59 protein-coding genes and 2 pseudogenes (1 of these 61 only partly in view) are annotated in these 57671 nt (G+C 37.9%); 26 read left to right on the top strand and 35 right to left on the bottom strand.

The genetic code is table 11. The annotated features are described in order from the left end of the window. Positions 1-165 precede the first annotated feature (165 nt). The gene (locus tag F985_RS21985) at positions 166-453 is read right to left on the bottom strand and encodes a YciI family protein (RefSeq protein WP_004705310.1); all 288 of its coding nucleotides are present in this window, start codon (positions 451-453) and stop codon (positions 166-168) included. 36 nt (positions 454-489) lie between these two features. Then, a complete protein-coding gene (locus F985_RS21980) occupies positions 490-1392 on the bottom strand; it encodes a DMT family transporter (protein WP_004705309.1) in 903 nt (300 codons plus the stop codon). Positions 1393-1500: 108 nt separating this feature from the next. Between F985_RS21980 and F985_RS21975 the strand changes: the two genes are divergently transcribed. Continuing rightward, the gene (locus F985_RS21975) at positions 1501-2367 is read left to right on the top strand and encodes a LysR family transcriptional regulator (RefSeq protein WP_004705307.1); all 867 of its coding nucleotides are present in this window, start codon (positions 1501-1503) and stop codon (positions 2365-2367) included. A gap of 233 nt (positions 2368-2600) precedes the next feature. Continuing rightward, positions 2601-3311, top strand: coding sequence for a cysteate racemase (gene cuyB / locus F985_RS21970; RefSeq protein ID WP_004705305.1), 711 nt, complete (start codon positions 2601-2603; stop codon positions 3309-3311). A gap of 37 nt (positions 3312-3348) precedes the next feature. Here the strand turns inward: cuyB and F985_RS21965 are convergent, their stop codons facing one another. After that, positions 3349-4245, bottom strand: a complete 897-nt coding sequence (locus F985_RS21965; protein WP_004705303.1) for a LysR substrate-binding domain-containing protein — start codon at positions 4243-4245, stop codon at positions 3349-3351. Positions 4246-4415: 170 nt separating this feature from the next. Between F985_RS21965 and F985_RS21960 the strand changes: the two genes are divergently transcribed. Together F985_RS21960 and F985_RS21955 are read left to right on the top strand one after the other, a co-directional pair. Further along, positions 4416-4835 carry a hypothetical protein gene (locus F985_RS21960; protein WP_004705301.1) on the top strand — a complete coding sequence of 140 codons (420 nt, stop codon included), beginning with the start codon at positions 4416-4418 and terminating at the stop codon, positions 4833-4835. A 95-nt stretch (positions 4836-4930) separates the two neighbouring features. Next, complete coding sequence (locus F985_RS21955) at positions 4931-5362, top strand: hypothetical protein (protein WP_004705299.1); 432 nt, start codon at positions 4931-4933, stop codon at positions 5360-5362. A gap of 98 nt (positions 5363-5460) precedes the next feature. Here the strand turns inward: F985_RS21955 and F985_RS21950 are convergent, their stop codons facing one another. Both F985_RS21950 and F985_RS21945 read right to left on the bottom strand, forming a co-directional pair. Then, on the bottom strand, positions 5461-6792 hold the full coding sequence (locus tag F985_RS21950; protein WP_004705298.1) for a S8 family peptidase: 1332 nt from the start codon (positions 6790-6792) through the stop codon (positions 5461-5463). Positions 6793-6866: 74 nt separating this feature from the next. Then, positions 6867-7175, bottom strand: a complete 309-nt coding sequence (locus F985_RS21945) for a hypothetical protein (protein ID WP_077169003.1) — start codon at positions 7173-7175, stop codon at positions 6867-6869. A gap of 580 nt (positions 7176-7755) precedes the next feature. Here F985_RS21945 and F985_RS21940 point away from each other — a divergent pair. Then, positions 7756-8490 (top strand): hypothetical protein, encoded by a 735-nt coding sequence (locus tag F985_RS21940; RefSeq protein WP_004705294.1) that lies wholly within the window; start codon positions 7756-7758, stop codon positions 8488-8490. A 62-nt stretch (positions 8491-8552) separates the two neighbouring features. Here F985_RS21940 and astE read toward each other — a convergent pair whose 3' ends face one another. From astE to F985_RS21900, 8 genes are all read right to left on the bottom strand, one after another. After that, entirely contained in the window at positions 8553-9527 is a 975-nt protein-coding gene (astE, locus tag F985_RS21935) for a succinylglutamate desuccinylase (RefSeq protein WP_004705291.1), read from the bottom strand. 12 nt (positions 9528-9539) lie between these two features. Further along, positions 9540-10883, bottom strand: a complete 1344-nt coding sequence (gene astB, locus F985_RS21930; RefSeq protein WP_004705290.1) for an N-succinylarginine dihydrolase — start codon at positions 10881-10883, stop codon at positions 9540-9542. Positions 10884-10901: 18 nt separating this feature from the next. Continuing rightward, a complete protein-coding gene (astD, locus tag F985_RS21925) occupies positions 10902-12371 on the bottom strand; it encodes a succinylglutamate-semialdehyde dehydrogenase (protein WP_004705288.1) in 1470 nt (489 codons plus the stop codon). Further along, complete coding sequence (gene astA / locus F985_RS21920) at positions 12371-13402, bottom strand: arginine N-succinyltransferase (RefSeq protein WP_004705286.1); 1032 nt, start codon at positions 13400-13402, stop codon at positions 12371-12373. Before astA ends, astD begins: the two co-directional genes overlap by 1 nt. Before the next feature lie 18 nt (positions 13403-13420). Further along, the gene (locus F985_RS21915) at positions 13421-14635 is read right to left on the bottom strand and encodes an aspartate aminotransferase family protein (protein ID WP_004705284.1); all 1215 of its coding nucleotides are present in this window, start codon (positions 14633-14635) and stop codon (positions 13421-13423) included. A gap of 144 nt (positions 14636-14779) precedes the next feature. Continuing rightward, complete coding sequence (locus tag F985_RS21910; protein WP_004705282.1) at positions 14780-16054, bottom strand: Glu/Leu/Phe/Val family dehydrogenase; 1275 nt, start codon at positions 16052-16054, stop codon at positions 14780-14782. A 1022-nt stretch (positions 16055-17076) separates the two neighbouring features. Then, positions 17077-18510: an amino acid permease gene (locus F985_RS21905; protein ID WP_004705280.1), complete on the bottom strand. Its 1434-nt coding sequence runs from the start codon at positions 18508-18510 to the stop codon at positions 17077-17079. 413 nt (positions 18511-18923) lie between these two features. Next, complete coding sequence (locus F985_RS21900; RefSeq protein WP_004705278.1) at positions 18924-20201, bottom strand: hypothetical protein; 1278 nt, start codon at positions 20199-20201, stop codon at positions 18924-18926. 127 nt (positions 20202-20328) lie between these two features. On the opposite strand from F985_RS21900, the gene F985_RS21895 reads away from it, so the two are divergent. Then, the gene (locus F985_RS21895) at positions 20329-21123 is read left to right on the top strand and encodes a class I SAM-dependent methyltransferase (RefSeq protein WP_004705276.1); all 795 of its coding nucleotides are present in this window, start codon (positions 20329-20331) and stop codon (positions 21121-21123) included. Positions 21124-21138: 15 nt separating this feature from the next. Then, positions 21139-21672 carry a hypothetical protein gene (locus tag F985_RS21890; RefSeq protein ID WP_004705274.1) on the top strand — a complete coding sequence of 178 codons (534 nt, stop codon included), beginning with the start codon at positions 21139-21141 and terminating at the stop codon, positions 21670-21672. A 48-nt stretch (positions 21673-21720) separates the two neighbouring features. Here F985_RS21890 and F985_RS21885 read toward each other — a convergent pair whose 3' ends face one another. Together F985_RS21885 and F985_RS21880 are read right to left on the bottom strand one after the other, a co-directional pair. Continuing rightward, positions 21721-22293, bottom strand: coding sequence for a hypothetical protein (locus F985_RS21885; protein WP_004705272.1), 573 nt, complete (start codon positions 22291-22293; stop codon positions 21721-21723). A 139-nt stretch (positions 22294-22432) separates the two neighbouring features. Then, positions 22433-22900 carry a Holliday junction resolvase-like protein gene (locus F985_RS21880; protein ID WP_002048811.1) on the bottom strand — a complete coding sequence of 156 codons (468 nt, stop codon included), beginning with the start codon at positions 22898-22900 and terminating at the stop codon, positions 22433-22435. 160 nt (positions 22901-23060) lie between these two features. On the opposite strand from F985_RS21880, the gene F985_RS21875 reads away from it, so the two are divergent. The 4 genes from F985_RS21875 (at position 23061) to yccS (ending at position 27985) form a co-directional block, all read left to right on the top strand. Next, a complete protein-coding gene (locus F985_RS21875) occupies positions 23061-23705 on the top strand; it encodes a ParA family protein (protein WP_025469241.1) in 645 nt (214 codons plus the stop codon). Positions 23706-23829: 124 nt separating this feature from the next. Next, on the top strand, positions 23830-24948 hold the full coding sequence (locus F985_RS21870) for an AI-2E family transporter (protein WP_004705269.1): 1119 nt from the start codon (positions 23830-23832) through the stop codon (positions 24946-24948). A 116-nt stretch (positions 24949-25064) separates the two neighbouring features. Continuing rightward, positions 25065-25640, top strand: a complete 576-nt coding sequence (gene sodC / locus F985_RS21865; protein ID WP_004705268.1) for a superoxide dismutase family protein — start codon at positions 25065-25067, stop codon at positions 25638-25640. Between the two features lie 194 nt (positions 25641-25834). Beyond that, the gene (gene yccS / locus F985_RS21860; RefSeq protein ID WP_004705267.1) at positions 25835-27985 is read left to right on the top strand and encodes a YccS family putative transporter; all 2151 of its coding nucleotides are present in this window, start codon (positions 25835-25837) and stop codon (positions 27983-27985) included. A 36-nt stretch (positions 27986-28021) separates the two neighbouring features. Here the strand turns inward: yccS and craA are convergent, their stop codons facing one another. Together craA and F985_RS21850 are read right to left on the bottom strand one after the other, a co-directional pair. Beyond that, a complete protein-coding gene (gene craA, locus F985_RS21855; protein WP_004705266.1) occupies positions 28022-29251 on the bottom strand; it encodes a chloramphenicol efflux MFS transporter CraA in 1230 nt (409 codons plus the stop codon). Between the two features lie 368 nt (positions 29252-29619). After that, entirely contained in the window at positions 29620-29985 is a 366-nt protein-coding gene (locus F985_RS21850; RefSeq protein WP_004705265.1) for a hypothetical protein, read from the bottom strand. 221 nt (positions 29986-30206) lie between these two features. On the opposite strand from F985_RS21850, the gene F985_RS21845 reads away from it, so the two are divergent. Next, positions 30207-30794: an NAD(P)H-dependent oxidoreductase gene (locus F985_RS21845; protein WP_004705264.1), complete on the top strand. Its 588-nt coding sequence runs from the start codon at positions 30207-30209 to the stop codon at positions 30792-30794. Between the two features lie 13 nt (positions 30795-30807). Then, complete coding sequence (locus F985_RS21840; protein ID WP_004705262.1) at positions 30808-31122, top strand: putative quinol monooxygenase; 315 nt, start codon at positions 30808-30810, stop codon at positions 31120-31122. Positions 31123-31167: 45 nt separating this feature from the next. On the opposite strand, the gene F985_RS21835 is transcribed toward F985_RS21840, so the two are convergent. After that, complete coding sequence (locus F985_RS21835; RefSeq protein ID WP_004705260.1) at positions 31168-31536, bottom strand: hypothetical protein; 369 nt, start codon at positions 31534-31536, stop codon at positions 31168-31170. Between the two features lie 94 nt (positions 31537-31630). Then, positions 31631-33040, bottom strand: a complete 1410-nt coding sequence (locus F985_RS21830; protein WP_002116692.1) for an FAD-binding oxidoreductase — start codon at positions 33038-33040, stop codon at positions 31631-31633. Between the two features lie 378 nt (positions 33041-33418). On the opposite strand from F985_RS21830, the gene serA reads away from it, so the two are divergent. The 3 genes from serA to F985_RS21815 all read left to right on the top strand — a co-directional run bounded on the left by serA (position 33419) and on the right by F985_RS21815 (position 36588). Then, the gene (gene serA, locus F985_RS21825; protein ID WP_004705258.1) at positions 33419-34651 is read left to right on the top strand and encodes a phosphoglycerate dehydrogenase; all 1233 of its coding nucleotides are present in this window, start codon (positions 33419-33421) and stop codon (positions 34649-34651) included. 98 nt (positions 34652-34749) lie between these two features. Then, positions 34750-35634, top strand: a complete 885-nt coding sequence (locus F985_RS21820) for an EamA family transporter (RefSeq protein WP_025469240.1) — start codon at positions 34750-34752, stop codon at positions 35632-35634. A 90-nt stretch (positions 35635-35724) separates the two neighbouring features. After that, complete coding sequence (locus F985_RS21815; protein WP_004705254.1) at positions 35725-36588, top strand: EamA family transporter; 864 nt, start codon at positions 35725-35727, stop codon at positions 36586-36588. A gap of 11 nt (positions 36589-36599) precedes the next feature. On the opposite strand, the gene F985_RS21810 is transcribed toward F985_RS21815, so the two are convergent. The 3 genes from F985_RS21810 to truB all read right to left on the bottom strand — a co-directional run bounded on the left by F985_RS21810 (position 36600) and on the right by truB (position 38954). Further along, positions 36600-37040: a hemerythrin domain-containing protein gene (locus F985_RS21810; RefSeq protein ID WP_004705252.1), complete on the bottom strand. Its 441-nt coding sequence runs from the start codon at positions 37038-37040 to the stop codon at positions 36600-36602. Positions 37041-37252: 212 nt separating this feature from the next. Next, positions 37253-38029, bottom strand: a complete 777-nt coding sequence (locus tag F985_RS21805) for a sulfite exporter TauE/SafE family protein (RefSeq protein WP_004705250.1) — start codon at positions 38027-38029, stop codon at positions 37253-37255. Between the two features lie 19 nt (positions 38030-38048). Beyond that, positions 38049-38954, bottom strand: a complete 906-nt coding sequence (gene truB, locus F985_RS21800; protein ID WP_004705248.1) for a tRNA pseudouridine(55) synthase TruB — start codon at positions 38952-38954, stop codon at positions 38049-38051. A 153-nt stretch (positions 38955-39107) separates the two neighbouring features. Here truB and F985_RS21795 point away from each other — a divergent pair, with 153 nt between their 5' ends. Both F985_RS21795 and F985_RS21790 read left to right on the top strand, forming a co-directional pair. After that, a complete protein-coding gene (locus tag F985_RS21795; RefSeq protein ID WP_004705246.1) occupies positions 39108-40142 on the top strand; it encodes a lipase secretion chaperone in 1035 nt (344 codons plus the stop codon). Between the two features lie 120 nt (positions 40143-40262). Then, positions 40263-41204 carry a lipase family alpha/beta hydrolase gene (locus F985_RS21790; RefSeq protein WP_081401410.1) on the top strand — a complete coding sequence of 314 codons (942 nt, stop codon included), beginning with the start codon at positions 40263-40265 and terminating at the stop codon, positions 41202-41204. A 53-nt stretch (positions 41205-41257) separates the two neighbouring features. On the opposite strand, the gene rplS is transcribed toward F985_RS21790, so the two are convergent. From rplS to F985_RS21735, 11 genes are all read right to left on the bottom strand, one after another. Further along, positions 41258-41626, bottom strand: coding sequence for a 50S ribosomal protein L19 (rplS, locus tag F985_RS21785; RefSeq protein ID WP_002116654.1), 369 nt, complete (start codon positions 41624-41626; stop codon positions 41258-41260). Between the two features lie 219 nt (positions 41627-41845). Beyond that, the gene (trmD, locus tag F985_RS21780; protein ID WP_004705241.1) at positions 41846-42601 is read right to left on the bottom strand and encodes a tRNA (guanosine(37)-N1)-methyltransferase TrmD; all 756 of its coding nucleotides are present in this window, start codon (positions 42599-42601) and stop codon (positions 41846-41848) included. A 45-nt stretch (positions 42602-42646) separates the two neighbouring features. Next, on the bottom strand, positions 42647-43195 hold the full coding sequence (rimM, locus tag F985_RS21775; RefSeq protein ID WP_004705239.1) for a ribosome maturation factor RimM: 549 nt from the start codon (positions 43193-43195) through the stop codon (positions 42647-42649). Positions 43196-43214: 19 nt separating this feature from the next. Further along, entirely contained in the window at positions 43215-43466 is a 252-nt protein-coding gene (gene rpsP / locus F985_RS21770; RefSeq protein ID WP_000260334.1) for a 30S ribosomal protein S16, read from the bottom strand. A gap of 141 nt (positions 43467-43607) precedes the next feature. Next, the gene (locus tag F985_RS21765; protein ID WP_004705238.1) at positions 43608-44072 is read right to left on the bottom strand and encodes a type IV pilin protein; all 465 of its coding nucleotides are present in this window, start codon (positions 44070-44072) and stop codon (positions 43608-43610) included. Next, entirely contained in the window at positions 44066-44542 is a 477-nt protein-coding gene (locus F985_RS21760; protein WP_004705236.1) for a type IV pilin protein, read from the bottom strand. Before F985_RS21760 ends, F985_RS21765 begins: the two co-directional genes overlap by 7 nt. Positions 44543-44555: 13 nt before the next feature. Then, entirely contained in the window at positions 44556-48236 is a 3681-nt protein-coding gene (locus F985_RS21755) for a pilus assembly protein (protein WP_004705235.1), read from the bottom strand. Between the two features lie 15 nt (positions 48237-48251). Further along, positions 48252-49034, bottom strand: coding sequence for a pilus assembly PilX family protein (locus F985_RS21750; protein ID WP_004705234.1), 783 nt, complete (start codon positions 49032-49034; stop codon positions 48252-48254). After that, positions 49031-50068, bottom strand: coding sequence for a PilW family protein (locus F985_RS21745; RefSeq protein ID WP_004705233.1), 1038 nt, complete (start codon positions 50066-50068; stop codon positions 49031-49033). The genes F985_RS21750 and F985_RS21745 overlap by 4 nt, the downstream gene beginning before the upstream one ends. Position 50069: 1 nt before the next feature. Then, on the bottom strand, positions 50070-50570 hold the full coding sequence (pilV, locus tag F985_RS21740; protein ID WP_004705232.1) for a type IV pilus modification protein PilV: 501 nt from the start codon (positions 50568-50570) through the stop codon (positions 50070-50072). Beyond that, positions 50567-51016 carry a GspH/FimT family pseudopilin gene (locus F985_RS21735; RefSeq protein WP_004705231.1) on the bottom strand — a complete coding sequence of 150 codons (450 nt, stop codon included), beginning with the start codon at positions 51014-51016 and terminating at the stop codon, positions 50567-50569. The genes pilV and F985_RS21735 overlap by 4 nt, the downstream gene beginning before the upstream one ends. On the opposite strand from F985_RS21735, the pseudogene F985_RS25650 reads away from it, so the two are divergent. Continuing rightward, positions 50925-51171: pseudogene (locus F985_RS25650) on the top strand (hypothetical protein); the annotation flags it as partial. The gene F985_RS21735 and the pseudogene F985_RS25650 overlap by 92 nt on opposite strands. Before the next feature lie 12 nt (positions 51172-51183). On the opposite strand, the gene ispH reads toward F985_RS25650, so the two are convergent. Then, complete coding sequence (ispH, locus tag F985_RS21730; protein WP_004705229.1) at positions 51184-52134, bottom strand: 4-hydroxy-3-methylbut-2-enyl diphosphate reductase; 951 nt, start codon at positions 52132-52134, stop codon at positions 51184-51186. Between the two features lie 122 nt (positions 52135-52256). Between ispH and gmk the strand changes: the two genes are divergently transcribed. The 7 genes and pseudogenes from gmk (at position 52257) to bfr (ending at position 57168) form a co-directional block, all read left to right on the top strand. Next, positions 52257-52886, top strand: a complete 630-nt coding sequence (gene gmk / locus F985_RS21725; protein WP_004705226.1) for a guanylate kinase — start codon at positions 52257-52259, stop codon at positions 52884-52886. A gap of 72 nt (positions 52887-52958) precedes the next feature. Further along, positions 52959-53237 carry a DNA-directed RNA polymerase subunit omega gene (gene rpoZ, locus F985_RS21720; RefSeq protein ID WP_000135049.1) on the top strand — a complete coding sequence of 93 codons (279 nt, stop codon included), beginning with the start codon at positions 52959-52961 and terminating at the stop codon, positions 53235-53237. A 38-nt stretch (positions 53238-53275) separates the two neighbouring features. Continuing rightward, positions 53276-53406, top strand: a pseudogene (locus F985_RS25825) (hypothetical protein). A 39-nt stretch (positions 53407-53445) separates the two neighbouring features. After that, a complete protein-coding gene (locus tag F985_RS21715; protein WP_004705224.1) occupies positions 53446-55551 on the top strand; it encodes a RelA/SpoT family protein in 2106 nt (701 codons plus the stop codon). A 121-nt stretch (positions 55552-55672) separates the two neighbouring features. Next, complete coding sequence (locus tag F985_RS21710) at positions 55673-56056, top strand: RidA family protein (RefSeq protein ID WP_004705222.1); 384 nt, start codon at positions 55673-55675, stop codon at positions 56054-56056. Positions 56057-56264: 208 nt separating this feature from the next. Continuing rightward, positions 56265-56459, top strand: a complete 195-nt coding sequence (locus F985_RS21705; RefSeq protein WP_004705220.1) for a bacterioferritin-associated ferredoxin — start codon at positions 56265-56267, stop codon at positions 56457-56459. Between the two features lie 244 nt (positions 56460-56703). Continuing rightward, positions 56704-57168 (top strand): heteropolymeric bacterioferritin subunit Bfr, encoded by a 465-nt coding sequence (gene bfr / locus F985_RS21700; RefSeq protein ID WP_000678123.1) that lies wholly within the window; start codon positions 56704-56706, stop codon positions 57166-57168. A gap of 41 nt (positions 57169-57209) precedes the next feature. On the opposite strand, the gene F985_RS21695 is transcribed toward bfr, so the two are convergent. Then, positions 57210-57671 carry the 3' end of a PglL family O-oligosaccharyltransferase gene (locus tag F985_RS21695; protein WP_004705217.1) on the bottom strand. 1167 nt of this gene lie beyond the right edge of the window, so the window shows 462 of its 1629 coding nt (coding positions 1168-1629); its start codon lies beyond the right edge, outside the window; its stop codon occupies positions 57210-57212.

The raw sequence follows: 57671 nt of genomic DNA, 5'->3' as shown, positions 1-57671 counted from the left end.
CCAAATGTGGTCAATAAATTAGAGTCTGGCTAAACACCCGACTAGACTTGTTAAGTCCTAAAAGCTAAAGAGCAAAAATATGATAAGGCACTGCCCTATTGCAGACAATAAAAATTAACTAGTTTTAACTAATTTTTTCTAAAAAAAAATCAAATAGATGCTACATTAACTACAAAATTCTTTAATTTCTTCTAAACTTTTCGATGGCTCAAACCACATAAAATCATAATCAGCTACATCATGTATATAAAAAGGATCATTTTTCATGATTTCTTCGGCTTCTTGAACCGAAGAGCTTAGAACTAAAATCACCCCACCTACTCTATTTTCGCGACGTCCCGATGCCAGAAATTTCTTTTGCTCATAGTAATGATCTAAAAATGCAATATGATCTTTGAGTACAGCATCAACTTCGGTCAATGGTTTTTTATAGGTCAAGGTAACAACAATCATCTCATTCTCTTAAAGCAAGTAGCGCATTACATATGCTTATTCGATAGTACGCCTATTCCCCCAATTCATCCATACCAAACTCCCCACAATAATTACCCCACCCAGAAGCACCATTATTGACGGTTTTTCATTTAAGAAAAGCACTGCCAAACTCATTGCGACAATCGGTGAGCAATACAAAAAATTCGATGCAATCGTTAACGGCATATTTTTAAGTACATATCCCCACAGCACATAAGCCATTGCACTTGGGAAAATACCCAACAAAACCACTGACATATTGGCTTGCCAAGTAGCATGTAAAATTTCACTAGGCAAATGGGCACTATAAAATAGTAAAGGAATGGTCCCGAACCAGATGATGTAGCACATCATGCTCAAAGCATCATAATTTAAAGCAAATTTTTTATATAAATTAAAATAAAGTCCCCATGCAATTGCGGCTAACACAATCAACAGACTATAAGGACTTGGCACACCCAAACCATGATCTCCACTAACCACCAACACGGCGCCGCAAAGTCCCAACAAAATACACAACCACTGTTTAAAACTGATTTTTTCTTTAAAAAGCAAAGCTGAAATAATAAAGGTGAATAGAGGAATGGATTGACTCAAAATACTAGAGGCAACCGCAGTTACATATTGCTGCCCTGTATTTATAAGCAAATGATGCAACGTTACAGAGAAAAATCCTAACACCCCAAGTGCAGGAACATCTTTCCACGTTAAAGGCTGTATGCCTTTTTTCATGACCAAAAGAAGTAAGAAAACGGATGCGATTAAAAACCGAAGCAAGTCAATATGCTGCGGTGTATATGAGTGCAAGGCACTATGTACGCCAATAGGTGAATAGCCCCAACAAAAGACGGTCACAGCAATACATAAATAGAGCTTAAATGCGGGAGGCTGGGTCTCGGCAGCAAGAGAAATTGCCATGTTAAATCTGCACTAGTGAAATGGAACACTTTCATCATATGCGCATGGATAGTTGAATAAAATTAACTTATATTAAGTCAAATATTCATTAAAAGTGAATGATAAAACATGGATATCGCACAGTTAAAAATGTTTCAGACCGTGGTTGAATGCGGAACAATGGCTAAGGCATCAATGCAACTACATTGTGTACCCTCCAATATCACAACGCGCATTAAACAACTCGAAGAAGAACTCGGTGCACCGCTGTTTTATCGGGAAGGAAAAAGTTTAAACCTCACTCCATCTGGAGAAATCTTTCTTAATTATTGCCATAAAATTTTAGCGCTATGTGATGAGGCGAAACGTAGTATTCACCCTGATGCACCGCCTTCTGGTCCACTCAAAATTGGAGCGATTGAATCGTCTGCCACAACACGTCTGCCTAGCTTACTTGCGAAATATCATCAGCGCTATCCAGAGGTTTCCATTCAAATTATTACTGGCACATGGAAACAGCTATTAGTCGATATTTCTCAGCATAAACTTGATGGTGCAATTGTCGCGGGTAATATTGAATTTCCAATGTTAAATAAGCTCGGTATTTATCAAGAAGAAATTATTTTAATTGCCCCAGAATCTTTCGGTGAAATCCACTGCCAAGAAGATTTGATTGGTAAGGAAATTTTTATGTGGACGGAAGGCTGCCCTTACCGAGCTGCTCTTGAAGAATGGCTTAAGCTTAAAAATATTTCGCTTCCAATTACGAGTATTACCAGTTATGCCACCATTATTGGTTGCGTGAGTGCAGGCTCTGGTGTGTCTTTAGTGCCGAAGAGTCTTTTTGAGCAATATAAAAATTTAACCAATATTCGAGGCTATAAATTTGAACATCTTGCCTTTATGCAAAACCATTTTTTCTGGCACAAAAATGTAAGCAATCACAAAGCGAGAGATATGTTTTTAGACTTAATTAAGTCTGAATTTATCGTTTAGATTTTTGCCTGAAACAAACTATCCATGCAAAAATCTATGCTTTATATAAAATAATGATGCATAAAAGCATAATCAAATTTCAGAAATTTAAATTTTATACTTATAAAACAAATACTTTAAATTAAATTAATTTTTGATTTAGAAATAAAATCTGCATAAGCCATCCGCTTTTTGCAATGATCCTAATAAAAATACGCTCATTCTAAACATATAGAATTTTTGAGTCGCTCAACATGAATAAAGCAATTGGAATTTTAGGTGGTATGGGACCACAAGCTACGATTGATGCTATGAATAAAATTATTAAAAATACACCAGCACATTGTGATCAAGAACATATTCCTGTCGTTACAGTTTCTATCCCAGATATTCCTGACAGAACTCAATCCATTATAAATCATGATGATAAACCACTCGAAAAAATGGCTGAATATCTTAAAATCTTAGAAGCAGCACAAGTCGGTTGTATCATTATTCCATGTAATACTGCTCATTTCTGGTTTAACCAGTTACAGCAACGTACCCAAACCAAAATGATTAGTATTATTGAGTCTGCGGTTCATTTTATTCAAGATAGTCAAATTGATGAGGTGTGTATTCTTGCTACATCTGCCACAATAAACACCGAGCTTTATCAAAGCCAGTTTATTGAAAATAGTATTGGTTTCTCTACTCCTTCTGCCGAAATGCAAAATAAAGTAATGCAAAGTATTTACCAATACAAAGCAGGGAATATTCAACAATCTAAAGAAATGATGAAGGAAGTTATTAATTTTTACACTAACAAGAGAAATATAAAATTCCTGTTGGCTTGTACAGAAATACCTCTCATTTTAGAAGAAAGTATTGAGGCTTATCCTGAACTATTCATAGACACAACCGACGTACTCATTAAAAATGCGATTGCGTGGTATCAAAACGCTCCCATAGCAAAAGTTGCATAGCTAAATAAAAGATAATGCAACTTATGCATAAAATGGTTTAGGCAATTGTCCAATCAATTGCCTTCATAAAGTTCCATAAACTTTCAGAAGCTGTATTGAGCCTCGCACTACTACGATATAAGTAAATATCTACAGATAAGACTGAATCTTTCAAAGGCACAATCAAAAGTTGATTTTTTTCAAGCTCCTCCTCAATACTGTAATCGGGTAACCACCCTACTCCATACCCACCTTTGATCATGTCTTTAAGCAGTAAACTCATTGAAGACACAAAGTTTGTCTCAAATTTATCTGAATGATGCTCTTGTAGAAACTTATTTACTTTTTTACCCATATAACTATCGTCGGTGTAATTCATGAGCGGAACTGAAGCATCTTCGAGTGAATATTTGGGACGACCTAAATGATTAGGTGCAGTGACTAAATAAAGCTTTGTTGAAAATAGTTTATGGCACAAGAACTGAGGATTCATAAGATCATCATCATAAAAAGATGCGATAAAGTCACATTGACCATTTTTAAGAGAATCTACGGTTTCATTTACGTTAATGGCTTCAACATGAAAAATCTTTTCTTGGTAGTTTTTTAAATTTCCTAAAATTTTAGGAAAAATATAACCTGCCAAAGAATGCGCAGACGCAATAGTGACTTTACTTCTAACATGATTGTCACCTTTAATTCGATCTATATTGAACTCAAAATCATCTAGCAAATTTCTGGCGTGCAGAACAAAAAGCTTACCTTTTTCTGTGAGCTGTAAAGGCGAAGTTTCTCGGTCAAAAACCTCAAATCCCAAACTACTTTCTAGAGCCTGAATACGGCGACTTAGAGAAGACTGTGAAATATTTCTAATATCAGAAGCGATTGTAAAATTACGGTATTTTTCTAGAATGATCAGATCATATAACCATTTTAATTCTATATTTTGTATCACCTGAAGCTCCAGATCATTCTAGGAATTTAGATAAGCTATTTAAGTATATTTGAAATGATGATTTATCGTAATCAAATCGTATGGGTTTTATCTCATTGCTGCACAAGGTTTATTTTTAACAGTAAGATCAGCACTTGATATTTTGACAGTCATTGGGGAGTTTGAACCAAATGAAAACCTTAAAAGTTTTATGTATTGCAAGCTCTATATTGGCTTCATCGACGCTTTTTGCTGAAACAACACAGCCTCAACCTACAAATGAGACAACCTCTAAAGCTCAACCTTATGGTGATAATCCAAGTTTAGGTCGTGTGTTGTTATATAAAACAGGAAAAGGTATACAAAACCTAGGGAACTCTATTCAAGGTGCGTCTGAAAATACGTCAAATAAAATTAGTGAAAAATGGCAAAGCACTAAAGAATTTACAGCTGAAAAATCAGAAGTTGCCCAGCAAAAAGTAGATACTGCAAAAGCATATACTGAAGAGAAAATAGAACAAGCTAAACAAAATATCACCAGTAGCCGAAATGGTGAAAACATTCCGATCGAACAAGGTGAGTTAAGTAAATCTAGTACGACGACTAATTAAAATTAGGTTTGAGAAGCGCGATTACTTCGCGCTCATAGAAATGTATACGTTTAAAAAGAAATACTACCCATTACAAAGAGCTAGGAATCTGCCTTATGAATAGTCAAAAACTTCTCTTTTCAACACTATGCTGTATCGCACTATCTGCATGTGCAACTACTAAATCTGTTTCTTCTTATTCTCAATCAAAGGTTTTAGAACAAGACACCAATATTGAAGCTTATCCAACCACCACAGGAAATGTAGCCAAGCTCATTAAACATGATAAGCAGGCCTGCATGATCGAATTTACGGGTTACTTAGGTGGAGGCCAAGTCACTGAGCACTGGATTTTTAATAATAACGGCCTGATTTCAGCTCAATCATTTACCGAACAATATCCCGACTCATCTGGCATATTAAGTCAAGCCACCAACTCGACAACCAAAAGCTCGACCACTTTTAATATTCAAGATCCAGCAATTCAAAATAATTTTAAAAAGCTCCAAAGCAATTTTAGTAAAGCCAATTTAGCAAAATGTGATTAAAGATTTTCCATAAAAAACCCGTTGCAGAGGCAGTTTTCTGCAACGGGCCATAGCCATTCAAATTTCTTGGACCTAGTAAAAAATTATAAATATGCTATTTAGTTAGTGGTTAAACCATTGGTTGCAGCAAGTAAATCAATACGAGGGAAAACCAAGCGTGTTCTTGGGTCAGTAATAGGTTTACCCGTAGTTTTTAAACGATTAATCGTCTGATCGATAGTCTCAGCTGGCGTAACACCATTTGCTCGCAATAAAGCAATTGCACCAGCAACATGTGGTGTCGCTTGAGAAGTACCACCCATAGTGTAACCACCTGCAGTAATCATTGCCCCTGGAGCTAATAAAGTCACAAGACTACCACCGTTACTAAAACATGCTACTTTATCTGCTGCTGTAGTTGAGTCAGTACATTTCAGTGGATTACCCCATGATGCACGACCAATATTACTATCATATACTGCACCAACTCTTACAGCACCAGCAACACAAGCAGGTGACGAAATTCCATCAGGGAACGCATCATTACCAGATGCCACTACTGGTACCACACCAGCAGCTCGCGCATTTGCAAATGCTGTTGCATAACTACTATTACTACATTCAGATGTGTATTTCACACCAGGAACACCAAGGCTCAAATTCATCGCTTTAATATTGTAGGTTTTAGCGTTATTTACTGCCCAGTTAATACCCGCAAGGATATCACTATCATAGGCTGAGCCTGATCGAAAAACGTCTATTCCAATAATTTTTGTTTTACTCGCAACTTTCGACACAATCGCTGAAACATTACTACCATGACCATTATCGTCAAGTGCGCCATCATCTGGGGCGCTGTCAAATGAATAAACGACGCGACATGTACTTGAAGGCGAATTAACAGCCGTACAACCAAAATCTGAATGTAAATAATTTACCCCAGTATCCAATACAGCCACACTAGAGCCAGTACCATTAAAGCCTTTGGTATTAGCTTGAGGCTGATTAATTAAAGGCAAACTTTCCATCGTGGTAGCCCGATTAATTCGGTTTGGATATACAGCTTTAACGTTTGGGTCATTTAGTAAATCAACTAAGGCCTCTCTATTACTAACTCGATAAAAGGCTAAAGGCAAATTATTGTAGTCCCGAAGTACTTGTACTCCTACCCCACGATTAAACCTTGACTGTATGTTCTTTTTGTTTGAAGCAATATAATTTCGCCGCTCCAAACCTGAAGCCATGCTTTCCGTAGGAATATTATATTCAACAATAAGGTCATTAGACTCATTGGTGACCAAGGTATCTAAATCGATTTTACCCTGAGACACTTTTTGTTTTGCTGCCTGATTCAACTGCTGTTTGGCTCCTTTAGAATCCAAAGGAAGAGCAAAAGCTGTTGTACTTAATATTGTAGATAGACCTAATAGTAATAACGTTTTACTTTGCATTATTTTTCTCCGCAGTTCTTTGATAAAGAACATTTGAACGTCTAGTATTTCTTGGATAAAGAAAACTAGATTATTTAAAGTGTTTTAATTTCATTAGCAGGATCTTTTTCTGGATCAATCGGTTGAATAGAAAGATCACTTTTTGTGTCATATAAAGGAACAGTATCTGCGGATACTGGTTTAGGTTGAGTAGAATTTAAAGATACATTTTTAGGTTGGGTAGGCTCCTTAAGTTGGGAATGTAAAGATGAAGTGTCTGATTGCGATGAATTCGACTTGTGCAAAGTAGAATTCATCACATCTGATGCACCGCTTGATGGCTTAAAATAGAGAACAACGGCGACTAAGCCGAGTAATACGACAAGGGAAGCAATAATTTTCATCATTTAAGATCTCTGTTTTTTTGTTTATAGACATCTCTATTTATTTTTGATTATTCGAAATAAAGCACTATTTCTTGGGATATATGTCATGTGAAATTTCATTTCATAAAACATGTAAGCCCGAGGAACACTAAAATTCTTTTTCCCGAATAAACAAAAATACTGTTCTGCCCTGTGCATTTATATTTCTGGCAGAATATGGTTCAAAAAAGTGCCAAAAAGCACCTTATTCTCATAATAAGCAATAACTATGCCGTTATCTCGATTAAAAAAAGAAAATTAAATCTTCTTTATAGATATAAAAAATGGTCGTGTTGAATAAATTTAATTATTTGTATTTCTAAAAAATGAGAGAAGTTATTTTTTATTAGTTTTTTAAACAGCCAAATATCGATATCTATTTCACTTTATTATTAATATTTTCTTTTCTCCACAATTTCTCCCTCATCTGTTGAGTGACTGTAATACTGTTGTAAGGTTTTGATGAAGTCTATTCCTAAGCAAAGCAAGGTTTGACTATGATGCGATTGCGTTTATGAAATACCTCACTAAAAGGGTATATTCTTTGAAGGATATCGCAATGAAAATGATGAAAACAGCTATCGTTACTGCAAGTGTTCTTGCTTCTGCTTCTATTTTTGCACAAAGTGCGGGCGTTAATGCAGATGCTTCTGCTCAAGTAAATGTACAACCGGGTGGTCTTGTTAGTGGCGTAGCCAACACAGTCAAAAGTACTGCACACACTGTAGGTAGCACAGCAAAGCATGCTGGTCATGTTGCTGCTGACACTACAGTTAAAGCAACTAAAAAAACAACTGGAAAAGTGACTGAACTTTCTTCTAAAGCTGCAAATGGTACAAAACACTTTGCTACCGAAGCTGCTACAGGTACTAAAAATGTAGCGACTAAAGCTGCAAACGGTACTAAAAATCTAGCCGTTGAAGCGAAAGCTGATACAAAAGCACATTTAAATGCGGTAAAAACTAAAGTAGCAGCACATGAAGCTGAACAAAAAGAGTTTACTGCTGAAAAACAAGCTAATGCTCAAGCACATGTAGATGCAGTTAAAGCTCGCGTAGCTCAAAATCAAGCTGAGCAAAAAGAATTTGTAGCTGACACCAAAGCTGATGCTCAAGCAAAATTAAATGCAGCTCAATCAGCGCACGCGATTAACGCTCAAACAGGTGTAAACGTTGGTGTTAATGTTGCCCCAGTTGGAGTTAGTGCAAATGCAAACTTAAATGCAGGTGCTCAAGGCTCTACCCAAAAAACTGAAAAGAAATCTTTCATGAAAGGTCTTTTCGGTACTAACTAATTAAAGCTAGCAATAAAAAAGGGCAATCAATTGCCCTTTTTTATTTACTTTAAATCAGTTGTTTAAAGAGTTTCAGTTAAAACCAAACCAGCGCGCAAACCAATTTTCACATTTGGGTTTGGAAATAAAATCCAGACTTGATCTTGCTCAACCACATAATTCCCAGAAGGTTGCATGGTAATGATTTCACCTTTAGTAAATGTCGAAAAGTTTGGAGCCTCAGCCGATAAGTTCATTTGAAAATCTTCATCTTTTTTAATTAAAGAATCAGACACCTGAAACACTCGAATTTTCGATTTATGTCGCGTCGGTAAAACTTGTTCAGAAACCATATGACGAATGACTTCATCAATTGCAGCAAACTGACTTAAGTCATTTTGTCCAAATGGCAAGGCTTTACCTAACTCTAAGGTTGCGCTCGCTGCTTTAAAGCTCTCGCTGGTAAAATGTGTAAATGTTTTACCCGCAGCACGATGATAAACCAGAGCATCTAAATCGGCAGCTTGAAGACTCGCTGTCAAATCAGCATCATAGTCATGTGTTTGATAAGGCAATAAAGCAAAAGTGGGTAACAAAGAAGCACGAATTGCGGTGTGCAAATCATAGTGATAGCGCTTAGCATTACTCGCACTTTCCTGAAAGAAAGTGGCCACTGCCTGCTCTAAAACCGCAGCTCGCTTAGACTCTTCTGTTACAGGTAGAGTTTTATACCCACCACAAAACATTCGGTTTACATCGTCATATACATAGCGCTTGCCTTGGCGCATTGCATACGGATTACCCAACACAAGCAGCAACCTCACAGCAAGGTTTAAACGCCCTGCAAATAAATCGGTGCAAAGTTGAGACAACAACTCAATTGGTGCTGTTTCATTACCATGTACCCCTGCTGACAGTACGACAGCTTTGTCGTACTGTGCATGTGGCGTACATTCAAGAAGTCCTTCACCTAGCCAACGCCAAGAAAAGTTTTCTTGCTTTCCTTCGCGAGTTGTAGGCTGCTCACCCTGTAAGGTTAATGCTAGAAAATCTTGCATGTCACCTCCTCATTATTTTTGGAAAGGATAAACCGAACCCAAACCTAAAATTTTGGTGAGTTCATCAAGTGCCATACGGCTTTCCATAAGCAGGTGCGGATCTGCTAAATCTTCTTGAGCTAAACGATCACGATAATGTTTATCAACCCATTGATTGAGCATTCCAAACAATTGATCATTCATTAATACTTTTGGATTTACAGCATTTAATTCAGTTTCGTTCAAAGCCACACGTAAACGCAAACATGCTGGTCCACCACCATTACGCATACTTTCACGTAAGTCATATACCTGAATCGCATCAATTGGTGTGCCCATTTGAATCATATCGTTCAAATAGCCCCACACTGCTGCATTTTGACGAGATTCTTCTGGCACAACAATAGTCATTCCACCATCTGGGCGTGTCAAAATTTGGCTATTAAACAAATAGGTAGCGACAGCATCGTCTACAGTAACGCGGTTTTCAGGCACTTCAATCGAAATAAAGTCTTCACCAATGCTTGCCATTTTTTGACGAATTTCAGCAAAAGCTTGATCTTGATTTAAAAAGGCATGTTGATGATGGAATAAAACCTGTTGGTTACTTACCGCGATCACATCGTTATGGAAAACACCCTGATCAATTACATCAGGATTTTGCTGAACAAAAACAGTGTGTGCATCATCTAAACGATGCAAACGTGCAATAGCTTCACTTGCCTCGCGCGTCTGACGTGCTGGATAACGCTTTGGTCCCGGTAAGCCATTATTTAAATGTTGTTGACCATAAACAAACACCTGAATACCGCGCTTAGCATAATCACCACCTAAACGATTGTGATTTGCTGCCCCTTCATCACCGAACAAAGCCACTTGTGGTAAAGCTTCATGGTGTACAAAGTGACGCTCATTTTTAAAGATCGCTTGTAAAACTTGGCTTGTAGTTTCAGCTTCAATTGAACGGTGAAATTTATTGTTCAGGTTAGCCGCAGTAAAATGCACACGCTCATCTTGGCTATCAGCCGAAGGTGAAACTGTCGCAGCATTTGCAGTCCACATTGGAGAAGCTGAGCTTAAAGATGATAACAGTTCAGGTGAATGACGCATTGCTTGAGCAACAACACTAATGTCATCTCCTGTAAAACCTAAACGGCGTAACATTGGAACATGTGGACGTTCATGCGGAGCAAGTACACCTTGTTTCATTCCCATATCAGCCAAGGCTTTCATTTTTAATAAGCCTTGTTTCGCCGCTAATTTTGGGTTCGAGGTATTATTGCGGTTTTTGGTTGATGCTTCATTACCAAAAGACAAACCCGCATAGTGATGTGTTGGTCCCACTAAACCATCGAAATTTACTTCATATCCTTTCATTTTTTCTTTCCCTAGTGTTTAAGGCAACACAATCCCTGGAGATAATTTTTCTGGCAAACTTAAGCTTTCACTTTCAAGTGAAGCCATTGGCCAAGCGCAGTAGTCAGCAGCATAAAATGCACTTGCACGGTGGTTGCCTGAAGCTCCAACACCACCAAATGGTGCGGCACTTGAAGCACCTGTTAATGGCTTATTCCAGTTCACAATACCGGCACGTGCTTCAATGAGTAAGTCATCAAACAGTTCACGTTTTGGAGAAACCAAACCAACTGACAAGCCGAAACGTGTTGCATTAGCAATTTTCAATGCTTCATCAAAGCTGTCATAACGTTGAATGGTGGTAAGCGGGCCAAAATATTCTTCATCTGGAATACCCGCCACACCTGTTACATCAACAATGCCCGGAGTCAGTAGCGAACTGTCTTCTTGAGGACGCGTCATTGGCAATAAGCTTTTGGCACCAAGCTCAAGTAACTTTTGCTGAGCATTCATCATGTTTGTTGCAGCAACTGATGAAATTACACCACCCATAAATGGCTGTTGTTCATCGTTCCAGCGACCCACTTTCAAGTTCTTAGCAACTTCAACGAAACGTTGAATAAATGCATCACCTTCTGTACCATTTTTTACCAAGATGCGGCGCGCACATGTACAACGCTGACCAGCCGAAACAAATGCAGATTGAATAGCCAGATTAACCACAGCATCGACATCAACAATTTCATCGATAATCAATGCATTATTGCCACCCATTTCAAGTGCAAGAATTTTCTCAGGCGCACCTGCCATTTGCTTATGCAAGTGATAACCAGTGTTTGCACTTCCGGTAAACAATAGACCATCAATTTCATGTGAAGCAGCCAGAGCTTCGCCAGTAGTACGGCCACCTTGAACTAAGTTCATTACACCATTTGGCAAACCTGCTTGTTGCCAAAGTTTTACAGTTTCTTCAGCAGTCCAAGGTGTTAATTCACTTGGTTTAAATACCACTGCGTTGCCTGCAAGTAATGCAGGAACAATATGTCCATTTGGTAAATGGCCCGGGAAGTTATATGGACCAAAAACTGCAAGTACACCATGTGGACGGTGACGTAAAGATGCCACACCATCTGCCATTTCAGTTGAGCTTTCGCCAGTCCGCTGGTGATAAGCACGAATCGAAATCGCAACTTTGCCAATCATAGATTGAACTTCAGTTAAGGTTTCCCAAAAAGGTTTGCTGGTTTCTTGGCTGATGACTTCTGCTAAATGTTTTTTATTTTCTTCAAGCAGCTTTGCAAACTTTTCTACAATCGCTACGCGCTCAGCAAGAGGTAAACGTGCCCATGCAGGAAATGCTGTACGTGCAGCTTGGCAAGCTTTCTCAACATCACTAGCCGTAGCTTCACCACCTGACCATACAGTTTGGTTATCAACCGGATTTGTTTTTACAAATGTTGTACCGCTGCCTTGTAACCAGACACCGTTTATAAATAAAGAGTTTGACATCAGGATACTTCCATAGGATTTAGTGATAACACACGAACAGCGTGGCCTTCTTGTACACCGAGTTTCTCAGCTTGTTCATGGGTTAAATTTAGAGTGCTATCTACGAGATCAAGCTTCATTAACATGGCTCGATAGTCGTGATAATTATCATTGGCAACAAGGTATTGGGTCTTACCTACCGTTGCGTCATTTGTAATTTTGACAGTTAAAAATTGGCTTTCTTTTACTGCGCGCAACTCATCAATATTGGCTTCAATCGTTGGGCCTGCATCAAAAATATCGACATATCCTTGATAACGTAAACCTTCAGACTCAAGCACATGATAAGCAGGCAGAGTATGTGGATGCATTTTTCCAATTACTTCTTGCGCGTCTTTTGGCAAGAGGTCTACATAAACTGGAAAACGTGGCATAAGTTCCGCAATAAAAACTTTTTGACCAATTCCACTTAAATAGTCTGCTGTGGAGAAATCCATATTGAAGAAATGGTGCCCAATCGCATCCCAGAAAGGCGAACATCCATTTTCATCAGAGAAACCACGCATTTCAGCAATGAGTTTTTTCTCGAAATATTGCTTAAAAGCAGCAATAAACATAAAACGGATTTTTGATAAAAATTTACCGTTTTGGTTCTCACGACGTTCTGGATCTAAAAATAATGTACAGAGCTCACTACTTCCCGTTCTGTCATTACTTAAAAATAATGTCGGTAATGATTTGTAGACATTTAATGCTTTTGAAGCGTGAACTTGAGTACCCACGTGAAAGTTGTACCAAGGCTCAATTAAGCCTACAGCAACCTCAATTGCACTTACCCCAATAACACGTTGAGCTTCTGTATCTTCAAGAACAAACAAATAACCTTGTTCACTCTTATGGACATTACCATTTAAAGTATTGCGAGTACGTGAAATTCGAGCCGAAAGTGTATCCATATTTTGTGGCAAGGAAGTCAGGCCAACACCTGACTTACCTGCTAATTTATAAATATCTTCAAGGTCTCGAAACTCGGCATGACGGACGATCATCATGGCTAGCTTTCCTTTTTTTTATTTAGCCAACTTTGCCAAAGCTCTTTTTAAACGAGCAATCCCTTCATCAATATCTTGTTCAGGAATAATGAGAGATGGAGTAAAACGAACCACGTTTGGTCCAGCAATTAAAGCAAGTAATCCTTCTTCGCCTGCCCAAGTCGTAATGTCTTTTGCTTTACCAGCATATTCAGCTTTTAATACGCAACCAATCAATAATCCTTGACCACGAATTTCATCAAAAACTTGATATTCAGCATTTAAAGTCTTTAATGCATCAAGGAAATATTGATGACGGTGTTTTACACCTTCAAGCACTTCTGGTGTATTAATAAACTCAAATACTGCGCCAGCAACAGCACTTGCCAACGGGTTACCACCGTAAGTCGTACCGTGCGTACCCACTGAAAAATGCGGAGCAAATTTATCAGTTGTTAACATTGCACCCACTGGGAAACCACCGCCTAATGCTTTTGCAGTGGTAAGAATATCCGGAGTAACACCTGAGTTCATGTAAGCATAAAGTGAACCAGTACGGCCTACACCTGTTTGTACTTCATCAAAAATAAGTAACGCACCAAACTCATCACACAGCGCACGCAAACCTTTTAAAAATTCGATGTCAGCAGGAATAACGCCGCCTTCGCCTTGGATCGGTTCAACAATCACGGCACATGTTTGTTCGTTAATGGCTGCTTTTGCAGCTTCTAAATCATTAAAGGCAACATGGTTAATACCATTTGGAAGTGGTGCAAAATCTTGTGAATATTTTGGTTGACCACCCGCCGAAACGGTAAATAAGGTACGGCCGTGGAACGCATTATTAAATGCCACAATGCCGCTTTTACCTGCCACACCGCTATCGAGCCCAACTTTACGAGCAAGCTTTAAAGCTGCTTCATTCGCTTCTGCACCTGAGTTACAGAAGAATACTTTATCTGCAAATGTATTTTCAGTGAGTTGTTTAGCAAGGCGTAGAACTGGTTCATTGGTATAACCATTGCCGACATGCCAAAGTTTTGTTGCTTGTTCTGTTAATGCATTTACTGCCACTGGATGCGCATGACCTAATGCGTTTACTGCAATCCCGCCTGCAAAATCGATATATTCTTTATTTTCTTGATCCCAAATACGTGAACCTTCACCACGTACTGGAATGAAATTTGCTGGTGCAAAAACTGGAACCATCCAGTCATTAAAGTTGCTTCGAGTTACAGAAATTGGCTGTTCCATGCTTACCTCAGTATCTATTTAATTTATTTAATCTGTCTTACTGTCTTTTATTTAATTTGTTTAGAAAAAGGGACTGAGAAAATAACTCTATAACATCCTTTATATTTACTCAGCCCACTTTTTCTAAAAGGTAATTTCCTCAGATTAGCCTGGGAAAATACCGCGTTCTTTACGAGCTTTTAAGATACGCTCACATGCCAAGATGTAAGCTGCTGTACGTAAAGTACAAGCATTGCTGTTTGCTGTATTCCAAACGTCATGCATAGCTTGAACCATCAACTTGTCTAAACGCTCGTTGATTTCTTCTTCAGTCCAGAAGTAGCTCGCCATGTCTTGAACCCATTCGAAGTAACTTACAGTTACACCGCCGGCGTTACATACCACGTCAGGAACCACAACAATGCCACGCTCAACTAAAACATCTTCAGCTTTAGGATAAGTCGGGCCGTTCGCACCTTCTAAAATCAACTTAGCTTTAAGTTTTTCAGCACGTTCAACTGTGATTTGACCTTCTAACGCAGCAGGAATAATGATGTCTACATCTGCAGTCCAGAAATCTTCATCAGCAATTGCTTGCGCGCCAGCGAAACCACCAATACCACCTTGGTTTGCATTTACGTGTTCACGTAATGCAACAAGATCAATACCGTCAGCATTGAAAATTGTGCCAGTGTGATCTTGAACGTGAGTGATTTTTGCTTTTGATTCAACAAACAAGAAAGCAGCTTCACTACCTACGTTACCAAAACCTTGAACAGCGATTTTCGCGCCTTCAATTGGTAAATTGATTTTTGCAGCTACTTCGCGGCCTGTAACGAATACACCGCGACCAGTCGCTTTAACACGACCCAAAGAACCGCCTAAGTGAACTGGCTTACCAGTTACAACACCAGTTACTGTATAACCTTGGCTTGTAGAGTAAGTATCCATCATCCAACCCATGATATTGGCATTTGTACCAACGTCTGGAGCTGGGATATCTTTTTGAGGCCCGATAATGTGACCGATTTCAGTCGTATAACGGCGAGTTAAACGTTCTAATTCGCGATTTGAAAGTTTACGTGGGTCAACACGGATACCACCTTTTGCACCGCCAAATGGCAAGTTCAAAACAGCAGTTTTAATTGTCATCCATGCAGATAACGCCATCACTTCATTTAAATCAACGTTTGGATGGTAACGTACACCACCTTTACCAGGACCACGAGACAAGTTGTGTTGTACACGGTAGCCTTCAAAGTGCTGAATAGAGCCGTCATCCATTACGATTGGCACGTCAACAATAAGCGCACGCTTTGGACGTTTTAATGTATCGATAAACTCAGCTAAGTGGTCTAAGTACGGAGCAACACGGTCAATTTGTGCCAAGTAAGTTTGCCATGCATCGCTATGTTCGTTTACGTATGAAAGATCTGACATCTTTTTTCCTATTTACCTATACAGACTCAGATGTGATAAATCCGCAGTCTTTATTATTCAGCAACCAAAACCTTGCAATAACAATGTTTTGATTTATTTATAAAATCTTCAGCCCTTTTAAAGCTTTAGACCCTTTAAATTCCATCTTGTGATATCAAAAGTACGATTTACTTTTATATATCGATATCTTTTACAATCTTTCTTTTGCCTCATCTGCTGTTTATAAAAACGTCTTTATAAAAGCAAAAGTCCACCGCAACCAACTCAAACAAGCCGATTGGAAATAAGTACAAAAGAGGTGATACAACCGTTTGGGAGTTAAAAAGAACTCGGGTTCATAAACCAAAAAACCATAAGTCCATAAAATTATTTTTGACTAATCGATAGATCCCTCCATTAGTCTTTTTAAATAAAAATTGTTCATTAATACTGCAAGCTTTATATCGGTACTCAAGCAGATAATTGATGCTTTCATATAGACATAAAATCTTTAAGTAAATATAGCACAGAGCAAGGTAATTTAGAACATTTTAAAATAAACAAGCAGAGAAAAAATAATCAATTTCTCATCTTTTTTATAATAAAAAAGTAACCAATCTAAAAAACACCTTTGACTATGATCATTTTATTTTATGGAAATTAAAAAAATATTAAAATTAAAAATGATCAAAAAATTACCATTTAATAACAATAACTTAATTAACAAAAAATTTCAAAAAACACTCAAAACTTGCAGAAAATTTCATAATATTTTTTTAGTTTGATTTAATTTAAAACAAAAAATGAAATATAAAAATTTCTTTAATATTAAATAACCATGTTAAACATATACTTATTCAAAAACTTATAATAATTAGCTATTAATAACATTCCGACAAATGGTTAATTTATGAATAATTATTTGATTTTTTTATTAAAATAAAAAAAACATTTTTAAAAAAAATATATAAAACATCAGGACCAAGCTTAATTTTTAGACATAAAAAAGGTCCCTTGAGGGACCTTTTTCAACTAAACCAAGCTTAGTTCTGAGCAATCTCTTTCTTACGATAAAAGATAAAATAACTGAGATAACATAAGACGATAAAAATTAAACAACAAACGAAACCAGCTTGCATTGATGGATCAAATACCATACTCACACAGGTAACAATACAAAATAGACCACCTACAATTGGAGTAAGCGGAAAAAGTGGCGCAGCGAAACGTAAATCTTTTGCTGTTTTGCCTGCCTTATACCATTGTCTACGGAAGTTAAATTGTGAAACGCAAATTGCGATCCACACCACTACCATTGTAAAAGCAGCAACACCTAGTAAATTTTTGAAAATTGTTTCTGGCGCAAACTGTTCTGAAAGTAACCCGGGAATAGCACCAAACATGGTGACAATAATGGCAACAATAGGTGTTCCTGATGGTGTGAGTTTAGCAAAAATTTTAGGTAATTGATTTTTTGCTGAAAGCGACCACATCATACGTGAAGCAGCAAACAAACCAGAGTTAGCAGCAGAAAGTAGAGCCGTAATAATGACAAAACGGATAATATCTTCTGCATACGGAATACCAATGTAGTTAAATACCGTCACAAATGGACTACTGCTCACATCATTTGCATTAAGACCTGCAAGATGGAATGGTAGCAAAGAGCAAATAACAACAATTGTTCCTACAAAAAATATAAGCAAACGCCAAATTGCTGCATTAATTGCTTTAGGAACAGTCTTCGCTGGCTCCTCTGCTTCACCTGCAGCCACACCAATAAGCTCAGTACCAGAGAAGGCAAAATTTACTATGAGCATGGTTGTAAAAATTGGAAATAACCCGTGTGGGAACCAACCTTGAGCCGTTAAATTACTAAACAATGGCGCTGTTTCATGCCCGTGATAAGGAATAAAACCAAAAATCGCGAGCAATCCCAAAGTAATAAAGACAATAATTGTTATAACTTTAATAAGAGCAAGCCAAAACTCAGATTCAGCAAATAGGCGTGTTGAACTAATATTAAGAAAAAAGACGAGACCACCAAAAAATAAAGTCCACGCCCAAACTGAAGTGCTTGGGAACCATTCCTTAACCAACAAAGCTGCGGCAGTGAATTCAGTTCCTAAAGTAGCAGTCCAAGTTAGCCAATATAACCAGGTGATCATATAACCTGTGCCCGGACCAATATAGCGTCGTGCGTATTCACCGAAAGAGCCCGACTCAGGCACATGAACCGCTAGCTCACCAAGACAGAGCATAACGGTGTAGGCAATCAAACCGCCCAAGAAATAAGAGATAATTGCGCCAATTGGGCCTGCTTGAGAAATTACGTCGCCAGACCCTAAAAAAAGACCTGTACCTATGGCACCGCCAAGGGAGATCATCACCAAATGTCGAGTACTCATTGCTCGTTTCAAAGGTGCAGAACTTCCATGTTGCGATGCATCATTATTCCGATAATTTAATGATTGCATATAAAAAACTGTAACGACAATTTAGTAAAAAATCATTTTAGGAGAAAAAAATAAATATGCAATTATCTTTGAATAGTGAAGCTATTTTAAGCAACCATTATCATTAAAAATAAAATAGATATAAAAAACAACACATTAACAAATATAAAAGCAAAGATTGTATTTTAATTAACCCCATACTATTTATTTAATTTATGTGCTAACAAAAACCATTAATTTTTAAATATAATAATTTTTCACTTAATTTATCATGACTATTTTTAGTTCTATCTTTATTTAAAAATTAGTCTCACTATTTATTTAAATAATGATTTTTAATTTTACATACAAATAAATTAATAAAAAAATATTTTTTGAGCAAAAAATAAAGCCCAAATTTGATGATTTGGGCTTTATTTAATCAGTAAATTAAATTAAAAATGGGTCAGTACAAATTGTTGCGATGGTTGAACTGAACCTTCAATGTAGTCACAAACGCCTTGTTCATCACAATCTAAATTGAATTGCTTATAGCTCAATGCAAAAAAATCAGAATATTGTTTAATGACAAATGGACTCATATCCGAGCTTAATGCATCACCTTGTTTAAATAATTTAATAATTTTTCGGTCATTCATACCTAACAAATAAATTTCATTATTTAATTCAATGTGTGCAACTCCGGTCTGCTCTGCCACAATCGGAATCAGATACGATGTATTTGCGAGCAACACATCTACAGCATAGCTTTCAAGTTTTAAATTAATTAAATTGAATACTAAGACTGTACCAGAGTGAGTCTGCAAGCCTTTGTTAGAGCTTACAACTTGCTGGCTGTACTGAATTTTAATTCCAAGTTTTTGGAAGTCTTGTTCAGTCGCCTGCTTTGTTTTTACAAGACTACGTGTAATGGCTTGCTTGAGCGGGTTATCTAAATAACGCTCATCTAATTGAAAATCATTTTGACGTAAAATTTTCAATAACATACTGTCATGATAAGTCAGCACATTGGCAAGTACATTACGATAATAGAACTTACTTTGTTTTTTAATTTTACGAACGTGTTGATAGAAATATGTTTCATCAAATTCATGTTCAATAAAATCATGTAAAAGACTTGAACTCGCCAATACAGATAGAGCTTCATGTCCTGTAAAAGGCAAATGAACCGTATGTAAACTTGGCAATATTTCTTTTATTTTTAAGTAATGTTCACGATCGACGGCAAAGTAAGGGTCATAAACAATAATATATTCACGACTTGCATCTATATCTTGCAGCTGAATTTGCATGTCTTTATTTGCGACAGCATCAAAGAATTCAGCATAACGTCGGTCTTCAACTTGTTCAGGGTCAATTGAATATTGAGGTACAAATGCAACGATTCGATTCATGTTTAAAAGATTCGAATACTTGATTGCTGCATAGCCGCCCATTGAGCCGCCATAACCTACAATATTTTTAAAACGCTGAATAATAGGCAAAATGACTTTGGCCATTTCAACCATACTGGCTTTTGGGAACCAGGATTTTTGTTTTGGCATAATCCCAATAACATTGTATTGGTACTTTATTAGAGACTTTTCAGCATTGATAGATAAGCCACTCGCTCGGGTAATCAAATCGCCAAAAGAGAGAACTAATGTATTAGAATCGCCTTGTAAAAAAATGGCTCTAATGTGTTCGTCTTCAAAAATAATTTGCTTATCCATGCTCACACCGAAAGAAAATTTACTCCCACATATATCGTCAAAAATGAAACAAAATAGGTGTTTTGCCAATTTATGATTGCGGAGTATCTTATTTTATAGATGCCAGTCAGATTAAAAAGCGCAAAATATGACACAATCCTTACATCCTGCCGCTCAAAAAGGCTTCAGCTCCGCTGCGGAGCTTTATCAGCAAGTTAGACCGAATTATCCAGCAGAAATAGTCAGTTGGCTGCAAGAACGCCTCCAAATACATGAAAATTCTACTGTTATTGATCTTGGCTCAGGCACTGGCAAATTCTTACCCTACTTAAAACAAACCCATGCAGATATTCTTGCAGTAGAGCCAATTGGCGAGATGTTACAACAGCTTCAGCAAGCCTACACTGATATTAAAACTTTACAGGCGTTTAGCCATGCTATTCCGCTAAACGATCAACAAATTGATACAGTCATTTGCGCTCAATCTTTCCATTGGTTTGACAACATGGAAACACTGACTGAAATCCATCGAATATTAAAACCGCAAGGACATTTGGGACTCGTATGGAACCAGCGTGATGAACGTACGAACTGGGTAAAAGCCTTAGCAGATTTTTTGCTACCCCTTGAAGGTGATACACCGCGTTACCATAGTGAAAACTGGAAAAAGGTTTTTGAAAATCAAAATTTATTTAGTTTTGAAAGCTTAGAAACTTTTTCGCAATCACAGCATGGTACTGTCGAACAAGTGGTGAGTAAAAGATTACTCTCTACAAGTTTTATTGCAGCAATGACCGAAAAAGATCAATTACAGCTCAAAGCTCAGTTTGAGAAAATTGTTTATGATTTTACAGGGCTAGGCCCACAAGATCAGATTGATTTTCCATATGTCACATATGCATATCACTTTCAGAAAAGTACGTCGTCAAATCATAGAGAATAGGTTCGGTTGAAAGCTATGTTTAAAAAAACGCCTCATATCATCTTAATGTCTTTGCTCAGCTCTAGCCTATTATTGACTGCTTGTAAAAAAGCAGATGAACCAGCAAAGACCGAACAACATCAGACAAATTCATCTACCGATCAGGTGATGGAAAAGCTCAATGAAAGACCTGTTAAAAAGTTCGCAGCCACTGCTGACGATGCACATGACATTGCATTATTAGAGGACTATGACCGTCGCTTTACTGAAATGAGTGATGAAATGGAAACTGAGCTAGAAAAAATGCATGCAGCAGGTACACTTACCACAGAGTTTGAACAGAAACGTACACTTGATAATGTTCGTTCAGCATTAACTATGTTAAAAGACCTCGACTTAAAAACTGAACAAGGTCGTTATATTCAAGGCTTGCTTTATCAATATTGGGAAAACCAAGAAAAACACATTAATGATAAACAAGCCAATAAAGATGAACAGGTCAATCAACTAGCTGACTACTTACAAGCACAGAACCAGTTGAAATATTGGAAAGCTTCACAACAGCATTAATTTTATTGCATGCTATAAAAAGCCTTCTGATTAAGAAGGCTTTTTAATTTATATATTTTGTTTTTCAACCCAGTGAATTGCTTGAACACGGAATAACTCACACGCACCATCACCTGTATCAGTTGAGGTTAAAGATGATCGCCAAACTAAATTTTTGTCTTTAATTTCAACCAACTCACCTTTGAGGTATACCAAGTCACCGCGTTTAACTTGTTTAATTTGTTGAGCAATCTCAGGGCTTGCAGGAATGATGTGCATATTAGACACCATTTGCATGGCTTGCTCAGCAGGTACTGGAAGCTTACTCATTTTCCAGTTCAAATAGCGGTCATACTGTTTAACTGAAATAGTACGAGCAATATCTGGTTGAGCAAACAGTCCCCAACTTACCGCATAATCAATCGGTGAAATTTTAGCTTGTTCATCATTTTTATAAATTTTTGAACCTAAAATTCTAAAATTGCCTTGAAATGGTTGTAACACAGAAATTGACTGATCTTTTTCAATCGGTAACAGACCATTTGCAATATTGTATTCACCAGAAGTAGAGGCCGTCGAAGCAAAAGCTGAGCTAATACATAAAGAGGCCAATAAGCCTATCATTACATGTTGTTTTTTCATCGCTTTATACCTCAAATATTGCTAGATCAAATGCAGTAGATCTCTAATTTATGGTAGCGCTAAGCGATGAAAAAAATATCGGAATTTAGTAACAATACAGATCAATTTCGTCTATTTTTGTGCCTAATTAAATAGGTTGTTAATCTTCAAAATCAATTCGTAACGTTTCAAAACGAACCTTTCCTTCCTTTATTGCTTGAGCAATTGCCTGCTGCCCTTTGGTTAAACGTGCTCCCCCACTTTTTATATCAAGTAAAATAATCTGGATATCCTCGGCAGTCCCGTCCCCATCTCTAAAATCGGTATAACCATCAAAAATAACGTAATCAACTGGATCACCCAAGAACTTGGCATCACTCGGCAAGTATTGAAACTCAGGCAAAATCGGCGCGAATTGTTCTGCCATTTTACCTTTTAATACGGCGCGGCTTGTATTCACACTTCTCTTTTGTGCTTGTGCTAATGCCTGTTGATGCTCAAGCTCTAACTCCGCAATATATTGCTCGTATTCGGCCTTAATTCGACCATTACGAGTATTTGATAAAATGAGTGTAGTAATAATAATACCAATACCAGCACCTATAAGCATGGCCAGCCATACGGACATAAATTTTCCTTAACAAATACATATCATCGCGTTAGATGAGCAATCATATCTAAAATTACGGAGTAGCTTAAACTTTTGTCAAAGGTGGTCATCTACTTCGCATAAAAAGATGCTAAGGTATAAAACATAAACACTTGTGCTGCTGAAAATAATTGGATTTATGAAAACGATACTTATTGCAAATCAAAAGGGCGGATGCGGAAAAACCATGACAGCCATTACGTTGGCAACAGCTTTGGCACAAAAAGGATATAAAGTAGCATTAGCAGATTCTGATAACCAAAAATCTTCTTTACAATGGTTGAAGCAACGTCCAGAAAATGTAGCTGCGATTCAAAGCCTAGATTGGCGTCATGAAAAATCGATTGGCGACGCGCCTAAAAATTTAGATTATTTAATTATTGATGCACCAGGCGCTCTTTCAGGCGATCACGCTGAACAATTGGTTAGCGAAGCTCATGCCATTATTACACCACTTCAGCCTTCGTTTTTTGATATCGATAGTACACGTCGTTTTCTCAAGCATTTGCAAGACATTAAACGTATACGCAAAGGTAAGGTACAAATTTTACTGCTTGCAAATCGAGTTAAACCCAACAGCGCCAGTTCAAAAGATATTCAGCAATTTTTTGAAAAAATCGAACATGAACCGATTGCATGGATTGCAGAGCGTAGTGCTTATGGCAGTTTAGCAATGCAAGGTTTGAGTGTGTTTGATAAAACACAAAAAAACTTTATTGCAATTCAAAGCCAGTGGCAGCCGCTTTTAAATAAACTGATTGAAGATAAATCTGAGTGGTTCTAAAAATAAGTTTTTATTTTTGTTGAGCGGGGATGTGTACATTAGCATTTCTGCCTAAAATTTGCCTCAGGTCATTTTTCAGTTAATATGGCCTCATCCTATTTAAAAAATTAGAGAATTTTTGTTCGTGCATCAATACGCTCCTACTTTACAGCGCGTTTTATTGTTTGGGTTGTTTTTTATCCTGATGTTTTTAGGATTTAACATCCTGAAGTACTTTATTGTACCTGTAGTTTGGGCTGCGATTATTGCCTACATGACTTGGCCTATTTATTTAAGAATCCAGCGTTTTTTTGGTGAAAACTGCCATAATTTGAATGCCACATTGATGATTAGCTTAGTCATTTTAATTGTTGGCGTTCCACTCACATGCGCTATTTTTATTTTGCAGCACGAAGGCCGTAATCTTTATTTCGACTTGCAACGCCAAGTTTTTTCGGGCCATTTAAGCGTACCTGACTTCATTAAAAACTTACCTTTTGTCGGTAAAGAAATAAGCCGAACACTAAACGACATAAATACCGACCCCAATAGTACAATTCAAAGTATTGCAGCTTGGGTTCAAAGCCATTTAAGTTATGGTCGCGTATTACTCAATGAAATTAGTAAAAATATCGTCAAACTTGGTTTCGCAATTTTAACGCTTTTCTTCTTTTATCGTGATGGTCACACCATTTTAACTCAAGTAAGTAAAGCCTTAGAAATGGTGATCGGACCACGTATTCATCATTATCTAGATACAATTTCAGAAACAACTCGTGCTGTTGTCTACGGTGTGGGTTTAACTGCGATTGCTCAAGCTGTACTTGCTGGATTAAGTTATTTCGTAGCGGGTGTACCAAATCCAATGGTACTCACGATTGCAACATTCTTATTAGCACTTATTCCTTTTGGCACTCCTGTTTCCTATTTAGGTGTTGGCCTATGGTTGTTCTCTCAAGGGCAAACTATGGAAGCCATTGGCGTAGTTTTATGGGGTGTTCTTATTGTAAGTAGTTCGGACAATGTGATTCGCCCTCTTGTGATCTCTGGTGCAACCCAAATTCCGTTTTTACTCATTATGTTTGGTGTATTAGGTGGTATTGCGAGTTTTGGTTTAGTTGGTTTATTTATTGGGCCAGTTATTTTAGCCGTTCTATTAGCGATTTGGCGCGAATGGCTCCATGAAACCATTGATCCTGAACCAATGCCAAAAACCACTATGATTTATGATTCGGATGATGATTTACCACCATCTCAAAATTAAGCCAATGATTTAAAAATGTTTCAGGATACAAAGTGACTATTGAAATTAACTTGTAGGCTTAACGAGCCTTTGCTTGAATAAAAAAATCAGCTTTATATCTATAAGGACATCCAATAATGCCATTATTAAATAAAATGAGTGCAGTATGCGCACTGACAGCCTTATTAACAGTCGGTTGTAGCACGGTCAGCAAAACTGTTTCAGATACGACTCATGCATTAACCACAATGCACACCAAAAAAGTAGTCGATGTGAATGAAGTAACAGCCAATGGGATTGGTAAAAAAATCGGGACGATTAGCTTTCAAGACAGTGATAAAGGCCTGATTATTACCCCTGCTTTAGCAGATTTACCAAGCGGTACTCGCGGTTTCCATATTCATGAAAATGCATCGTGCGACCCGGCTGTTAAAGATGGAAAACCAGGTGCCGCTTTAGCTGCGGGTAGCCACTATAACCCTAATCAAGCGCCACATCATGGTACGCCAACTACAGGACACTTGGGTGACTTACCGGCATTGGTTGTTGATAATAATGGTGTAGCTACCACCGCTGTTATTGCACCACGTTTAAAACTTGCTGATATTCAAGGCCGTGCCATCATGATCCATGCTGGCGGAGATAACTATTCAGATTCTCCTCTACCATTAGGTGGCGGCGGAGCACGAATTGCCTGTGGCGTAATCCAATAACTTATTATTTTTATATTGTGGGTATCTAAAAAGATATCCACAATTTTGCTATTTTATTAAGCAGTTTAGTTCACTTAATTATTATAAAATCTTAAAAAATTAACTGACTTTTTTAGATAAAGCGCATAATATTTTTCAAGTAATAAAAAATTTAAATATCCCTAGTCACGCCCCCTATCATTTAGAAAAAAACCGTGAATTATTTGACTCAAATATTTAATCGTTTTAAAGCGAATTCAATTTTAATTTACTGTCTGCAAATTTTAATTGTACTTACAGGCACAACTTTAGGTTTACTGTGGTTCGGCCATAACGAGCTCATCGTTCCTGTAACATTAGGTGCGATTGCCGCTGCACTTACCGATTTTGACGATCGCTTAAGTCTCCGTTTACGTAATCTGCTCTATGTTTGCATACTCTTTTTTACTGTCAGCACTATTCTTGGTTTTTTAGCACCTTATAAACTTTTATTTATTTTATATCTTTCAATTTCAAGTGCTGGTTTCATTTTATTGGGAGCCTTAGGCCAGCGCTATGCCACCATTTCTTTTGGTACGATTTTACTCTCGATTTACAGCATGTTTGGTTTAGGAGAATATGCTCACTGGTACCAACAGCCTACTTATTTTGTCTATGGCGCACTGTGGTACGGCCTAACATCTATTTTATTTTTTCTTTTAAAACCAACTCTTCCTTTACAAGATAAGCTTTCGCAAATTTTTGAAGAAATATCTGCCTTACTTCAAGCTAAAGCACGCTTGTTCGATCCCGATAATAAAGAAAATGTTGAACAGCTTTTATTTGAATTATCACTACAAAATACGCAAGTCGCGCAAAGTCTTAACCAAATACGTAGTTCCCTGCTTACTCGCCTTAAAGCATCACGAGTGAGTAATAAAAGTATTTACTGGTTAAACCTGTACTTTTTTGCTCGCGATATACATGAGCAGGCCACCTCTAACTATCTACACTATGAACATATTCAACAAAATTTTAGCCGTAGTGATCTCATTTTCCGTTTTCAGAAAAATCTCCGTTTACAAGCTCAAGCTTGCCATGATTTAGCCCAATGTATTTTGCAAAACCAGCAATATCAGTCTTCTAAAGAAGGACAAATTGTTTTAAACCATTTGGAAGGTTCTTTAAAAGACTGGATACAACAGCATCCACAAAATTTTGAAGTTAAAAACTTAAAGCTGATTTTTAATAATTTAAAAGGCATGCATGAACAGTTTGAACAACTTCAATATGCTCAGCCGTTTAATGAAACGCTCAATCAAAACAAGCAAGATCATCTCAATTTACTTGATGATGATATTCAAGATTTTTCTGACCTTGTTTTAAAAATTCGCCAGCAACTCACTCCACAATCGGCTCTGTTTAGACATGCAATACGAATTGCCGTTGTGTTTGCAGCAGGTTACGGCATTTCACTGCTACCTTTTGCCCAGCACGGTTACTGGATTTTGCTCACCAGTTTATTTGTTTGCCAGATTACTTACTTTGCAACGAAAAGCCGTTTAAAACTCAGAACAATTGGAACCTTACTTGGCGTTTTGTTGGGTATTCCTATTTTGTATTTTGTACCAAGTATTGAAGGTCAGCTCATTCTTACCATTATTTGTGGAGTTAGCTTTTTCTACTTACGCCAGAAGAAATACGCCTTGGCAACGCTGATGGCAACCTTAATGGTATTGCTCATTTTCAACTTAAAAGGCGCAGGTTTCAGTATTATTTTACCTCGCCTAATCGACACCTTATTAGGCTGCTTTATTGCATGGCTTGCTGTTAACTTTATATGGCCAGACTGGAACTTCCGTAATATTCCAAACAATATTAAAAAAAGTAGCCAAGCCACATTGGATTATTTCAATGTAATTGTTGAGCAATACCAGCATGGTAAAAATCAGGACATTGAATATCGTAGAATTCGCCGTGCTGCACATAACGCACAAATTGAGCTGTCGAATATGATTTCGAGCTTAAGTGCTGAGCCCAATCCCAAACCAGAGCTGATTCATTACGCCTTTCGTTATCTAGTTTATAGTCATAGCCAATTGAGTTATGTCGCAGCATTAGGCAGCCAAAGACAAAAAATTGAGGATCAACAGGTATTACAGCTTTTACTGGATTGCCAGCAAATTCTTAACCAAAGCTTATTTGAACAAGCTTCTGTTGATATTAATTTTCTTGAGCAGACTTTAAAGCAAATTCAAAGTCTAACAACTCATGAGCATTTTTCAGAAAGCTACACTCTTGTCTTAAAACAAATGAGCTTACTATTAGAAACCTTGCCTGAACTCTTAACCTTGAAAGGTAAACTTTTAGAGCAAGAGATTAAGTAATATAAAAAAATACCGGAATATAAATTCCGGTATTTTTTAATGTAAGTCTTGGGCAACTCTTTCCTGCATTTCCCGTTTTAAAGCTAAACGTGGCTGAGTAAACCACAGCGCAATAAATGCAAAAGCAGATAAGATAAAAGCCCATAAATGAAATTGAGTATAGAGATAACGCACCAACTCAATCATTGCAAAAAAGCTCGTCATCAATAGCATTGAAACAGCGGCAGCCACAGTTCCTTTTGATACTTCAGATGACATCAGTGCAAAACGGTACAACACTGAAAAGCTAATTCCTTCACCAAAGCAAATGAGTGTCATACCCGTAAGCAAACAAGGAATTAAATAGTTTTGCCAGACAACGCCTAATATTAAAATGAGTGTCCCAGTGAGCATAATTGGTAAACCAATTAGGACTGTTTTACCTAAAGCCAAACGGTCAATAATTTTAATTAAAACGATGTTACCAACAATTAAGCCTAAAAATACTGGAAATTGAGCTAATCCATATTGCACACTGGTTAGCTTGAGTTCATCAACCAAAATAATGGGTGATAACGCAATCCAAAGCATAAGCGGCATACCTACAAGCGGTAGCGCGAGTGTTAAACCAAGGAATTGCCGATTGCTAAACACTTTTTTAAAGTCATCAAAAAGATAGCTAAAAGGTTGTTTAGTTACACTCACCTTCTGACTAGGCATTTGTTTCTTTAAGCCAAACCAACTTAGCAGTGCAAGTAAAGCAATTGCCACAAAGCCCCAGTGCCAAGACACATAATCAATTAAAAATGCGCCAAGTACAGGTCCGAGCAAGGGTGCAAGCAATGAGATATTTGCCATGAGTGCCATGACTTTAATAGCATCACGCTCGGCAAAATTTTCTTGAATCGCTGCATAGCCCACTGCTGAAATTACACTTAGACCAATACCTTGTAAAAAACGTAATGTCAGAAAGTGTTCAATTTGTCTTGTTAATAAAATTAAAAAACAGCACAAGGCAAAAAATAAAACACCAGTTAAAAGAACTTTCTTACGACCTAATCGATCTGATAAAGGCCCAAGTAACCATGCAACAGATGCACCACCTAATAAGTAAAATGACATTGAAGATGGTGCCCAAGTTGCACTTACACCAAAATCTTCAGTAATTGCCAACATGGCTGGCTGAATCAGGTCATTACCAATATAAACCGCAAATTCAAATAGCACTAAAGCTAAAGGAAACATCAACGTTGTACGGTTCAACGCTGTCGTTTGAATATTATTCATGAGTTGTACACTTCAAAATAGCGGCCAAAATGTCTCAGCAACTACATATTGAAATAAATAATGTAGTCATCACGATGACAGTATGGTCAGTCAATCTTTAATTAAGTTTTTATATGCCGTGAGAGTGCATGTTTAGAATGTGAAACACCGTATTCACAAGGTGTCTAAGACAAGAAAAAATGTATGACGTGAGATTCGGTAATTTTTACCATTTGGCTTAATTTCCGGATGACACAATATCACTTTTTATATTGATCAGCAATCGGACAGTTTCATCCATTTAAAATTCTATATTTTGCTTAGCATCAACTCATTTTTATATTGTGAATAACCTTAAAGTTATCCACATACCTGATAGAAATTCTACTTTAAGGACAAGGATTGACTTGGAAGTCTGTTGTCTCCTGCCCTTTTTTACATTGATAACTTTGTTTTTTATTTACGATTTTCCAAATGGTCTGATCACGTTTTAATAAATATTCGGTACGTGTTTTTGATATAGCATCTTCACTAGGCACAGTTTGTAAAATAGTTACTTGTGCATTAGAAGCATCATCCAAAGCATTCATTTGTTGTGAAATACTTAAATTACTCGCATTATTTAAAAGGTTTGGTTGATCAATCAAAACTGCTTGTATCGGACTATTGGCTTGGGGTGTAGGCGGGTTTGTATTCGGTGCACATGCGCTCAGAATCAACAAATTACACACTATGAGTAAACCAATTTTTTTCATACTCAACTCCACCACAACTTCACGTTGATGCTAAAGGCTATAAACAAATTTTTCCATTCAACTTTGTAAAGTGTTTATGTTTAGAGTGAAAATTTTAATAATTTTTTAATGCATAATTCATGATTTTTAATCAATAATCTTTTTCCGATTACTGCATTTTTCTCTAAGAGTAAGTTCACTAAAGTATGCATCAATTTAGGAATTTAATTAGAGTAACTTTCATGAGCAATATTTTAGTGATTAATGGAGCCAAACAATTTGCCCATTCAAATGGTGAATTAAATGACACACTCACGGCTTTGGCAACAGACCATCTCACTGATCTAGGCCATGAAGTTCAAGTAACCCGTGCAGATAGCGACTACAATACAGAGGCTGAAGTAGAAAAATTCTTATGGGCAGATGTTGTGATTTACCAGATGCCAGGCTGGTGGATGGGTGCACCGTGGACGGTAAAAAAATATATTGATGATGTATTTACGACAGGTCACGGCTCACTATATGCAAATGACGGTCGTAGCCGCTCTGATGCTTCAAAAAAATATGGTTCAGGTGGCTTAATTCATGACAAGAAATATATGCTATCACTCACTTGGAATGCACCTATGGAAGCATTTGATGATGCTGATCAGTTCTTCCACGGTGTGGGCGTAGATGGTGTTTATTTACCGTTTCATAAAGCCAATCAATTTTTAGGTATGAGCACACTTCCAACTTTCATTGTAAACGACGTAATTAAAATGCCTGACGTTGATCGTTACGTTGAAGAATATAAAGCACACTTAAACACTGTATTTGCAGCAGCTTAATCAGGAGAAAACCATGCTTACCATTATTGCGGAAATTCGTACTCAATCAGGTGGACAGCATCGCCAAAACATATTGGATGCTTTTCAAAAAATCATTCCAACTGTTTTAGCAGAAGATGGTTGCCATGGTTATGAACCTTTAATTGATCACAAGTCAAATGCAAGTTTCCAGACTCAAGAGCCTGACACGATTGTCATGCTAGAAAAATGGGAAAGTGTGGCTCATCTTGAAGCTCATTTGGCTACACCTCATATGCAAGCGCATCACGCAGCCGTTAAAGATGATGTAGTTGATGTCAAAATTAGAATTTTAGAAAGCGGCGTATAATTTAACCCATAAAAAAAGACGATATATTTATCGTCTTTTTTATTTTTAAGAACAAAGTTGGGTTTGGAACCCTCTAGAAACTTTCCCTCGCGCACATTGGTAGCTTGTTTGCTTATTTTGCAATTGCCACTTTTCATCGACCAATTTAAATGAATATTCTGTTCGAATTGCTGAAACAGAATCATCCATTAAACCTGTTTGAATGACCGTAATACGAGAAACCGTTGGAGACTCTACTCGGTTAAATACTTGCTGAATTGAGGTATTGTTATGCTCTTTTACAATCTCAGGTTGGGCTTTAAGTACTTGTTGCATCGGAGTTTCCGAACCCACAAAAGGAATCAATTTACTGGTCGTCGCACACCCAGTGAAAAGTCCAACACAAAGTGCTGAAATTAAAAATAAACGTTGCATTCTTACCACCAAAAACAAAAGCCATAGCTTTATGATGCTATGGCTTTGTCGGTTACTCTGTAGAAACTATGTAGTTCTAAGAATGCCTACTTTCTTACAGATCAAATAATTTACCTGGGTTCATCAGACCATTTGGATCAAATACTTTTTTCAAAGCTTTCATATATTCAATTTCTTCAGGTGAACGAGAATATTCCAAATATGGCTTTTTCGTCATACCTACGCCATGCTCAGCAGAAATTGAACCATCGTATTTTTTCACGGTATCAAACACGTATTTATTCACCACCTGACATTTTGCAAAGAACTCATCTTTGGTTAAATTTTCAGGTTTTAAAATATTTAAGTGCAAGTTACCGTCACCAATATGACCGAACCAGCAAATTTCAAAGTCAGGATAGTTCTCTTGAACAATCGCATCAATCTCACGAATAAATGCAGGTACATGAGTAATTAATACTGAAATATCATTTTTGTATGGGATAAACGGCGCGATTGATTCAGAAATATCTTCGCGTAAACGCCATAAGCTTTCTACTTGGTCAAGGCTCTGGCTCATTACACCATCAAGCACCCAACCCTGCTCCATACAATGCTCGAAAATTTCCATTGCTTTATCAAGAATCGGCTCATATGGTGCTTCAAACTCAAGCAATACATAGAACGGGCATTGAGTTTCAAATGGACGTTGTACATGCCCGTGGTCTAAAACTTTTTGCATTGCAAGTTCACCAAAGAACTCAAATGCTGTTAAGTCGATATCTTTTTGGAACGCATGTAATACAGGCATTACTGCATCAAAATCAGGAACACCTAACACTAAAACTTGTAAGTTTTGTGGTTGACGCTCAAGTTTAATTTCTGCTTCGGTCACTAAACCTAAAGTACCTTCACCACCAATAAACAAATGCTGTAATGCATAACCAGTGGCATTTTTAACCATGCCTTTGTTTAAACGTAAAATATCGCCTTTACCCGTAACTACCGTTAAACCAAGTACCCAGTTACGTGTCATGCCGTATTTAATGACTTTAATACCACCAGCGTTAGTACCAATATTACCGCCAATCTGGCTAGAACCTGCTGATGCAAAGTCCACTGGGTAATACATGCCTTGTTCTTCTGCATAGTTTTGCAATTGTTCAGTCACAACACCAGCTTGCACTCGAACCATACGATCTGCTGGGAAGAATTCAAGAATCTGGTTCATTTTGTCCATGCTAATGACAATTTCACCATTGGTTGCTACTGCACCGGCAGAGAGACCAGTACGACCGCCAGATGGGGTAATCGCAACATTAAACTGGTTCGCCAGCTTTACAACAGCTTGAACTTGTTCAGTGGTCGATGGAAAAACGATGACCGATGGGTTCGGATTAAAATGCTTGGTATGATCTTTACCCCAGTTTTCGAGACTATCAGCATCGGTTTTAATACGGTTTTCACCGACGATTGCTGTTAATTGGGTAAGTAACTCAGGTGTTAAAGCGACTGGAGCATTCATCGTTTGCAGACCTAGCAAGAAGTAAACTATGGTGGGACTATGACTTCATATTTTCAGGGTTCTCACCTGAGCAAAGCCATAATGTTCAAGGAACTCCTATATTCTACATGTAACCACACAAGCGATAAAGTTCAGAATAGAGATACTGTCACTACAAAACATGTTTAACGCGAATAAATGCTTTTTTATAAAGCTTTTAGAGAAAAACAACTTTAAATAATATTCCAAGCATATTTTAAAATGTTCGACAAGCCATAAACGGAAGTGATTAGACATAGATAAAATTGCCATAAGGCAATGGTATAAACGAAATATCTATAGCGCTGCCCAGTATGTTATTATACCGCCACCAAATTTGGCCTTTGTAGCGGAGCCGTAATGAGCCAACATCTTTCACTACCTAAAGATAAAATCCGTTTCCTTTTGTTAGAAGGCGTTCACCAAAACGCAGTCGACACTTTAAACGCTGCGGGTTACACCAATATTGACTATCGTAAAACTGCTCTTGAAGGCGAAGCGCTTAAAGAAGCAATTAAAGATGCTCACTTTATTGGTATTCGTTCGCGTACCCAATTGACTGAAGAAGTTTTTGAAGCTGCAAATAAATTGATCGCAGTAGGTTGTTTCTGTATTGGAACAAACCAAGTTGATCTTAAAGCAGCAATGGCACGTGGTATTCCTGTATTCAACGCACCGTATTCAAATACGCGTTCGGTTGCAGAGCTTGTACTTGCTGAAACGATTCTTCTTCTTCGCCGTGTTCCTGAAAAATCGGCGGCTTGTCATCGTGGTGGTTGGGACAAGTCTGCTGTTGGTTCTTTTGAAACTCGCGGCAAAACTTTAGGTATTGTGGGTTACGGTTCCATTGGTTCTCAACTTTCAGTTCTTGCTGAAAGCATGGGTATGCACGTGATTTATTATGATGCAGTCACTAAGTTACCAATGGGTAATGCTCGCCAAGTTGGTTCTTTAGATGAGCTTTTAGCAACTGCTGACGTTGTAACACTGCATGTACCAGATGTTCCGTCTACACGTAACTTCTTCACTAAAGAACAATTTGCGAAAATGAAAGAAGGCGCGATCTTCTTAAATGCTGCACGTGGTACATGTGTAGTGATTGAAGATTTAGCTGATGCGATCAAATCTGGCCATATTGCTGGTGCAGCAGTTGACGTGTTCCCTAAAGAACCAAAAGCAAATGGTGAAGAATTCCAATCTCCACTTCGCGGCTTAGACAACGTGATTTTAACGCCTCACGTTGGTGGTTCAACGATGGAAGCGCAAGCAAACATCGGTTTAGAAGTTGCTGAGAAATTTGTTGCTTACTCTGATAAAGGTATGACACTTTCTGCAGTAAACTTCCCAGAAATCGCGTTACCATTAACTGCTGGTCAACACCGTTTACTACACATCCACAAAAACGTACCGGGTGTATTGTCTAAAATCAACAACTTGTTTGCTGAACAAGGCATCAACATTTCTGGTCAATCACTTATGACTAAAGGTGACATCGGTTACCTTGTTATGGATGTTGACGCTTCTGCTTCTCACGAAGCTTTAGATATGTTGCATGAAGTTGAAGGTACAATCCGCGTGCGCGTATTGTTCTAATACGAACTGTAAATGCAAAAGCCACAGCAATGTCTGTGGCTTTTTTATGGGTATTTACATTATCATGTGAAAAGTATACCAATCGATCTAATAATAAAATGTCAATTTCAAGCCAGAAAACTCAGCTATACGCTTTGGGCTTTCTTATTCTTGCCATGTTAAGCGTTCAAAGTAGTGCATCCTTGGCTAAAGTCCTATTTCAAAACTTTCCCGTGCTTACTGTTTCCGCAATGCGATTATGTATTGGAGCATGTATTCTGGCTTTCATTTTTAAGATCTGGCGAATTAATTTTAGTCAGGTTCGATGGAAAGCAATTTTAAGCTATGGCTGTGCCCTTGCTGGTATGAATGCACTTTTTTATCTGTCTATTGAACGACTACCAATTGGTATTGCGGTTGCTTTTGAATTTATTGGCCCATTAAGCGTGGCTTTATATCATGCACGACAAAAATACGATTTTGTTTGGGTAAGTTTTGCGATTGTTGGGCTTATTTTATTATTCCCTTTTAATCAAGCACATGGTCTAGACTGGATTGGGGTTTTGTTTGCAATGGGTGCAGGTGCTTGTTGGGCACTCTATATTATTGCAGGACAAAAACCTTCTGGTATTTCAGGTAATCATACTGTGTGTTTAGGAATGTCTGTGGGTGCATGCATCTTATTACCCATTACCTTTTTTTCAAGCTCGATTGGTCAAGTGATAGAACTGCCTTATCTATTTTATTTTATTGGCTTAGCAATCTTAGCCAGTGCACTTCCCTTTTCCTTAGAAATGCTTGCATTACGCAATTTGACACCATTAAGTTTCGGAACACTGATGAGCTTAGAACCCGCAGTCGCAGCATTGTCTGGTTTCATCTTCTTAGGTGAGTATTTGTTATGGAATCAATGGCTAGCTCTCGCAACCATTATTATCGCTTCTGTCGGCTGCACCATAACCACCCAAAAAGCCCGTCAGGAACGCGAAAAAATCGCAGTTTAGTTGGGTTAAGAACTGCCAGCTAAAATGCAATGTTGGCTATAATTGATCGCTATTAATTTTAAGTATCAAATGAAGCACTAAGGTATTTCCATGCAAAATCTTCCATTTATTGCTGTGCTATATATGATTTTGTCGATGGTTTCATATCAAATCAGCGCTTCATTTGCCAAGCAACTTATTGCAGCTTTAGACCCTCTGACCGTTACTATTTTAAGATTAAGTTTTGCGACTATTATTGTTGCAATCATGTTCCGTTCGTGGAAAATCTGGTCTCGTTTACCCTATCTAAAATGGCGTGATTTATTAATGTATTGCGCATCTTTAGGGCTAATGAATATTTTATTTTATACGTCTTTAGGAAAACTACCTCAGGGGATCGCAGTAGGCTTAGAATTTATTGGACCATTAGGTCTTGCTCTACTTTCGATTAAGCGAAAGAGTGACTACATTTGGGTAGCATTTGCTATGTTAGGCATTGCGCTCATGGTGCCATGGCAAGACTCAACACAGCATCATTTTTCATATATAGGTGCTGCTTGTGCACTGGGTGCAGGTCTATGTTGGGCCTTCTATATTTATTTTGGTCAAAAGGTCGTGACCCAAAATATAGGAATGCATGCCTTAACAATTGCGATCGCTATATCTGCGCTCGCCTTATTACCAATTGGTGTTTGGTATAATGGCCCAGCATTACTTGAAACACAGTACTGGGGAAAAGCCTTACTTATTGCGGTTTTAGCGACTGCTATTCCATATGCACTCGACTTAATGGCTCTCAAACAACTTAATAAATTAACTTACGGTACCCTAACAAGTTTGGCACCAGCATTAGCAGCATTAACGGGCTTCTTATTACTTCATGAAGAAATCAGTATGCTGCAATGGGTGGCTTTAGCTTGCGTAATGCTCGCTTCAATTGGGGTTACTCTAAGAAGTACTAAAACAGCATCATAGATATAATGCTACTACTGTTTTTTATACTTCTTATATTCCTTTAAATATTGATTACCAAGTTTTTCTTTTTCACTATCTTTAAGAATTTTTCCAGCTTGCTGAAAAAATTTATGTTCTTCTTCTTTTAAATGATGATGAACTTTTTCACTCAACTGTTTCGCAGTTGCCAACCAGCTAGGACTACTCATATCCGTTTTTTCAAGTTGCTCAACTAACTCATCCATTTCATGATGTTCAGATAAAGCATGTCGGGTAATATCTAAACCGACATCATCAAACATTAAAGGAATATATAAGTAACGGTCTTCGGCAACCGAATGGGCATAAAGTTCATTTTTTAATGCATCAAATAATTCTTTTCGTTCTTCGGTTAAACCATGTGTTTGGACTAATTTTTCAGAAAGGTTGCGTTGATTTTCATGGCTTTCTCTTAATGCTTCGAAAATATTCATTCTCTTCCTCATTTTTAGCTAAAAAATCTTTTTTATTTCAATGCTTATCATACGTTGAAATTTATATGGTTTCCGTAGCTTAAAATGAGACTATTTTTTACACAGTTTTCTTTCTAGTAAATTTCTGTAATGATTTTTATATTTCTAATTTCAAATGATACATAAAAGTATGAACTGCTGTTTTAAAATCAGTTCATACTTTTCATACTATTTTAGCCAGTCACAAACATCTGATAACCCAAACGGCAAATTAAGATACTGACCAAAACTAAAAAGATAATACGCACAAAACCGCTACCGTATTTGAGTGCAGTCCGCACTCCAACAATAGAACCTAATACGTTGGCTGCCGCCATCATTAAACCAATATGCAAAATAGCGTGACCCGTAGGAATAAAAAAACTCAACGCTGCAAGATTGGTCATGAAATTACCAATTTTCGATAATGCCGAGGCATGCAAAAAATCGACTTGTAAAAAACGGATAAAGAAAAAGATAAAGAAACTACCGGTACCTGGTCCAAAAATACCGTCATAAAAACCGATTGCCAAACTACCAATACCCGCTAGAACAAGCATTTTCGTAGTGATTTTCTGCTCGGTATGAACTTGTCCAAAGTTCTTTTTAAGTAAAGTATAAATCGCAATTACAATCAGCATTACAAACACAAATGGACGTAAAACCGATTGGGGAATAAGTGATAAACAGGCTGCTCCAGCAAATGAGCTAATGAGAGCACAAACAGCAATCACGGCAAGAAGCTTCCATTGCAGTTTTACTCGTTTTGCAAATGTATAAGCCGCCGATGCAGTACCAAAAATCGATGAAACTTTATTAGTACCAATCACCGTTGCAGTCTGCATGGTTGGGAAAGTGCTCATAATACCGGGAATCTGGATGAGTCCGCCGCCACCCACAGCAGCATCAATCGCTCCCGCAGTAAACGCAAAAAAGATCAAACTAAGGATAACATCCCATTCCATGCCCATGCTTTATACTCTACATCTACTACAAATTTAAGATACGCTTAGGTACCAACCGCTTTTTATCAGTAATTTCGGCTAACCCTAAACAGCGCTCACCCGAAAAAACCAAAACTTCTGCTTCCGCAGAATGATCAATATTGCTTTCTAAACCGTTGCAAAAATATTTTTCACGTCCCTCAGGAACTTGAATTTTCAAGAAATGGTCAACTGGTGCATAAACTGGTAATAACAATGCTTCTCTTTGCTCTTCGTTTAAGCTTTCCAAATATTCAATGGTATAACTTGGGATCAACTCAAAATGTCCTGTTTGAGTCCGATTCAGCATTGTTAAATGCCCGCCACAGCCAAGTGCTTCACCAATATCCTCACCGAGTACACGGATGTATGTACCTTTAGAACAGGTTACATCGAGAGTGATACTATTTTCGGTAAACTCGACTAACTCTAGCGCATAAATCGTAACTGGACGCGCTTCACGTTCAATTTCAATACCTTTTCGGGCAAGTTCATATAAAGGTCTACCTTCTTTTTTCAAGGCAGAATACATTGGAGGAACTTGTTGAATATCACCTCTAAATTTTTCTAGAGTTTGCTCAATAAGCTCTTCTGTAAGAACAGGAACAGGACGCTCTTGTAAAATATCGCCCTCAACATCACCGGTTGTTGTTGTTTGCCCCAAACGAACAGTGGTTTGGTATCGCTTTGTAGAATCCAGTAAATAATGTGAAAATTTAGTTGCCTCCCCTAAACAAACGGGAAGTAAACCTGTTGCTAATGGATCTAACGCACCAGTATGCCCTGCTTTTTGGGCACGGTATAACCAACGTACTTTTTGCAAAGCGGCGTTTGAACTTAGGCCTAATGGTTTGTTTAAAAGAAATACACCACTGATATGGCGACGAGAAATTTTTTGATTTTTTGTCGTCATTTTTACTGGGACACAAAGCTAGAGAAAAGTGCCGACATGTTAGCAAATTCGGCAAGATATTTTCAGAATATTTAGGTGCGTTTTCACTTATTTTATGGCACATTATTAATCGAGCAAAAAAACAACAAATTAAAACTTAAGGAAGATATCTTTATGCAAAGGATGCAGAAAAAGATATTGTGGTGTGTGCTTGGATTTTTTATTTTGAGCCTCATTGCATGTGTATATTGGCTGAGCCCAGACTCAAAAAGCGCCTCACCTCAGCGTAATCAAGAGGAGGCAAAAAGCTTAGCAGCCACTTCTCAAACCACTTTAAATTCATCATTAAATCAAAATATTTATTCAAGCAAAAGTCAGCAAGATACTCAAGTGAATTGCCAGCTAAAAGTTGATAGCAACCAACATTTAGTTGTGAATAGTCAGACACGCGACTGCTTTGAATATTTTATTACGCAGTATGGCGAAGGGAATTTACAACAAGTTAAAACTCATTTTGAGAAATTTATACAAGATCAGTATTTAGAACCAGCTCGCTCACAAATCATTGATTTATGGAATCGTTATTTAAAATACCGTGAAGAACTTGCACACATTCAAACACCCCAATCTAAACAACAAGATCAAAGTTATTTTCAAAAAATTTTTAATTCAATTCAAGATATCAGAAAGCGCTTCTTTTCAGCGTCCGAAATTGAAGGCCTATTTTCAACAGAAGACGTTTATCAGAACTACACATTAGATCGTATGAAAATTCTGGAAGACTCATCTTTAAGTGAAATTGAAAAGGCTCAAAAGCTCAAAGAACGATTTGAACAACTACCAGTAGATTGGCAACAAAATCTGCAAGAGCTATCAAAACTTGATGATTTACATACGCTGACCAAACAAATTAAAGCCCGTAATGGCTCAGCAGAGGAACTGCGACAAATGCGTACAGCACTTGTTGGAGCTGAGGCAACACAAAGATTAGAAACTTTAGATACACAGCGTAATGCTTGGCAACAGCGAGTTACAGGCTACCTAAATCAACGTGATGAAGTGCTTAATAGTAGTATGAGTGATAGCGCAAAAAATCAAGCGATTCAACAACTACGCCAACAGCAATTTAGCTCATCACAGGAACAACTTCGTCTTCAAACTTTTGAAAAAGTCCATGACAAAGGAGGTGAATTACCATTTAGCTACTAGGCTTTTCTATTCCAAAGTTAGCCAAATCTTAATCCAGCAGCAAAAATAAAGCTGCTGCTCATACAAAATAAAAATAGTGAGTAAAAAATGAAAAGGAACTTAATATTTTTCTGTGCAGCAATGCTCTCAGGACTGAGCATTTCAGCAGCCCATGCTACAAATGCAGAGCAAGTAAAAGGCTCGTTTGTCTACTCAAATTATGCCCAAACTAAATATCCATTGGTTTTTAACCATGGTATGGCTGGTTTTAGCAGAGTTGGGACAGATACACTTGGTCTCGATTATTGGTATCAGATTCTTCCTGACCTTGCTCGTAATGGAGGAAATGTCTGGGCAACAAGGGTTTCACCGTTTAACTCAACCGAAGTTCGCGGAGAACAACTTGCCCAACAAGTAGAAGAAATTATTGCCATTACCGGAAAACCCAAAGTCAACTTGATTGGACATAGTCATGGGGGACCAACAATTCGCTATGTCGCTGGCATCATGCCAGAAAAAGTTGCCTCACTTACGACGATTGGAGCACCTAACAAAGGATCTCCAATGGCAGATGTCATATTAAACGTTGAGGGTACTCCTCTGTCAAAATTGGCAACACTAGTAAACTGGTTTTCAGCAGCAATTACTTGGGCAGAGGGCCTCGATCCAACAAGTTATCCGCATGACTCTTTAGCAGGTGCTCACAGCTTATCTACTCAAGGTTCTGCACAGTTTAATGCTCAATTCCCTATGGGTATGCCTACAACTTCTTGCGGCGAGGGTGCTTATCAAGAGAAAGGTATTTATATGTATTCGTTCTCAGGTAATAAAGCGCTGACTAATCCATTAGATCCTTTTGATATTGCATTAACTGGTAGCAGTTTAGTTGTCGATCCATTAGGAGATAATGACGGTTTAGTTTCTAGATGTAGTGCCAAATTTGGTAAAACTATTCGTGATGACTACACCTGGAACCATTTAGATGAAGTAAACCAAGTGCTTGGTATACGCTCTATTTTTGCGGCCGATCCTGTCTCGGTTTACCGTCAACATGCCAACCGTTTGAAACTACAAGGACTATAATTTTTAAACAAAAAAAATGCGCCTCTAGGCGCATTTTTTTACTCGGTATAAGCTTACGCTTTACGAGCTGGTAATTTTTCACGAATACGTGCAGCTTTACCAGACAAGTCACGGAGGTAGTAAAGTTTAGCACGACGAACGTCACCACGACGTTTCACTTCGATTTTAGCAACAACTGGTGAGTGAGTTTGGAATACACGCTCAACACCAACACCGCTAGAAATTTTACGTACTGTGAACGCAGAGTTCAAACCACGGTTTTTCTTAGCGATTACAACACCTTCAAATGCTTGAAGACGTTCACGATCACCCTCTTTTACTTTTACTTGGACAATAACAGTGTCACCTGGTGCAAAAGCAGGGATATCAGATTTTAACTGTGCATTTTCAACAGCTTGAACTAAAGGATGTTTACCACTCATTGTGGGAATCTCCAATATGTGCGGAGTCAGAAGAGGTCTGAGATTCCGCTGGGGATAGAGGCTAAAGCGCATATCAACCCGTTTATCTTTCCCTTTACGACAATATGTCTATAAAGAGCCTTTAAATATACATAAAACTATTCATGAAATAGACTTATGCTTTAACTCGAAGCAATGCTTCTCGTCCTGTTTTAGAACTTTCGTTCCTGAGAACAGCAATTAAAAATTACCACCATTCTCTTTTATATCTTTTAGCCATTTTTTTTGTTGCTTAGTCAACTCAACTTTTTCAGCCAACTCTGGTCGACGTTCTAAAGTTCGTTGATATCGCTTCAAAAATCGCCATTTTTCAATATTAGCATGGTGCCCTGACTTTAAAATTTCAGGAACATCCAAACCTTCAAAATGGTCTGGCTTAGTGTATTGAGGACAATCTAAAAGACCATCTACAAAAGAATCCTGTATCGCTGATTGCTCATCTGACATTACATTCGGCAAACGGCGAATAATACTATCAAGCAACACCATGGCAGGTAGTTCACCGCCAGATAAAACATAATCTCCAATTGACCATTCCTGATCAACATAATGCTGGATCAAACGCTCATCAACACCTTCATAACGTCCACACAATACGATCAAGCCGTCATAATCGACAAACTTCTGTACTGCCTGTTCATTTAAAGTTTTACCTTGTGGAGACATATACACCACAGGTACATGAACACACCCTGCTTGCGAAGCAAGTTGTTTGGCATGGTTAATTGCTTTTGCTAAAGGCTCAGCCATCATCACCATACCGGGACCACCACCAAATGGACGTTCATCCACTCTTCGGTAACTCCCTTCAGCAAAATCACGTGGATTAATACAAGTGACTTGTACAATGTCACGCTTTGCTGCGCGTCCGCTAATCCCGTACGCTGTAATCGCTTCAAACATTTCAGGAAAAAGCGTAATGACTGCAAAAAACACCGCAGACTCCTCTATTTTCCTGCTGCGTTAATCCTTAAAGAAGGATTAATAATCTACGCCCCAATTGACGTAAATGCGACCAGCTTCAAGATCAACGCGTTGCACCACATCTTTATGCCAAGGAATCATGCGTTCTTCTGAATCAATGCTGTCTGGTGTAGCGCGTACAACCATCACATCATTAGCTCCAGTTTCAAATAACTCATGAATTTGCCCTAAGTTAACTTCCTGCTCTTCATCATCAAGCCCTAACACTGTTAAGCCTTTTAAATCTGACCAGTAGTACTCATCTACATCTGCTTTTGGCAGTTGAGACTTAGCAATCCAGATATTAGCGCCAACCAAGTTTTCTGCTCCAGTGCGATCACTCACACCTTTTAAAGCGACAACTAGGCCTTTGCCATGTGGTTTCCAACGTTTTACATCTATTGTTTGCCAACCGGCCTTGGTCTCAATGTACCAAGGCAGGTAGTCAAACATGTTGCTCATAGGTTCTGTATTGGAATACACCCAGAGCCACCCATTCAATCCATAAGCTGAACGTAACTGTCCAATCTGAATACGATCTTCGGGAACATTCTGTGTTGGTGTCATGGGCTACCTACTACAATAATTATGCAGTAGCTTTTTTAGCTTGAGCAGCTAAAGAAGCAACACGTTCTGAAGGTTGAGCACCTTGAGAAACCCAGTGAGCAAAACGGTCTGCATCTAAACGAAGCTTTTCTGCTTGACCTTGTGCAGTCGGGTTAAAGAAACCGATACGCTCGATGAAACGACCATCACGTGCATTGCGGCTATCAGTCACAACGATTTGATAGAATGGACGTTTTTTTGCGCCGCCACGTGCTAAACGAATAACAACCATGATAAAAGCCTTATAATTCTTACGGATTATCCCTGCGCCGACCATCGGCAACACTTCAAACCCCTTTCATAGAGGGCGACATTCTACGTGATTTTCGCCCTGAAAGAAAGATTAAATTTTGAGTTATCCGCAGTTTTAAATTTATTTGCCATCCCAATTCGATGTTGCAGAAGGAACGCAAGCCGTACCACTGTTAATATCAGTTCCCTTTGTCCAGCAACGCTCACCCCGATAATTTAAAACAATATGCCCATCACCAGACTGTGGAGTATTTGCAATCGGCGTAGCAGTCAATACCCATGTTTCCGCATTTAAAGCCCCTGCCGTCACTGGAGTCAAATTGACTGTATAAAGAGGTGTGCCTTGAATAGGATAAGATGTAGCAATATTTAAATCAGAACTCGTTGCACCCGTTACTCTAAAATTTGCAATTTTGTAGCGTTGGATCTGCATAGCAATCTGTTGCAACGTAGTTTGCATATCCGCACGATTAGTACGACGGATATATTCTTGATAAGAAGGATAAGCTATCGCCACTAAAATCGCGATAATAGCTACAACAATCATTAGCTCAATTAAGGTAAAGCCTTTTATTTTATTTACCACGGCTCAGCTCCAGTGCCACAAGTTATATAAGTAACATTGCTAGTGGCTTTATTTTTACAACGTAATCCGTTACTACCAAACAAATAAGTAAAATTATTAGGATCGGAAGCCTCTGCTCGAATCACCCAGTTTTGCCCTAAAGCTGCAGGATCTGTTAAAGGTTTCGTTGTATCGTCACCATCGCGTACCGTTATTTTATATTTTATAGCACTACCAGTTGCTCCAACAGGCAAATTTACAGATGATGTAGCGCCCATAGAAAAGCCTTTGTAATTAAAATTTCTAGATTTCTGACGTGCAAGTTGGACTGCGATCTGTTGCATTTGCTGCTGCGCACGTGAAGCATCCGCTCGTAGAACATAGGCTTGGTATGAAGGTATTGCAACTGCGGCAAAAATAGCAACAATCACAACTACAATCATTAGCTCAATAAGAGTAAAGCCTAAAGAATACGTGAAATTACGTTTCATCACTTATTCCTTTCTAACGGACATACCAACGCTGTGGTATTAAACACATCTTACTACTATTTGAGGCAATAATACCGCCAATAGTGGTAACACCACGATTACCCATATTTACACAATAGTTCTTATTATTAGTACTTCCATTACCACCGCCACCGCCGCTGCCGCCACCGCCGCCGCCGCCATCGCCACCATCATCTACAACAGTAGTATCTTGAATACCTGCACCCTGTGAACAATCAGTACCAGGTGCACACTGAACACTATCATTATTAGCTGCTAGGGTCGATTTACTACATTGTCCAAAAGGCATACAAAACTGACTTAAAAAGCTTTCTCCTTTTACTCCTGCTCCACAATCTCCAGACATACCCGCTTTTCCACCATCAAAAGTAGAAACAAACATACGATGATTTAATACAATTGGTGTTGCAAACACTTTAGCATCTTGAATATTGGCGGACTTAAATCGATAGAACCATCCACGCGTAGCAGAAAGTAAAGCGACTGCACCATCATCATAAGTATTCCAGTTTGAATTAGTAATTTCCCCCATTTGATTCGTATTTGTGATTGGAGTTTGATATACGAAGTCAGCTTTATATAAATTTCTATCTGCCACATCTTTGTCATAAATATTATATACAGCATCATAATTATAACCTTGGCCCGATGCATATTGAGCTAAAGGTTTACTACGATTGCCACTACCAATAGAAACAACAGCGAATGTTGTACCATTGTAGTCATATACTGAGAATGCAGGCATTTCATAAAAACGTGGACTAGCCGCACCATTATTTAAATTCAATAACAATTTTGGTGGCTTAGCAAAACTTGAATTGGTTGCAGCAGTATTATCTAAGTCGATACGGAATAGTTGTCCACCTAAATCACCAAAATAAAGATGATCAATCAAACCATCACCATTTCGGTCTTCGGTACGAATTTCACTTACTACGCTATATTTTAAATTATCGGATTGAGTGTAGGCTTCAGCACCTTGAGCTGTTGTTGCTTTAGCACTAGCCCACCAAAGTAACTTACCGTTATCAGCATCAAACATATATACACCTGCCCCCTTACTAATGCTAGGGTTATAGGTATCACTCTCATAGCCTTCATCATAACCACCGCCAACAAACATCACCCGTTTACGTTCAGTAGTTTTACCATCACTTTTTTTCCAATTTACCCAACCAATACTTGGTTTAGACCAACTTTGACCCATATTGTCTAATGCGGCATAGGTATTGCTTGAACCGTTATAATAAGTTTTCTGTTCATCAGGAGATATTTGGAATAATAACTTTGGATTAGTCATATCTTGCAAATTAAGCGCATAATAACTACGCCCACCCATTCGCAAGACACCATATACGATCTGCTTACCTTCTTGAGAACCATAACCTTTACCGACAGTTAGCCCTTTTCGACTACTATCTAATACATACTGAGTATAACTAGCCCACGGCCCATCAATACCATAATATAATTGATCGACTCCTCCATTCATGGCATCGTTTTTCAGAAATGCTTCGGGTTGTTTTTCGACCATCTCATTTGGAACAAAGGTGAATACTTCTTTTCCGCCATTACTATCTACAGAACTACTATCATTCTTGCCAGCTTTGACTATATGTAAAAGCCCCTGTGTTGTACCAAATAAAACATAGTCTTCACGATTTTGAGTATCAATTACGCCATTTGTATATGTAATTTGACCACTATTGGTAATTAATAGTGGTGAGGAATGCATTAGCGCACCAATTTGTCTTAAAGCAGTAGACGGCGCGGCATTAAGAACTAAATGATCAGGATCCTTTGCTTGAGTCACAGTCATCGGATACCCAAGCAATGCCATCAAATAACCACGTTTTCCATCAGTTTGGTAAGTCGTATCTGTTAAATCGGACTTTTTAATTTGTCTTAGAGTTGTAGTTGTTGAACCGTCTGCTCCTCTATTCGTCAACAAATTACGATTTTCTTGTGTTGTTTGATTCATTGTTAAAAGCAACTGCGACCAAGCTCCTCCCTTTAGGGTGTAGCTATTACTTCCAGGTGTATTGGAGTCGGCATTATCATTTGTAGTATCACTATCGATATATGCCCAAAAATCACGATTTGGAAGTATTTGCCCCTTTGTAGCAGTTGCTGTACTAATTAAAGTAGTATTATCACGGTCTTTTAAAATCCCATTAACCACTGCATATTTTTTGAGATTACCTGCCCAAAGTTGATAGTTTTTATCTGGAGTCGGTTGGAACTGAGGAAAGTAAGCTTGCTTTTGTAATACCGCAGGGTTAAGACTATCTTTAGGAATTGTAGGTGATCCTGTAGTTACAGCCGGAATATCAGACCCTAGATCTCCTAGAAATGCATTTACACTACTTACAACATCTTGAGAGCTTGAACCAGAATACCAACCACCACTTGCATTAACACCCCATTTTGCAGCTTCTTTTTGATTTGCTGATGCATTAGAGTTGTCAATATTTGCTAAGTTGTCTGCTACAGACAACGATCTATTAAAAGATGGAATAATATTAAAATCACTTCCAAACCCAACAACAGCAGTCTTAATCTTTAAGCCAACAGGGTTACTACCATTGTTTAGTAAAAATTGTGAAAACTGTTGAATACAATTCCAACCTGTATCGCTATCTGTACAAGCAAATGTTTTACCGCTTAAAGCTTTCTTCATTAATCCTGATGCAGAAGTATTACTATTTGGCTCTCCATCAGTTAAAACATAAATACCTTGGCCACTACACTGCGTAGTTGTCCCTGTCATTTGTTTAGTAATGCTATCGGGACGTACATAGTTTCCTCCACTGGTTGCACCTGTACCAGCATAGTTGAAACCACTATTAGTTACTCCTTGAGTGGTGGTACCCATTAAGGAGGCTGCAGCTTCTGCATAAGCATGAGCTGTTGGGGTACCCCCTCTAGCACCAAGTTTTGCAATTTCTTCTATTAATAATCTTCTTTGAGTTTTGCCATTTACGACTGCATCCAGACGTCGAGCAGGAATACGGACCTGACCTGTTAAATTGTCTGCAGCAGTCGGCTCACCAGCAGTATTAAATTGTGTTGGACGGGAGAAAGTCGTCAGACCAATTAATTTATCATCAGAAACAGGTAGGATGCCTTTACTAGTATTACCGTTAAGCAGATCAATCATGCCATCTTTTACACGAGTAATACGGTCAGGATATTGAGTATTTGGACCAGCCTTATAGTAATAAGTACTATAGTTTGCAGACATTGAGGTCAAACCACTAGTAGAAGGTGCACTCTTTAACTTAGTTGTACAATCACTTTGCGAACTCGAATTACCACAGCTATACCAAGATGACCCATACTTCATATAATAATAAGTGGGAGCAGTTGCAGTGCAATAATAGCGCTTATATTCGGCGACACCATTACTAGACAACACATTACTATAACCAGTTTGCAATACATTACTCGGGATATCACATGCACTAGCATCATTTTGGAGTTGCGGATATCCCATAGAACCCGATATATCTAATACAAACATTAAAGTAATATCACCAGCTTTTGCTTTTTGATAAATATCAATATCACTTGCCTGACTTACACTGCTCGCTACTAACCCAGTACATAAAGCGGTTACTGCACTTGTTAGAAGTTTTGGATGATATGAAAACTTTAAGTCTTTCTTATCCATTATTATTTTCCCCAATTAGTTAAAATCTTGTGCAATAGTGTATTCAGTGACGTTCGTAGTGAATGGGACATTTAAGCTGGTTAAGCACTCTGCCACTGACTTTAAAGGATTGTCTAAGTCGGATTTATTAGTAACATCTGGTGCTGCCGTTCCATCTGGGAGTGTCACTTCACTCATGTGTTGTTGTAGACACTTGTTAATATCAGCACGATTAACTCTACTCAAACCTGGCATCAATGACACAGCAAATACTTTGACTCGTTTCGCCTCTTGGACTTGCCCTTCTTTTTCATCAAGGCCACGAGTTCGAGCATAAAAAGGGTCATCTTCCCCGACAGTGGAGAATTTGACTGCAACCTGAGTCATGACTGCCTTACGACCACTGGTAAACCAGTTATTGGTTGTATCAACTGCATCACAATAACCATCTGTACCTAAAGCATTATTAGTAGGTGCACTATTTCCATCCACCCATTGCATTAAACTTGCACGACCAATATTAAAAAAGTCGCTTTGATCTCCGCGATAACAAAAGACCAATTCTTTATTTTTGTCATTTGCATTGCTGATATAACCAAATAAACCTGTCGCACTTAAGCTTTGAATTAGATTAGTTGGATTCTCTATCTGAAAAAAAGAAGCATCCGAATTTTGTAATATCAATTGTTGAACTTGACTATTTGTTGCTATATTTATATTAATCAAGCCTTTACGAATTGCTATTGTACCAATAACCATAATTGCAACTAAAAAAATGAGTACAACAATTAACGCTGAACCACTCTGCTTCAGTTTCATTCACCACGCTCCCCGATTACATTACGTAAAGCGATGGTTTGTGATATCACTTGCCGCACATATTTTTTTGTAGAATTTGTAGGCTTTTTAACTGTAATCGTTTGATCCAATACTGAAAATTGTTGATCATCTTTAATTGCTACTTCTGCACCGACTGGTTGCAATGAACGAGTTAATAATCCAATTTGTACCGAAACAATACGTGGACGAGGAGCTGTTAAACTCAAATAATCATGTATTGAAATATAACGTCGCCCTGAACTCCCCTGAACATTCAGTAAAACTCGGAAATAATCTACGCGTTTCATTATAATTTCACCCGCATCCCCATAACGCGTGATAGCAGTTGGATTACCCGTTAATGGGTAATAACCGGCATCACAAGCTAGTGCTAAGGGTTGATTGGGTTCATCAGTAGTGTTATTAGCATCTTTACGTAGAAAATATCGTTCAACTATAACTTGGCGTCCACTTGCAAGCGGAAAATTCAAGTTGTTTCCTTCGCAATCTGTACCACCTATATATTCATCGTCAGCTTGAGTTGCTGTACCTTTTGTATCAATTGTATATTGCGGTACATATTGAATAACGAGTTGGTCACTGGCAATATCACTTCCATTACTTTGGACGTTTGATGCTCCAGTCCAAGTATTACCACTACCAACACTATCGCCTTGACTACGTGAAAGTAAATTAGTACCGGCTGTTACACCAACAATGGTTTTATAGAGATTACTAAGAGGCTCATTAGCAGCATCTTTAGCTGAGTTAACTGCAGAGGTTAAGACGATACCGCCGTACGCAGTTTGATCATTAATAACTGCTTTAGGATTATTTAAATTCGCAAGGCGAATATCTTGGGTTAAATAGTTAAGCCCAAAATTAGCATTATCCTGTACATCGGAAACACCTATCTGCATTGATAAACTTTTTTGACTAGTCAAAAACAATAATATTGCAGCGGCTGTAATTATCAGACCTAAAGCTAACGAAAGTATGAGTTCGATTAATGTAAAACCCTGATTTTTTTTCATTTTAATAGGCCTCCATAATCACACACGTTGAATTATTGTTATATGAAGTATCTTGAGTACAATCTCCTATACCAGTGCCATTCGTTGCACTAGTATCTCCCCATGCAATATAAATACATTGACGATTGTTAGTTTTGGGACAGGCAATCATATTCATAGTCATACCAAAAGAAGATGCACTTTTTACAACCTGAGCAACATCAAAATCAGCTAACTCTGTATCAGTACAATTGTTTTGAAAGCAATTTTTAGCATAGTCTGTTTGTTTACTGGCATCTTGAAGTTGCTGATTATATACAGTCAAAGAATTACGATTAACTCTCATGCGCTCGGCAAGATCGCGCGCCAATGTAATTGCTTGTACCCGCGATGTACTTTCTGCACTTGCTTCTAACGCTCTATACTGCAGAGCAATAAAGCCTAAAATACCAATTGCCAAAATCAGCAAAGCAACTAAAATTTCAATCATCCCCATACCACGCTGGTGTCCAAGGCTCTTCATGAACATGTCCCCATTGTGATTGACTGAATTGATCCCATTCTTGAAACATTAATAATTTTTGATTTATTACCAGATGCCGTATTACAAATTTCAAAAGTTGTATCTCCAGTTGCATCTTTTACCAAACCGGACATTAAAAATACTATAGAAGTATTAGATCCTGTTTTTAATTGAGCTTTTCCGCTTGGTACCCAATTAATTTGATTGTCACTATCTGCAACATACGTAGAATTTAATTGCACTTTTACTTGTCTACGCTCGACTATAGCTTTCATACGTGCCTGATTTATACTTGAAACTAGATCTTCTGAACTTCTATTCAAATTTTGGTTATTCAACATATCCCCAAACATTGGTTCAGCCATCACAGCAATAATTGCCATTACTGCGATGGTTACCATTAGCTCAATTAAGGTGAACCCTTCTTGCGGAATAATCCCCCTCATCCCCTTAACCCCAAATAAACTTAAAATTTTTTATTTCTATATAAATTTTACGTTTTAGTTTTACAAAACGAATACAAATCAGATAAAGGGTATAAAAAAACAGATAACTGTCACATCACAATTATCTGTTTAACTTTTTAAAATCAGTATGTTAAATAAGTCACATTTTATGCTTGTGTCACATGAATGCGTAATTCTTTAGGAAGACTAAAAGTAATATTTTCTTCACGTCCTTCTAACTCTTTAGGTGCCTGAGCACCCCAGTCTTGTAAACGTTGAATGACTTGCTTAATTAAAATTTCTGGAGCTGAGGCACCAGCTGTTACACCAATTTTACAAGTTTCATTGAACCATGATTGTTCAAGCTGATCGGCGTTATCTACGAGATAGGCAGCTTTGCCCATACGTTCAGCAAGTTCACGTAAACGGTTCGAATTTGATGAATTAGGTGAGCCAACTACCAATACGACATCACATTTTTCAGCTAAGTCACGCACAGCATCTTGTCTGTTTTGAGTTGCATAACAAATATCATCTTTACGTGGCCCTTGAATATTTGGGAATTTCGCACGCAATGCATCAATCACTTTCGCTGTATCATCAATAGATAAAGTCGTTTGTGTAACAAATGCAAGTTTGTTGGGATGTCTTACCTGTAAGGCTTCTACATCAGCCTCATCTTCTACCAGATAAATATCCCCACCTTTTAATTTATCATATTGCCCCATCGTACCCTCAACTTCCGGGTGACCTTCATGACCAATTAAAATTGCTTCTGTTCCTTCACGAGCATATTTAGTGACCTCAATATGCACTTTAGTAACTAAAGGACAAGTTGCATCGAAGACTTTTAAACCTCGACGCTCAGCTTCTTGTTGGACTGCTTTGGAAACACCGTGTGCACTAAAAATTACAATTGAGTCATCTGGTACTTGGTCCAGCTCATCAACGAAAACTGCCCCTCTCTGACGCAAGTCATCTACCACAAATTTATTGTGTACAACTTCATGACGTACATAAATAGGAGGATTAAAACATTCCAAAGCCCGATTGACGATTGCTATGGCTCGATCAACACCGGCACAAAAACCACGCGGATTAGCTAACACAATTTCCATAACAGCCTCAAAATTAATAAAACAGGGGAACTTCTCTTAAATATTTGCAGTTAAAACTATTCAGTTTAAACGCACGGTACACTACAATAGCGAAGATATTTTATCATATCAGGAAAAATATCATGTCGGGTCTATTGTTTGTCGTTTCTGCTGCGTCAGGAACGGGCAAAACATCTTTGGTGAAAGCCCTACTTGACCGTGTAAGCAATTTACATGTTTCAGTTTCGCATACTACCCGAGGTCAACGACCAGGTGAATTAGATGGTGTTCACTATCACTTCACAACAAAAGATGACTTTTTAGACCAAGTTAACCAAGATGGATTTATTGAATACGCTGAAGTATTTGGTAACTATTATGGCACTTCGCAAGCAACCGTAAAACAACAGTTAGCTCAAGGACATGATGTCTTGCTTGAAATTGATTGGCAAGGTGCAGAGCAAGTACGTAAGCTGTTTCCTGAATCTAAACAAATCTTTATTTTACCGCCTACTCAATTTGACTTGCGTCAGCGTTTATCTAATCGCGGTACAGATTCTGTTGAAGTGATCGAACATCGTTTAAGTTGTGCAGTTGAAGATATGCAGCATTACACGAACTTTGACTACATCATTATCAATGATGATTTTAATAAAGCCTTACATGAGCTTGAAGCTGTGATTACAGCGAACCGTTTAGTGCTATCTCAGCAAGCAAAAAGACACCAAACATTAATTCAAGACTTGATTACTCCTCAACCAAAACAGGAATAACTTGAGTCTAGAACGAAAGCCTTTTATACTATTTAGTCTGTTCAAATTTACCATTCCAGAACGAGAACTTTTATGGCACGCGTCACCGTTGAAGATTGTTTAGATCATGTAGACAACCGTTTTGAGCTTGTGCTCGTTGCAAGTAAACGTGCTCGTCAATTGGCACGTCAAGGCATGGAGCCAACTGTAGAATGGGATAACGACAAACCGACAGTTGTTGCTTTACGTGAAATCGCTGTAGGTCACGTAACGAAAGAAATTCTTAAACAACGTGAGCAAGATTATCAAACTTCGAGTCTTGATCTTGCCCTTTCTACAAACAGCTTGAATTTAGAAGGTTTTTCTTTCTAATTACTCCTGTTTCTATAAAAAACCATCGTTTCTTTGCGATGGTTTTTTATTTGGCTTCTTCATATTTAAAACATATTGGCAAAAACAATTATTTTCATTGAAAAAAAAATACACTTTTTCAAACGAAAAAATTGACAAGTTCCGCAATATGCTTTTCATTAAGAAGTAGATAGATTTAGTTTTTTAAGCAACAGAAAAAGGGTGGTCTATGCCAGGCGAAGAGGTCAGCCAAGCCAAGCAACAGCTCAAATTAATTATCGAACCTTACTTATCCGTAAGTGAAGTCGAGAAAGTGCTTGCTGCCTGTGATTTTGGAGATCTGGCACACACTGGTATTACACGTAAAAGTGGTGAACCCTATATTCTACATCCTATTGCTGTTAGCTGTATTTTAGCTAATATGCGATTGGACGCTGAAACTTTAATGGCAGCCCTTTTACATGATGTCATTGAAGATACTCAATATACCAAAGAAGATATTACTGAGCGATTTGGCCAAACTGTTGCAGAGCTAGTTGATGGCGTGACCAAGCTAAGCCAATCGAGTGATAAAGAATACAACAAAGCTGCGTCTTTTAGAAAAATTCTACAAGCAACACTACAAGATCCACGCGTCATTATTATTAAACTAGCCGATCGCTATCATAATATGACAACCTTAGGTGCTTTGCGTCCCGATAAGCGTGCTCGTATAGCGCAAGAAACTTTTGATATTTTTGTACCTATGGCAAGATTAGTCGGCATGAATGAAATGGCTGATAATCTTGAAAATTTATGTTATCAAAATCTTGATTTAGATATGTTTGATAACGTCCAGAATGCATTACTCCAAACCAAACCCGAACGATGTAAATACCAAAGCATTTGGGAACAAAATCTAGCAGAGCTTCTGCACAACTACCATATTCAAGGCCGTATTAAAAAGAAAAATAATAATATTGAACTATTACGCCATTTCGTCAAAAGCGAGATGGATTTACAAGAGCTTACCCATAGTCATGCCTTTGAAATTGTTTTACAGTCAGTTGCCGACTGTGACCGTTTATTTGCAGCATTAAAAGAAAATTTTCAAGTTATCGAATACCAAGACCATATTCGACGCCCATTACCTGGCGGTAATCAATCTTTATTGATCAAGCTTAAAGGCGAAAAAACTACACTATCACTCACCATTCAAACTGAACTCATGCGTAAAGCTGCCCGTTTTGGTGTGGTATTAGGTGAAAATGCGCCGCAAACTTGTCGTTCTGCCATTCAGGCATCAATGCAGAACTTAAATACACTCATTGACGGTGAATGTGCTAAAACAACTTTTAATGATTTATTAGATTACTTACATCAAGAAAAAATTTGGGTTTACACCCCACATGGGCAACTACACGAATTACCACAAGGCGCAACGGTAGTTGACTTTGCTTATTCAGCAAGCCTTTTCTTGGGTAACCATGCAGTAGGTGCAAAAGTTGATGGTGAAATTAAACCACTTTCAACTCCCCTAGTCAGTGGACAGGTAATTGAAATCATTACTGATGTTTTAGCAACTCCAAATCCAGATTGGTTAAGCTTCATTAATACTCAAAAAGCCCGCCGTGCGTTACAACATGTGCTCAAAGATCAAGATATTGAAGAACAACGTCTAGTGGGTGCACAGGCACTTTCACGAGCATTAAAACTCTTTAACCGTTCAATCAATGATCTTTCAGAAGCAGATTGGCTAGATCTTTTACAATGGCGTCATATTGATAATAAAGATGCATTATTTGAGCAAATCGCAGTTGGAGACTTACTTCCTCAACTCGTAGCCAATCATTTGTTTGCAAATGACAAACATCCACAAGTAGAAAATTCAGACCGATTAATTCAGGGTACTGAAGGCATCGATGTTAAATATGCTCACTGCTGCAATCCAGTTTTGGGCGATCTCATTCAAGGTCACTTAACACGCCGTGGATTAATTGTGCATCGTATTCGTTGTCATAATTTACTGCATGAACAGCATTTGCATCCAGAAAATATCATGCCGCTTCAATGGAAAGCAGATGATGTAGATGATGTACGCTTTACTGCCTACCTTGCGATTTATATGGCTATGAATGATGAACAGGTATCAGACCTTATCTATCAATGCCGTAAAAATAATGCAGGGGTAGAAATGGTACATTCCAACGAGCAACGAACTTTCTTCAATATTGTGGTGAACAATCGTAAGCATATTGCAAAAGTTATTCGTGATTTACGCATGCACTACGGATTCCCACGTATTGAACGCTTAGATGCCCCAGCTCCACAGGCAGAAATTTCCAAAGTTAGCTAAAATTTGTTCTGCTTTACTAAAATCTAACTTTCCAAAATCACTTAATTAATTAAATCGATGATACTTTTGTCAAAACGTATCATCGATTATGATGGAAAAAGATTTAATCAAGGAGAACCCAATGTCCCGTCAAGTCATTCATACTGAAAATGCCCCTGCTGCTATTGGCACATATTCTCAAGCCATTTTAGTAGGCAACACTCTCTATCTATCAGGGCAAATTGGTTTAGACCCATACAGTATGGAACTTGTAGAAGGCATTGAAGCTCAAATTCGCCGCGTATTTGACAACCTTAAAGCTGTATGTGAAGCTGCAGGTGGCTCACTTGCAGATATTGCAAAACTCAATATTTTTCTCACTGATTTATCTAACTTCCAACTTGTAAACCAAATCATGGGTGAATATTTTGCTCAGCCATATCCAGCTCGCGCTGCACTTGGGGTAGCAAGTTTACCCAAAGGTGCATTAGTTGAAATGGACGGTATTGTTATTATTAATCAATAAGATAACAATTTAATTCTTAAATATTTAGTGAAAAACGTAAATACCACCGTGCTTAAAAATCTGGACAACTCTCAGATTTCCGCTTAGGTGGTATTTTTTTATCCAAAATCCCAATAAAGATAAATGAGATTTTAAATGAATTTCATTGACAAACGATAATAATTATCAATAATATCAGTTATCGCATTTATATTTGGGGATCACTCCCATGTACGTTTGCTTGTGTCGTGGCATTACAGATCAAGATATCAAAGACGCTATTGAAAATGGCGCTGAAAGCTATCGTGAAATTCGCGATTTGCTTGACCTTGGTACTTGCTGCGGACGCTGTGCACCAGAAGCACGTGCTATTATTAGTGATGAATTAGCTGAAATTGCTGCACGCATTTCGGTAGCTGCATAATAAAAATTAGTATTTAACAGTAAATTATTGACTCCTCCACCGCTTTTTGCGGAACGTTCATTGTTCCTCATTCAAGCGGTTTTTTTTGGAAGGAAACTCACCTTTACCAATATTGTGTTGTTTTTGATTGCGATTTTCATTTGCTGTTCTATAAATTACTCGCCATATCCATGATTGTTCACTAAAATGAATTCATAGATTGCCTTAATTGGATTAAGGCAGAAATTGTTTTGGAGTAGCTACAATGAAAGGCAATCGTGATGTGATTAATCAGCTTAACCAAGTGCTGTATCATCATTTAACTGCAATTAACCAATACTTTTTACACTCTCGCATGTTCAATGACTGGGGTATTGAACAACTCGGTTCTGCTGAATATAAAGAATCAATTCGTCAAATGAAGCATGCAGATAAAATTATTGAACGTATTTTATTTTTAGAAGGCCTCCCAAATCTTCAACATCTAGGTAAATTATATATCGGTCAACATACAGAAGAAGTTCTGCAATGTGATATTCGCAAAGTAAAAGAAAACATTGAAGCTATTCAAAAAGCAGTCGCTTTAGCTGAAACAGAACAAGATTATGTAACGCGTGATTTAGTACAAGAAATTCTAGAAAAAGAAGAAGAATATTGGGATTGGTTAGACACTCAAATTGACCTTATCGGTAGCGTTGGTATCGAAAATTATATCCAGAGCCAAATGTAATCTTGCATAAAAAAATCCCCTTGTAGTGCAAGGGGATTTTTTTATTTATCTTTTAATAATTCCGGCAGTGTTATTTGCTGCCCATAAAGGTGCTGCAAAATAAATATTTGTTGCTCTGCTTGATCTACTTTTCCATTGTAAGCAAGTAACTGAGCATATTTACGCAAATTATATGGAGTTGCTTTGTTCTTCACAAAATTTCCCCATTGAACTAATTCTGCTTCAGATAAAGTTACATTAGGATTAAGTGCGATCCACTTTAAACGTTGATCAAATTGAGTTAAAACAAAAATTCGATTGCTTCCCATAAACTCAGCATTTGGCTGCTTGTTTTTAAATAGTAAGTTACTATTCATGACATATACGTTGTAGTCGCGCCAAATTGCGATTACAAGTACCAAGCCTATACCCCATACTAAACGCAAAAGATGTTTGCTTAATACAACGCCTTTCAGTATTGGAGTCTGTGCTTGAATTACACCCAATAGAAAGCCACAAGTCAG

Origin of the sequence: Acinetobacter seifertii (assembly GCF_000368065.1) — a bacterium.
GTDB lineage: Bacteria > Pseudomonadota > Gammaproteobacteria > Pseudomonadales > Moraxellaceae > Acinetobacter > Acinetobacter seifertii.
Note: the sequence above shows the minus strand (reverse complement) of the source record. Positions and strands in the feature narration are given on the sequence as shown.

Bases quoted from the DNA above. Each gene is read 5' to 3' on its own strand.
- F985_RS21985 (WP_004705310.1), bottom strand. From the start codon at position 453: ATGATTGTTGTTACCTTGACCTATAAAAAACCATTGACCGAAGTTGAT.
- F985_RS21980 (WP_004705309.1), bottom strand. From the start codon at position 1,392: ATGGCAATTTCTCTTGCTGCCGAGACCCAGCCTCCCGCATTTAAGCTC.
- F985_RS21975 (WP_004705307.1), top strand. From the start codon at position 1,501: ATGGATATCGCACAGTTAAAAATGTTTCAGACCGTGGTTGAATGCGGA.
- cuyB (WP_004705305.1), top strand. From the start codon at position 2,601: ATGAATAAAGCAATTGGAATTTTAGGTGGTATGGGACCACAAGCTACG.
- F985_RS21960 (WP_004705301.1), top strand. From the start codon at position 4,416: ATGAAAACCTTAAAAGTTTTATGTATTGCAAGCTCTATATTGGCTTCA.
- F985_RS21955 (WP_004705299.1), top strand. From the start codon at position 4,931: ATGAATAGTCAAAAACTTCTCTTTTCAACACTATGCTGTATCGCACTA.
- F985_RS21950 (WP_004705298.1), bottom strand. From the start codon at position 6,792: ATGCAAAGTAAAACGTTATTACTATTAGGTCTATCTACAATATTAAGT.
- F985_RS21945 (WP_077169003.1), bottom strand. From the start codon at position 7,175: ATGAAAATTATTGCTTCCCTTGTCGTATTACTCGGCTTAGTCGCCGTT.
- F985_RS21940 (WP_004705294.1), top strand. From the start codon at position 7,756: ATGAAAATGATGAAAACAGCTATCGTTACTGCAAGTGTTCTTGCTTCT.
- astE (WP_004705291.1), bottom strand. From the start codon at position 9,527: ATGCAAGATTTTCTAGCATTAACCTTACAGGGTGAGCAGCCTACAACT.
- astB (WP_004705290.1), bottom strand. From the start codon at position 10,883: ATGAAAGGATATGAAGTAAATTTCGATGGTTTAGTGGGACCAACACAT.
- astD (WP_004705288.1), bottom strand. From the start codon at position 12,371: ATGTCAAACTCTTTATTTATAAACGGTGTCTGGTTACAAGGCAGCGGT.
- astA (WP_004705286.1), bottom strand. From the start codon at position 13,402: ATGATGATCGTCCGTCATGCCGAGTTTCGAGACCTTGAAGATATTTAT.
- F985_RS21915 (WP_004705284.1), bottom strand. From the start codon at position 14,635: ATGGAACAGCCAATTTCTGTAACTCGAAGCAACTTTAATGACTGGATG.
- F985_RS21910 (WP_004705282.1), bottom strand. From the start codon at position 16,054: ATGTCAGATCTTTCATACGTAAACGAACATAGCGATGCATGGCAAACT.
- F985_RS21905 (WP_004705280.1), bottom strand. From the start codon at position 18,510: ATGCAATCATTAAATTATCGGAATAATGATGCATCGCAACATGGAAGT.
- F985_RS21900 (WP_004705278.1), bottom strand. From the start codon at position 20,201: ATGGATAAGCAAATTATTTTTGAAGACGAACACATTAGAGCCATTTTT.
- F985_RS21895 (WP_004705276.1), top strand. From the start codon at position 20,329: ATGACACAATCCTTACATCCTGCCGCTCAAAAAGGCTTCAGCTCCGCT.
- F985_RS21890 (WP_004705274.1), top strand. From the start codon at position 21,139: ATGTTTAAAAAAACGCCTCATATCATCTTAATGTCTTTGCTCAGCTCT.
- F985_RS21885 (WP_004705272.1), bottom strand. From the start codon at position 22,293: ATGAAAAAACAACATGTAATGATAGGCTTATTGGCCTCTTTATGTATT.
- F985_RS21880 (WP_002048811.1), bottom strand. From the start codon at position 22,900: ATGTCCGTATGGCTGGCCATGCTTATAGGTGCTGGTATTGGTATTATT.
- F985_RS21875 (WP_025469241.1), top strand. From the start codon at position 23,061: ATGAAAACGATACTTATTGCAAATCAAAAGGGCGGATGCGGAAAAACC.
- sodC (WP_004705268.1), top strand. From the start codon at position 25,065: ATGCCATTATTAAATAAAATGAGTGCAGTATGCGCACTGACAGCCTTA.
- craA (WP_004705266.1), bottom strand. From the start codon at position 29,251: ATGAATAATATTCAAACGACAGCGTTGAACCGTACAACGTTGATGTTT.
- F985_RS21850 (WP_004705265.1), bottom strand. From the start codon at position 29,985: ATGAAAAAAATTGGTTTACTCATAGTGTGTAATTTGTTGATTCTGAGC.
- F985_RS21845 (WP_004705264.1), top strand. From the start codon at position 30,207: ATGAGCAATATTTTAGTGATTAATGGAGCCAAACAATTTGCCCATTCA.
- F985_RS21840 (WP_004705262.1), top strand. From the start codon at position 30,808: ATGCTTACCATTATTGCGGAAATTCGTACTCAATCAGGTGGACAGCAT.
- F985_RS21835 (WP_004705260.1), bottom strand. From the start codon at position 31,536: ATGCAACGTTTATTTTTAATTTCAGCACTTTGTGTTGGACTTTTCACT.
- F985_RS21830 (WP_002116692.1), bottom strand. From the start codon at position 33,040: ATGAATGCTCCAGTCGCTTTAACACCTGAGTTACTTACCCAATTAACA.
- serA (WP_004705258.1), top strand. From the start codon at position 33,419: ATGAGCCAACATCTTTCACTACCTAAAGATAAAATCCGTTTCCTTTTG.
- F985_RS21820 (WP_025469240.1), top strand. From the start codon at position 34,750: ATGTCAATTTCAAGCCAGAAAACTCAGCTATACGCTTTGGGCTTTCTT.
- F985_RS21815 (WP_004705254.1), top strand. From the start codon at position 35,725: ATGCAAAATCTTCCATTTATTGCTGTGCTATATATGATTTTGTCGATG.
- F985_RS21810 (WP_004705252.1), bottom strand. From the start codon at position 37,040: ATGAATATTTTCGAAGCATTAAGAGAAAGCCATGAAAATCAACGCAAC.
- F985_RS21805 (WP_004705250.1), bottom strand. From the start codon at position 38,029: ATGGGCATGGAATGGGATGTTATCCTTAGTTTGATCTTTTTTGCGTTT.
- truB (WP_004705248.1), bottom strand. From the start codon at position 38,954: ATGACGACAAAAAATCAAAAAATTTCTCGTCGCCATATCAGTGGTGTA.
- F985_RS21795 (WP_004705246.1), top strand. From the start codon at position 39,108: ATGCAAAGGATGCAGAAAAAGATATTGTGGTGTGTGCTTGGATTTTTT.
- F985_RS21790 (WP_081401410.1), top strand. From the start codon at position 40,263: ATGCTCTCAGGACTGAGCATTTCAGCAGCCCATGCTACAAATGCAGAG.
- rplS (WP_002116654.1), bottom strand. From the start codon at position 41,626: ATGAGTGGTAAACATCCTTTAGTTCAAGCTGTTGAAAATGCACAGTTA.
- rimM (WP_004705239.1), bottom strand. From the start codon at position 43,195: ATGACACCAACACAGAATGTTCCCGAAGATCGTATTCAGATTGGACAG.
- rpsP (WP_000260334.1), bottom strand. From the start codon at position 43,466: ATGGTTGTTATTCGTTTAGCACGTGGCGGCGCAAAAAAACGTCCATTC.
- F985_RS21760 (WP_004705236.1), bottom strand. From the start codon at position 44,542: ATGAAACGTAATTTCACGTATTCTTTAGGCTTTACTCTTATTGAGCTA.
- F985_RS21755 (WP_004705235.1), bottom strand. From the start codon at position 48,236: ATGGATAAGAAAGACTTAAAGTTTTCATATCATCCAAAACTTCTAACA.
- F985_RS21750 (WP_004705234.1), bottom strand. From the start codon at position 49,034: ATGAAACTGAAGCAGAGTGGTTCAGCGTTAATTGTTGTACTCATTTTT.
- F985_RS21745 (WP_004705233.1), bottom strand. From the start codon at position 50,068: ATGAAAAAAAATCAGGGTTTTACATTAATCGAACTCATACTTTCGTTA.
- pilV (WP_004705232.1), bottom strand. From the start codon at position 50,570: ATGAAGAGCCTTGGACACCAGCGTGGTATGGGGATGATTGAAATTTTA.
- F985_RS21735 (WP_004705231.1), bottom strand. From the start codon at position 51,016: ATGAGGGGGATTATTCCGCAAGAAGGGTTCACCTTAATTGAGCTAATG.
- ispH (WP_004705229.1), bottom strand. From the start codon at position 52,134: ATGGAAATTGTGTTAGCTAATCCGCGTGGTTTTTGTGCCGGTGTTGAT.
- gmk (WP_004705226.1), top strand. From the start codon at position 52,257: ATGTCGGGTCTATTGTTTGTCGTTTCTGCTGCGTCAGGAACGGGCAAA.
- rpoZ (WP_000135049.1), top strand. From the start codon at position 52,959: ATGGCACGCGTCACCGTTGAAGATTGTTTAGATCATGTAGACAACCGT.
- F985_RS21715 (WP_004705224.1), top strand. From the start codon at position 53,446: ATGCCAGGCGAAGAGGTCAGCCAAGCCAAGCAACAGCTCAAATTAATT.
- F985_RS21710 (WP_004705222.1), top strand. From the start codon at position 55,673: ATGTCCCGTCAAGTCATTCATACTGAAAATGCCCCTGCTGCTATTGGC.
- F985_RS21705 (WP_004705220.1), top strand. From the start codon at position 56,265: ATGTACGTTTGCTTGTGTCGTGGCATTACAGATCAAGATATCAAAGAC.
- bfr (WP_000678123.1), top strand. From the start codon at position 56,704: ATGAAAGGCAATCGTGATGTGATTAATCAGCTTAACCAAGTGCTGTAT.